Annotated in this window: 48 protein-coding genes and 1 riboswitch (1 of these 49 cut by a window edge); of the genes, 27 read left to right on the top strand and 21 right to left on the bottom strand. The window is 75.3% G+C overall.

The window, feature by feature from the left end; genetic code table 11:
• Both ACI79C_RS08520 and ACI79C_RS08515 read left to right on the top strand, forming a co-directional pair.
• Positions 1–915 carry the 3' portion of an NtaA/DmoA family FMN-dependent monooxygenase gene (locus ACI79C_RS08520; protein WP_456945202.1) on the top strand. 429 nt of this gene lie to the left of the window's left edge, so 915 of the gene's 1,344 nt are visible here — the last part of the coding sequence; the start codon falls outside the window, past its left edge; its stop codon occupies positions 913–915.
• 76 nt (positions 916–991) lie between these two features.
• Positions 992–1,897, top strand: coding sequence for an alpha/beta fold hydrolase (locus ACI79C_RS08515; RefSeq protein ID WP_456945201.1), 906 nt, complete (start codon positions 992–994; stop codon positions 1,895–1,897).
• A 132-nt stretch (positions 1,898–2,029) separates the two neighbouring features.
• On the opposite strand, the gene ACI79C_RS08510 is transcribed toward ACI79C_RS08515, so the two are convergent.
• The 4 genes from ACI79C_RS08510 to ACI79C_RS08495 form a co-directional block, all read right to left on the bottom strand.
• The gene (locus ACI79C_RS08510) at positions 2,030–3,043 is read right to left on the bottom strand and encodes a transporter substrate-binding domain-containing protein (RefSeq protein ID WP_456945200.1); all 1,014 of its coding nucleotides are present in this window, start codon (positions 3,041–3,043) and stop codon (positions 2,030–2,032) included.
• Positions 3,044–3,135: 92 nt separating this feature from the next.
• Complete coding sequence (locus ACI79C_RS08505) at positions 3,136–3,933, bottom strand: amino acid ABC transporter ATP-binding protein (RefSeq protein ID WP_456945199.1); 798 nt, start codon at positions 3,931–3,933, stop codon at positions 3,136–3,138.
• Positions 3,930–4,907, bottom strand: a complete 978-nt coding sequence (locus ACI79C_RS08500) for an amino acid ABC transporter permease (protein ID WP_456945198.1) — start codon at positions 4,905–4,907, stop codon at positions 3,930–3,932. The genes ACI79C_RS08505 and ACI79C_RS08500 overlap by 4 nt, the downstream gene beginning before the upstream one ends.
• Positions 4,904–5,437 carry a GNAT family N-acetyltransferase gene (locus tag ACI79C_RS08495; protein ID WP_456945197.1) on the bottom strand — a complete coding sequence of 178 codons (534 nt, stop codon included), beginning with the start codon at positions 5,435–5,437 and terminating at the stop codon, positions 4,904–4,906. Before ACI79C_RS08495 ends, ACI79C_RS08500 begins: the two co-directional genes overlap by 4 nt.
• 311 nt (positions 5,438–5,748) lie before the next feature.
• Positions 5,749–5,860, bottom strand: a riboswitch (SAM riboswitch).
• A 216-nt stretch (positions 5,861–6,076) separates the two neighbouring features.
• Here ACI79C_RS08495 and ACI79C_RS08490 point away from each other — a divergent pair.
• The 5 genes from ACI79C_RS08490 to ACI79C_RS08470 all read left to right on the top strand — a co-directional run bounded on the left by ACI79C_RS08490 (position 6,077) and on the right by ACI79C_RS08470 (position 11,322).
• Positions 6,077–8,011, top strand: a complete 1,935-nt coding sequence (locus ACI79C_RS08490) for an FAD/NAD(P)-binding protein (protein ID WP_456945196.1) — start codon at positions 6,077–6,079, stop codon at positions 8,009–8,011.
• A gap of 56 nt (positions 8,012–8,067) precedes the next feature.
• The gene (locus ACI79C_RS08485) at positions 8,068–8,544 is read left to right on the top strand and encodes a Chromate resistance protein ChrB (protein ID WP_456945195.1); all 477 of its coding nucleotides are present in this window, start codon (positions 8,068–8,070) and stop codon (positions 8,542–8,544) included.
• Positions 8,541–8,972: a chromate resistance protein ChrB domain-containing protein gene (locus ACI79C_RS08480; protein WP_456945194.1), complete on the top strand. Its 432-nt coding sequence runs from the start codon at positions 8,541–8,543 to the stop codon at positions 8,970–8,972. The genes ACI79C_RS08485 and ACI79C_RS08480 overlap by 4 nt, the downstream gene beginning before the upstream one ends.
• 16 nt (positions 8,973–8,988) lie before the next feature.
• Positions 8,989–10,374, top strand: coding sequence for a chromate efflux transporter (gene chrA / locus ACI79C_RS08475; RefSeq protein WP_456945193.1), 1,386 nt, complete (start codon positions 8,989–8,991; stop codon positions 10,372–10,374).
• 93 nt (positions 10,375–10,467) lie between these two features.
• On the top strand, positions 10,468–11,322 hold the full coding sequence (locus tag ACI79C_RS08470; protein WP_456945192.1) for an SDR family oxidoreductase: 855 nt from the start codon (positions 10,468–10,470) through the stop codon (positions 11,320–11,322).
• Between the two features lie 32 nt (positions 11,323–11,354).
• On the opposite strand, the gene ACI79C_RS08465 is transcribed toward ACI79C_RS08470, so the two are convergent.
• Positions 11,355–13,007 (bottom strand): Na+/H+ antiporter, encoded by a 1,653-nt coding sequence (locus ACI79C_RS08465; protein WP_456945191.1) that lies wholly within the window; start codon positions 13,005–13,007, stop codon positions 11,355–11,357.
• A gap of 117 nt (positions 13,008–13,124) precedes the next feature.
• On the opposite strand from ACI79C_RS08465, the gene ACI79C_RS08460 reads away from it, so the two are divergent.
• The 4 genes from ACI79C_RS08460 (at position 13,125) to ACI79C_RS08445 (ending at position 17,684) form a co-directional block, all read left to right on the top strand.
• On the top strand, positions 13,125–13,430 hold the full coding sequence (locus ACI79C_RS08460) for a DUF1905 domain-containing protein (protein ID WP_456945190.1): 306 nt from the start codon (positions 13,125–13,127) through the stop codon (positions 13,428–13,430).
• Positions 13,431–13,517: 87 nt separating this feature from the next.
• A complete protein-coding gene (locus ACI79C_RS08455; RefSeq protein WP_456945189.1) occupies positions 13,518–15,206 on the top strand; it encodes a PP2C family protein-serine/threonine phosphatase in 1,689 nt (562 codons plus the stop codon).
• A 58-nt stretch (positions 15,207–15,264) separates the two neighbouring features.
• A complete protein-coding gene (locus tag ACI79C_RS08450) occupies positions 15,265–16,041 on the top strand; it encodes a cyclase family protein (protein ID WP_456945188.1) in 777 nt (258 codons plus the stop codon).
• On the top strand, positions 16,038–17,684 hold the full coding sequence (locus ACI79C_RS08445) for a thiamine pyrophosphate-binding protein (RefSeq protein ID WP_456945187.1): 1,647 nt from the start codon (positions 16,038–16,040) through the stop codon (positions 17,682–17,684). The genes ACI79C_RS08450 and ACI79C_RS08445 overlap by 4 nt, the downstream gene beginning before the upstream one ends.
• Positions 17,685–17,792: 108 nt before the next feature.
• Here ACI79C_RS08445 and hppD read toward each other — a convergent pair whose 3' ends face one another.
• A complete protein-coding gene (gene hppD, locus ACI79C_RS08440; RefSeq protein ID WP_456945186.1) occupies positions 17,793–18,998 on the bottom strand; it encodes a 4-hydroxyphenylpyruvate dioxygenase in 1,206 nt (401 codons plus the stop codon).
• 184 nt (positions 18,999–19,182) lie between these two features.
• Here hppD and ACI79C_RS08435 point away from each other — a divergent pair, with 184 nt between their 5' ends.
• Positions 19,183–19,698 (top strand): Lrp/AsnC family transcriptional regulator, encoded by a 516-nt coding sequence (locus ACI79C_RS08435; protein WP_456945185.1) that lies wholly within the window; start codon positions 19,183–19,185, stop codon positions 19,696–19,698.
• Here ACI79C_RS08435 and ACI79C_RS08430 read toward each other — a convergent pair.
• Positions 19,674–20,897 (bottom strand): MFS transporter, encoded by a 1,224-nt coding sequence (locus ACI79C_RS08430; RefSeq protein ID WP_456945184.1) that lies wholly within the window; start codon positions 20,895–20,897, stop codon positions 19,674–19,676. The two genes, ACI79C_RS08435 and ACI79C_RS08430, sit on opposite strands and share 25 nt — an antisense overlap.
• 88 nt (positions 20,898–20,985) lie before the next feature.
• Between ACI79C_RS08430 and ACI79C_RS08425 the strand changes: the two genes are divergently transcribed.
• The 4 genes from ACI79C_RS08425 (at position 20,986) to ACI79C_RS08410 (ending at position 23,828) form a co-directional block, all read left to right on the top strand.
• A complete protein-coding gene (locus ACI79C_RS08425) occupies positions 20,986–21,330 on the top strand; it encodes an STAS domain-containing protein (protein WP_456945183.1) in 345 nt (114 codons plus the stop codon).
• Positions 21,331–21,384: 54 nt separating this feature from the next.
• Positions 21,385–21,909 carry a gamma carbonic anhydrase family protein gene (locus ACI79C_RS08420; RefSeq protein WP_456945182.1) on the top strand — a complete coding sequence of 175 codons (525 nt, stop codon included), beginning with the start codon at positions 21,385–21,387 and terminating at the stop codon, positions 21,907–21,909.
• Between the two features lie 342 nt (positions 21,910–22,251).
• Positions 22,252–22,503 (top strand): hypothetical protein, encoded by a 252-nt coding sequence (locus ACI79C_RS08415; protein ID WP_456945181.1) that lies wholly within the window; start codon positions 22,252–22,254, stop codon positions 22,501–22,503.
• Positions 22,504–22,799: 296 nt separating this feature from the next.
• Positions 22,800–23,828 carry an ATP-dependent 6-phosphofructokinase gene (locus ACI79C_RS08410; protein WP_456945180.1) on the top strand — a complete coding sequence of 343 codons (1,029 nt, stop codon included), beginning with the start codon at positions 22,800–22,802 and terminating at the stop codon, positions 23,826–23,828.
• Between the two features lie 562 nt (positions 23,829–24,390).
• Here the strand turns inward: ACI79C_RS08410 and ACI79C_RS08405 are convergent.
• Positions 24,391–25,809, bottom strand: a complete 1,419-nt coding sequence (locus ACI79C_RS08405; protein ID WP_456945179.1) for a selenium-binding family protein — start codon at positions 25,807–25,809, stop codon at positions 24,391–24,393.
• A gap of 292 nt (positions 25,810–26,101) precedes the next feature.
• Between ACI79C_RS08405 and ACI79C_RS08400 the strand changes: the two genes are divergently transcribed.
• Both ACI79C_RS08400 and ACI79C_RS08395 read left to right on the top strand, forming a co-directional pair.
• Entirely contained in the window at positions 26,102–26,809 is a 708-nt protein-coding gene (locus ACI79C_RS08400) for a dienelactone hydrolase family protein (protein WP_456945178.1), read from the top strand.
• 64 nt (positions 26,810–26,873) lie between these two features.
• Positions 26,874–27,806 carry an alpha/beta fold hydrolase gene (locus tag ACI79C_RS08395; RefSeq protein WP_456945177.1) on the top strand — a complete coding sequence of 311 codons (933 nt, stop codon included), beginning with the start codon at positions 26,874–26,876 and terminating at the stop codon, positions 27,804–27,806.
• Between the two features lie 19 nt (positions 27,807–27,825).
• On the opposite strand, the gene ACI79C_RS08390 is transcribed toward ACI79C_RS08395, so the two are convergent.
• Both ACI79C_RS08390 and ctaD read right to left on the bottom strand, forming a co-directional pair.
• Positions 27,826–28,242 carry a DUF3040 domain-containing protein gene (locus ACI79C_RS08390; protein WP_456945176.1) on the bottom strand — a complete coding sequence of 139 codons (417 nt, stop codon included), beginning with the start codon at positions 28,240–28,242 and terminating at the stop codon, positions 27,826–27,828.
• 10 nt (positions 28,243–28,252) lie between these two features.
• Positions 28,253–30,013: an aa3-type cytochrome oxidase subunit I gene (ctaD, locus tag ACI79C_RS08385; protein WP_456945175.1), complete on the bottom strand. Its 1,761-nt coding sequence runs from the start codon at positions 30,011–30,013 to the stop codon at positions 28,253–28,255.
• A gap of 430 nt (positions 30,014–30,443) precedes the next feature.
• On the opposite strand from ctaD, the gene ngg reads away from it, so the two are divergent.
• Positions 30,444–32,192, top strand: coding sequence for an N-acetylglutaminylglutamine synthetase (ngg, locus tag ACI79C_RS08380; protein WP_456945308.1), 1,749 nt, complete (start codon positions 30,444–30,446; stop codon positions 32,190–32,192).
• A gap of 8 nt (positions 32,193–32,200) precedes the next feature.
• On the opposite strand, the gene ACI79C_RS08375 is transcribed toward ngg, so the two are convergent.
• Together ACI79C_RS08375 and ACI79C_RS08370 are read right to left on the bottom strand one after the other, a co-directional pair.
• Positions 32,201–34,081, bottom strand: a complete 1,881-nt coding sequence (locus tag ACI79C_RS08375; protein WP_456945174.1) for a bifunctional sugar phosphate isomerase/epimerase/4-hydroxyphenylpyruvate dioxygenase family protein — start codon at positions 34,079–34,081, stop codon at positions 32,201–32,203.
• Positions 34,065–35,054, bottom strand: coding sequence for a shikimate dehydrogenase (locus ACI79C_RS08370; protein WP_456945173.1), 990 nt, complete (start codon positions 35,052–35,054; stop codon positions 34,065–34,067). The genes ACI79C_RS08375 and ACI79C_RS08370 overlap by 17 nt, the downstream gene beginning before the upstream one ends.
• Positions 35,055–35,204: 150 nt before the next feature.
• Between ACI79C_RS08370 and ACI79C_RS08365 the strand changes: the two genes are divergently transcribed.
• Positions 35,205–37,052, top strand: a complete 1,848-nt coding sequence (locus ACI79C_RS08365; RefSeq protein ID WP_456945172.1) for an alpha/beta hydrolase fold domain-containing protein — start codon at positions 35,205–35,207, stop codon at positions 37,050–37,052.
• Between the two features lie 55 nt (positions 37,053–37,107).
• The gene (locus ACI79C_RS08360) at positions 37,108–38,085 is read left to right on the top strand and encodes a LacI family DNA-binding transcriptional regulator (protein ID WP_456945171.1); all 978 of its coding nucleotides are present in this window, start codon (positions 37,108–37,110) and stop codon (positions 38,083–38,085) included.
• A 123-nt stretch (positions 38,086–38,208) separates the two neighbouring features.
• On the opposite strand, the gene ACI79C_RS08355 is transcribed toward ACI79C_RS08360, so the two are convergent.
• The 3 genes from ACI79C_RS08355 to ACI79C_RS08345 all read right to left on the bottom strand — a co-directional run bounded on the left by ACI79C_RS08355 (position 38,209) and on the right by ACI79C_RS08345 (position 41,143).
• Positions 38,209–39,567, bottom strand: a complete 1,359-nt coding sequence (locus ACI79C_RS08355) for an MFS transporter (protein ID WP_456945170.1) — start codon at positions 39,565–39,567, stop codon at positions 38,209–38,211.
• A 230-nt stretch (positions 39,568–39,797) separates the two neighbouring features.
• Positions 39,798–40,634, bottom strand: coding sequence for a hypothetical protein (locus ACI79C_RS08350; RefSeq protein ID WP_456945169.1), 837 nt, complete (start codon positions 40,632–40,634; stop codon positions 39,798–39,800).
• Positions 40,635–40,795: 161 nt separating this feature from the next.
• Positions 40,796–41,143, bottom strand: coding sequence for a UBP-type zinc finger domain-containing protein (locus ACI79C_RS08345; protein ID WP_456945168.1), 348 nt, complete (start codon positions 41,141–41,143; stop codon positions 40,796–40,798).
• A gap of 192 nt (positions 41,144–41,335) precedes the next feature.
• Between ACI79C_RS08345 and ACI79C_RS08340 the strand changes: the two genes are divergently transcribed.
• The 3 genes from ACI79C_RS08340 to ACI79C_RS08330 all read left to right on the top strand — a co-directional run bounded on the left by ACI79C_RS08340 (position 41,336) and on the right by ACI79C_RS08330 (position 46,278).
• On the top strand, positions 41,336–42,994 hold the full coding sequence (locus tag ACI79C_RS08340) for an FAD-dependent oxidoreductase (RefSeq protein ID WP_456945167.1): 1,659 nt from the start codon (positions 41,336–41,338) through the stop codon (positions 42,992–42,994).
• 73 nt (positions 42,995–43,067) lie between these two features.
• Positions 43,068–44,501 carry an ATP-binding protein gene (locus tag ACI79C_RS08335; protein WP_456945166.1) on the top strand — a complete coding sequence of 478 codons (1,434 nt, stop codon included), beginning with the start codon at positions 43,068–43,070 and terminating at the stop codon, positions 44,499–44,501.
• Between the two features lie 250 nt (positions 44,502–44,751).
• Positions 44,752–46,278 (top strand): MFS transporter, encoded by a 1,527-nt coding sequence (locus tag ACI79C_RS08330; protein WP_456945165.1) that lies wholly within the window; start codon positions 44,752–44,754, stop codon positions 46,276–46,278.
• A gap of 9 nt (positions 46,279–46,287) precedes the next feature.
• On the opposite strand, the gene ACI79C_RS08325 is transcribed toward ACI79C_RS08330, so the two are convergent.
• Both ACI79C_RS08325 and ACI79C_RS08320 read right to left on the bottom strand, forming a co-directional pair.
• Positions 46,288–49,506 (bottom strand): bifunctional cytochrome P450/NADPH--P450 reductase, encoded by a 3,219-nt coding sequence (locus tag ACI79C_RS08325; RefSeq protein ID WP_456945164.1) that lies wholly within the window; start codon positions 49,504–49,506, stop codon positions 46,288–46,290.
• The gene (locus tag ACI79C_RS08320) at positions 49,503–50,228 is read right to left on the bottom strand and encodes a hypothetical protein (protein ID WP_456945163.1); all 726 of its coding nucleotides are present in this window, start codon (positions 50,226–50,228) and stop codon (positions 49,503–49,505) included. Before ACI79C_RS08320 ends, ACI79C_RS08325 begins: the two co-directional genes overlap by 4 nt.
• A gap of 250 nt (positions 50,229–50,478) precedes the next feature.
• On the opposite strand from ACI79C_RS08320, the gene ACI79C_RS08315 reads away from it, so the two are divergent.
• Entirely contained in the window at positions 50,479–50,934 is a 456-nt protein-coding gene (locus ACI79C_RS08315) for a response regulator (RefSeq protein ID WP_456945162.1), read from the top strand.
• Between the two features lie 153 nt (positions 50,935–51,087).
• Here ACI79C_RS08315 and ACI79C_RS08310 read toward each other — a convergent pair whose 3' ends face one another.
• Genes ACI79C_RS08310 through ACI79C_RS08295 form a run of 4 tightly spaced genes read right to left on the bottom strand, consistent with a single transcriptional unit; the run spans position 51,088 to position 55,008 of the window.
• On the bottom strand, positions 51,088–51,711 hold the full coding sequence (locus ACI79C_RS08310) for a LutC/YkgG family protein (protein WP_456945161.1): 624 nt from the start codon (positions 51,709–51,711) through the stop codon (positions 51,088–51,090).
• Entirely contained in the window at positions 51,708–53,234 is a 1,527-nt protein-coding gene (locus ACI79C_RS08305; protein WP_456945160.1) for a LutB/LldF family L-lactate oxidation iron-sulfur protein, read from the bottom strand. The genes ACI79C_RS08310 and ACI79C_RS08305 overlap by 4 nt, the downstream gene beginning before the upstream one ends.
• On the bottom strand, positions 53,231–54,004 hold the full coding sequence (locus ACI79C_RS08300; protein ID WP_456945159.1) for a (Fe-S)-binding protein: 774 nt from the start codon (positions 54,002–54,004) through the stop codon (positions 53,231–53,233). Before ACI79C_RS08300 ends, ACI79C_RS08305 begins: the two co-directional genes overlap by 4 nt.
• Positions 54,001–55,008 (bottom strand): LacI family DNA-binding transcriptional regulator, encoded by a 1,008-nt coding sequence (locus ACI79C_RS08295; protein WP_456945307.1) that lies wholly within the window; start codon positions 55,006–55,008, stop codon positions 54,001–54,003. Before ACI79C_RS08295 ends, ACI79C_RS08300 begins: the two co-directional genes overlap by 4 nt.
• A 159-nt stretch (positions 55,009–55,167) precedes the next feature.
• On the opposite strand from ACI79C_RS08295, the gene ACI79C_RS08290 reads away from it, so the two are divergent.
• On the top strand, positions 55,168–55,530 hold the full coding sequence (locus tag ACI79C_RS08290; protein WP_456945158.1) for an L-rhamnose mutarotase: 363 nt from the start codon (positions 55,168–55,170) through the stop codon (positions 55,528–55,530).
• On the top strand, positions 55,527–56,696 hold the full coding sequence (rhaI, locus tag ACI79C_RS08285) for an L-rhamnose isomerase (protein ID WP_456945157.1): 1,170 nt from the start codon (positions 55,527–55,529) through the stop codon (positions 56,694–56,696). The genes ACI79C_RS08290 and rhaI overlap by 4 nt, the downstream gene beginning before the upstream one ends.
• The last annotated feature ends 161 nt before the right edge of the window (positions 56,697–56,857 follow it).

Raw genomic sequence — 56,857 nt, 5'->3', positions numbered from 1 at the left:
CAGGACCAGCGCTACGAGCGCGCCCGCACGTTCCTGCAGACGGTGCTGGAGCTGGTCGACACCTGGCGGGGGGACGAGATCGTCGCCGACAAGGAGCGCGGGGTCTTCCTCGGCGACCCGCAGGCCGGCCGGTTCGCCCACCGGGACGCGCACTTCGACATCGCCGGGCGCTTCGACGTGCCGCGCAGCCCGCAGGGGCGGCCGGTGGTCTTCCAGGCGGGGGACTCCGAGGAGGGCCGGGAGTTCGCCGCGTCGTCGGCCGACGCGATCTTCAGCCGGCACAGCACCCGGGAGGCCGGGCAGGCGTTCTACGCCGACGTGAAGGGGCGGCTGGCGCGGTACGGCCGGTCCCGCGAGTCGCTGCTCATCCTGCCGGCGGCCACCTTCGTCATCGGGGACAGCGACGCCGAGGCCGCCGAGCTGGCGCACGAGGTCCGCCGGCAGCAGGTGTCCGGGCAGACGGCGCTGCGGTTCCTGGAGCAGGTGTGGAACCGCGACCTGTCCGCCTACGACCCCGACGGGCCGCTGCCGGAGGCCGACCCGGTGGTGGGGGAGGGCCACGTGGCCCAGGGCCGCGCGCAGGTGCGCATGTACCGCGACCCGCTGGCCACCGCGCGGCAGTGGCGGGAGCTCGCCGCGGAGAAGGGCTACTCCATCCGGGAGCTGATGATCGAGGTGCAGAGCCGCCAGTCGTTCATCGGCAGCCCGTCGACGGTCGCCGCCACCATCGACGACCTCGTGCAGTCCGACGCCGCGGACGGCTACATCCTCGTCCCGCACATCACCCCGGGCGGGCTGGACCCGTTCGTCGACCGCGTCGTCCCGCTGCTGCAGGAGCGCGGCGTCTTCCGCGCCGACTACGAGGGGGTCACCCTGCGCGACCACCTCGGCCTGGCGCCGGTGTCCCCGCGCTAAGCAACCCGCGCGGTCGTTGCGGCGGCACCCGCGGAGCGAGGAGGGTGTCCCGCGCGACCGGATGAGGGGACGCGGGATGGCGGGCGAGGGCGCGGGGTCCCCCGGGGTCGGCCGCGTGGTGGTCGACGGGGTGCCGCTGGCCCACCGGGAGCTGGGGTCGGGCGAGCCGGTCGTCTTCGTGCACGGCGGGATCAGCGACCTGCGGACCTGGGCGGCCCAGCTCGAACCGGTCGCGACGCGGTACCGGGCGATCGCCTACAGCCGCCGGTACGCCCGGCCCAACGCCGACGTCCCGCCGGGTGCCGCCGACCCGGTGCCCGTGCACGTCGACGACCTGGTCGCCGTCCTCCGGGCGCTGGGAGCGGCGCCGGCGCACCTGGTCGGGAACTCGTGGGGCGCGTCCATCTGCCTGCTCACCGCGATCGAGCACCCGGACGCCGTCCGCAGCCTGGTCCTCGAGGAGCCGCCGGTGCTGTCGCTCGTGCTGGGCCCCGGCCCGCGGCCGCACCCGGGGGCGCTCGCGCGCAGCCTGCTCCGGCACCCCGGCACCACGCTCGCGGTCCTCGCGTTCGGCCTGCGCACCTTCGTGCCGATGACCCGGGCGCACCGCCGGGGCGACGACGAGCGCGCCTGGCAGGTCTTCGCCCGCGGCGTGCTGGGCCGGGAGGCGTTCGGGAGGCTCACGCAGGAGCGCCGGCAGCAGATGCGGGAGAACGCGACGACGCTGGCGCCGAGCCTGCGGGCCGGCTTCCCGCCGCTGGGCGAGGACGCGCTCCGCGGTGTCCGAGTGCCCACGTTGCTGCTCACCGGCGCCCGGAGCCCCGTCGTCGTGCGGCTGCTCAGCCGGTGGCTGGGGACGCTGCTGCCTCGGGTCGAGCAGGTCCGCGTGCCGGGCGCGTCCCACCTCGTGCACGAGGACCAGCCTCGGCTGGTCAACGACGCGATCCTGCGGTTCCTGGACCGCTGCCGTCCGGGCGACTGACGCCACGCATCGCCGCTCCTGCGGTGTTCCTCGCGCTCCCGCGGCGCTGCAGCACCGCAGGAGCGCGAGGGACACCGCAGCTGCGCGGGCCGGGGGTCGGTCGCGGGGTTCGGCGCGCCCCCGCCCCGCGGCTCAGGACCCCACGGTCGGGTTGACCACCGGCTCGTCGACGGCCTCGTCGGACAGGCCCCACCGCTCGAGGGTCTGCGCGTAGGTGCCGTCCTCGAACGCGTGCCGCAGCGCCGCCTCGACGGCGTCCACCAGGCCGTTGCCCTTGAGCGAGGTCGCGGCGACGTAGGTGGTGTTCGGCCACCCGGCGTTGACCGTGCCGACGACCTCGACGTCCCCGACCGACTGCTGGTGGACGGCGTTCGGGTTCGGCCCGATGTAGGTGTCGATCCGGCCCGACTGCAGCGCCAGCAGGGCGTCCGCGGCGTTGGCGTGGTACTCCAGCTGTGCGGGTTCCAGCCCGGCGGCCTCGTTCTGCGCGTTCCAGTCCAGCAGGATCCGCTCCTGGTTGGTGCCCGAGCCGACAGCCACGGTCAGGCCGGCGATGTCCTCGGCGCCGGCGATCGACAGCCCGCTGCCGGGCTTCGCGGTGAACGCCATGACGCCCTGGCGGTAGGTGGCGAAGTCGAACAGCTGGAGCCGCTCGTCGTTGACGCCGACGTTGCTGAACACCGCCTCGAGGTCGCCGCTCTGGACGCCCAGGGGCCACTGCTCCCAGGCCACGTTCACCACCTCGAGCTCGAGGCCGAGGGAGTCGGCGACCAGGGAGGCGATGTCGACCTCGCTGCCGACGACGGTGGCGTTGTCGTCGGCGAGGAAACCCAGCGGCGGCTCTCCGGTGCCGACGACGCCGACGGTCAGCTCCCCGTCCTCGGCGATGTCGGCCGGCACGAGCGCGGCGGCGTCGGGGTCCAGGTCGGTGTGGACCCGGCCGGTCTGCTCCGGACTCGTGTCCACCTCCAGGGCCGCCGCGGTCGCCCCGGCCTCCGCGGCGGCATCGGCTCGCGCCTCGGACTCGATCTCGGCGGAGCTGGTGCAGGCGGACAGGAAGACCACGGTCGACAGGGTCAGCGCGGTCCCCACGGGGAGCGCTCCGGCCGGCCGGACGGCGCGGCGGTGGGTGCGGGTGCGGGTCATGTGGACGTGCCTCCGTAGATGACGTGGGGAACTGGCCCCGCTGCAGGGGCCCGCGCCGAGCTCGCGAGGCGTGGGGGCAGCGGGGTCCTTCTTCAGAGGACCTTGGCGAGGAAGGCGCGGGTGCGTTCGTGCTGCGGGTCGTCGAGCACCTGCTCGGGCGGGCCGGCCTCGACGATGCGGCCGTCGTCCATGAAGACCACCTGGTCGGCGGCCTCGCGGGCGAAGGCGATCTCGTGGGTGACGACGACCATCGTGGTGCCGTCGCGGGCGAGGTCCTCGATGACGCCGAGCACCTCGCCGACCAGCTCGGGGTCCAGCGCCGAGGTGGGCTCGTCGAACAGCAGCACGGCCGGCCGCATGGCCAGCGCGCGGGCGATGGCCACCCGCTGCTGCTGCCCGCCGGACAGCTGCCGGGGGTAGGCGCCGGCCCGGTCGGCCAGGCCCACGCGGGCGAGCAGCTCGCGCGCCTCCGTCTCGACCTCCCGGCGCCGGCGGCCCTGCGCCGACACCGGCGCCTCCACCACGTTCTCCAGCGCGGTCAGGTGCGGGAAGAGGTTGAAGTCCTGGAACACGAAGCCGAACCGGGTGCGCTGGCGCAGCAGGTCCTTCTCCTTCAGCTCGTGCAGCCGGTCGCCGTCCCGGTGTGCGCGGCGGCGGTAGCCGACGAGCTCGCCGTCGAGCGCCACGAAGCCGCGGTCGACCTTCTCCAGGTGGTTGATGCTGCGCAGCAGCGTCGACTTGCCCGAGCCCGACGGCCCGAGGACGACGGTCACGGTGCCCGGCTCGACGACCAGGTCGACCCCGTGCAGCACCTCGACCGCGCCGAAGGACTTGTGCACGCCGTGCACCTCGACGCGACCGGGACGGGTGGTCAGGGGGGCGGCGGTCACCGGGTCACCTCGGAGCCGGGACGGACCCGGGCCAGGCCCGCGGTCAGGTTGGCGCGCAGCCGCTGCAGCGGCGTCGGCGGGAGGGTGCGGACGGCGCCGCGGGCGTAGTACCGCTCGACGTGGTACTGGATCACCGTGACCACCGTGGTCAGGACGACGTACCAGACCGCCGCCACGATGAGCATCGGCAGCACCCGCTGCGTGCGGCCGTAGATGACGCTCACCGTGTAGAACAGCTCGCCGAGGGCCAGCACGTATACGATCGAGGTGCCCTTGAACAGGCCGATCACCTCGTTGACCGCCGTCGGCACGATCGAGCGCATCGCCTGCGGCAGCACGATGCGGGTGGTCTGCCGGCGCCGCGGGATGCCCAGCGATGCGGCCGCCTCCAGCTGGCCCTGGTCCACCGAGAGGATGCCGGCCCGGACGATCTCGGCGGAGTACGCCGCCTGGTGGAGGCCGAGCCCCAGGATGGCGGCGCCGAACTTGTCGATCAGTGACAGCGTCTCGACGCTGCCGAACGACGGGCCGAACGGGATGCCGAAGTCCAGGTGCTGGTAGAGGTAGGCGAGGTTGTACCAGAGCAGCAGCTGCAGGATCAGCGGCACCGAGCGGAACACCCAGGTGTAGCCCCAGCTCACCGCCTGCAGCAGCGGGGATCGGGACAGCCGCATGAGCGCCAGGACCGTGCCGAGGGCGAAACCGAGCACGGCGGTGATCAGCGTCAGCTGGATCGTCGTCCAGACTCCCCGGACGATCGACTCCTCGGTGAGGTAGGCGGCGACGACGTCCCACTCCCACCGCGGGTTGGTGACCAGCGAGTTGGCCACCATCGCGAGCAGGACGGCGACGACGGCGGTGGCCACCCAGCGGCCGGGGTGGCGGGCGGGCACCACCCGGAGCTGGTCGTAGGGCGTCCCGGTCGGCGGGGGAGCGGCGGTCTCCTCGGTGGGCCGCGGCACGAGCGTGGTCATGCGGGGTCTCCCAGGGGCTTCTCGAAGGCGTACGCGAGCTGCCCGGGGGGCAGGGTGCGCAGGGTCGCCAGGTCGGTGGGGCGGGCGACGGCGGGGTCGAACAGCGGCGCCCAGCCGGCGGCCAGGTAGAGGGCCCTGGCCTCCGGCTGGCGGGGGCCGGTCGTCAGGTACATGCGGGTGTAGCCGCGGGCGGCGGCCCGGGTCTCGAGCTCGGCGAGCACCCGGCGGGCCAGCCCCCGGCGGCGGTGCGCGGCGGCGGTCCACATCCGCTTGACCTCGGCGGTACCGGGGTCGGCGTGCCGCCGGTAGGCACCGCCGGCGACCGGGGCGCCGTCCTCCAGCAGCAGGACCAGCTCGCCGTCCGGCGGGAGGAACTCCGCGGCCGGGTGACGGGTGAGTTCCGCCGCGGCACCGCCGTACAGGTCGCCGTAGCGGCTGTCGTACTCGTACAGCAGCTCGGCGAACAGCGGCGCGGCGAGCGGGTCGTCGGGGTGGACGCTGACCACGGCCAGCCCGGGCGCGGCGGTCACCGGACCACCCGCGAGGGAGGGTGGACGAGGCCGGGCAGGGGGGTGCGGGACATGCGGGTGCTCCAGGGGACGAGCGGGTGGGGGCGCGCGGGCACGCCGCCGGCACCGCGCGGGGGCGGTGGGCAGGAGCGGGCGGTGCCGCGGGGACCGGCCGGAGCCGGTCAGGGGAGGGAATGCCTCAGCGACAGAGGGCGCTGTCGGTGCGCAGGAGGTCGATCGTGGGCCGGCCGACCAGGACGGTCGAACGGTCCCGCACGCTCGGCGCGCTCCGGCAACTCACTGCTGGTGCTCCTCGGTCAGAGCCCGGGAGGGCTGCGGACTTGCGGACGCGGGGTGCGTCCGCCAGGTCGTCACCCGGGGCACCCCGTCGCAGCGGAGGGTTGCCGGCCAGCGAGCCGGGGCTTGGTGCTGGCACTCAGGACCTGGCCGGGACCATAGGCGGCGAGCCGACTACCCGTCAATCCCGATCGATTTGGTAGACATTGCAGCGGCGCGTGACGGACGTGCGGAGGGAGGAGGCGACGTGACCCGGCCGGAACTGGCGCAGCGACGGCACGTCGACCTGCTCCGCACCTGCAGCGCCCTGTGTCCGGCGGACTGACCGCCCCCCGTCCGTCCCCGGCACAGGAGCCCTCCCGCATGTCCCTGCCCGACCCCGCCCGCCTGCCCACGCTGTGCATCGTCGGCGCCGGCCCGACCGCCGTCGGCGTGCTCGAGCGACTCGTCGCCTCCGCACCCGAGCTGTCGGCCGGCCCCCGCCTGCAGGTCCACCTCGTCGACCCGTTCCCGCCGGGCGGCGGCCGGGTGTGGCGGGCCGCCCAGCCGGAGCTGCTGTGGGCCAACTCCCTGGTCGGCGACGTCACCGTGCTGCCCGACCCGTCGGTGCTCGTCGACGGCCCGGTGGGCGAGGGGACGACGCTGTGGGACTGGGTGCGCGACGTCGCGCAGGACCGGCCCGCCGACGACCCGGTCGGGCAGGAGGCCCGCCGACTGGGGCCGGCGTCCTTCCCGTCCCGCCCGCTGGTCAACGCCTACCTGGGCTGGGTGCTCGAGCGCGTGGTCGCCGGGGCGGCGCCGTGGCTCGACGTCCACCTGCACGCCACGCGGGTCGTCGACGTGGCCGAGGGGCCCGACGGCGCCCGGGTGCGGCTGGCCGACGGCGGGGTGCTCGCCGCCGACGCCGTCGTCCTCGCGCAGGGGCACCTCGAGGCGCGGCCGACGCCCGCCGAGCGGCGGGCGGTCGCGGCGGCGGCCCGGTCCGGCCTGACCTACCTGCCCACCGGCTACACCGCCGACCTCGACCTCTCCGCCCTCGCGCCGGGGGAGGACGTGCTCGTCCGCGGGGCCGGGCTCGCCTTCGTCGACCTGGCCGTGCTGCTGACCAGCGGCCGCGGCGGGCGGTTCCGGCGCGGGGACGACGGCCGGCTGCGCTATCTGGCCTCGGGACGGGAGCCGGTGCTGCACGTCGGATCCCGCCGCGGCGTCCCGTACCGGTCGAAGCTTGCCTACCCGTGGGCGGGGCCGCCGGTGCCGCTGCGCTTCTTCACGCCGGCGGCGGTCGACGCCGCCTTCGGGCCGGACCGGCCGCTGGACCTGCGCACCGACCTCGCCCCGCTGATCGAGCGCGAGCTCGGCTGGGCGCACTACACCGAGCTGTTCCGCGCCCACCCGGAGCGGACCGCGGTGCCGTGGGACGAGTTCGCCGAGGCCTGGGCCGGGGCGGCCGGGCCCCGCGCGGACCGCGCGCTCGTGGCCCGCGCGGTCCCCGACCCGGTCGACCGGTTCGACCTCGCGGCGCGCGACCGCCCCCTCGCCGGGCGGTCCTTCCCCGACCGCGCGACCCTGCAGGAGGCGGTGCGCCGGCACGTGCGCGCGGACCTGGCCCGGGCCGCCGACCCGGCGCACAGCACCGACGCGGCCGTCTTCACCGCGCTGCTGCAGTGCCACGGCACGATCGCCGGGCTGGTGGCCGCGCGACGGCTGACGCCCCGGTCGGAGGCCGAGGACGTCTCCGGCTGGTGGATGAACCTGTTCAGCTACCTCGCCAGCGGCCCGCCCGGCCCGCGGCTGGAGGAGTTGCTCGCGCTGTCCGAGGCAGGGGTGGTGCGCTTCCTGGGCGCGGACACCGTCGTGGTGCTCGACGAGGACGCCGGCGTCTTCCGGGCGCACTCGTCGAGCGTCCCCGGGGTCGTCGAGGCGCGGGCGCTCGTGGAGGCCCGGCTGCCCTCACCGGACGTGTCCGCGACCCCGGACCCGGTCGTCGCCGGCCTGCTGCGCCGCGGCGAGGGGCGCGAGCGGGTGCTGGCCGACCCCGCCGGGCCGGGCGGCGTCCGGCGCACGGGCCGGCTGGACGTCGACCCGAGCGGCCGGCTGGTCACCGCGGACGGCACCCCGAGCGAGCGGGTGTCCGCCGTCGGCTTCTGGACCGCCGGCGCGCAGGTCGCCGCCTTCGCCCGGCCGCGGACCAACGCGCCCTTCTTCCGCCAGAACGACGCCCTGGCCCGCGACCTGTGGCGCGGGCTGACCGCCGACGCCGCGCCCGCCCTGGCCACGACCACCGCCGGGGCCGCGTGACCGCCGCCCACGGCTGACCCCTGGACGCGGCGCTGCAACCATGGTTGCATCACCGCATGACGCCCGGCGAGTGGGTGCTGCTGTCCTACCGGTTGCCGCGCGAGCCCTCCGGCCCGCGGACGACGCTGTGGCGGCGGCTGCGCCGGCTCGGCGTGGCCCAGCTCGCCGACGGGCTGGTCGCGCTGCCGGCCGACGCGCGCACCCGCGAGCAGCTGGAGTGGCTGGCCGAGGACGTGCTGGTGGCGGACGGCACGGCGGGGCTGTGGGTGGCCCGGCCGACGTCGGTCGCGCAGGAGCGGGAGCTGGCCACCCGCATGGCCGAGGCGCGGGCCGAGGAGTACCGGGCGCTGGCCGCGGAGTGCCGGGCCGCCGCGACCGGGGCGGCGACCGACCGCGCCCGGGCGCTGCGCCGGCTGCGCACGGAGTTCCGCGCGATCGGGCGCCGCGACTTCTTCCCGCCGCCCGAGCGCGAGCGGGCCGCCGCCGCGCTCCGCGAGCTCGCCGCGGCCGACGCGGTGGAGGTCGCGCCGTGAGGTGGGCGACGCGTGCCGGGGTGCACATCGACCGCGCGGCCTGCGCCTGGCTGATCCGGCGCTTCCTGGACCCGGCCGCCGAGTTCGTCTTCGTCGCCGATCCCGCCGAGGTGCCGGCCGACGCCACGCCGTTCGACATGCGCGGGGTCGCGCTCGGCCACAGCGGCGGGGACTGCTCCTTCGAGACCATCCTCCGCCGCCACGACCTCACCGACCCGGTGCTCTGGCGCATCGCCGAGGCCGTCCACGAGGCCGACCTCGACGACGGGCGGTTCGACGCACCGGAGGCGCCGGGGCTCGACGTCCTGCTGCGCGGCCTGTCGATGACCGGCACCGACGAGCGGACCCTCGCCGTCTCCGGTCCGCTGTTCGACGGGCTCTACGAGTACCACCGCCGCCGCCTGCTGCTCGGCCGCGAGCCGGCCTGACCTCCCGAGGACGCCCATGGGATCCGACGGCCCCGCCCGGCCCCAGGAGCAGACCGTCGTCCCGTTCCGGACGGCGGTGCGGACCTGGTTCCTCATCTCGCTGCAGACCTTCGGCGGCCCGGCCGGCCAGATCGCGGTCATGCAGCGGACGCTGGTCGACGAGCAGCGCTGGATCGGCCAGCGCCGCTTCCTGCACGCCATGAACTACTGCATGCTGCTGCCCGGCCCGGAGGCGCAGCAGCTGGCCACCTACGTCGGGTGGCTGCTGCACGGCACCCGCGGCGGGCTGGTGGCCGGCGGGCTGTTCGTGCTGCCCGGCGTCGTCGCGCTGCTCGTCCTCTCCGCGGTCTACGTGGCCTTCGGGACGACGACGGCGGTGCTGGCCGTGTTCGCCGGCCTCGCGCCGGCGGTGCTCGCCATCGTCGCGCAGGCGGTCGTCCGCGTGGCGAAGCGGGCGGCGGACAGCCGGGCGCTGGTCGGCATCGCGGTGGCGGCGTTCCTCGCCCTGGCGCTGTTCGCCGTCCCGTTCCCGCTGGTCGTGGCGCTGGCCGGGGTGGCCGGCTGGGCGCTGGGCCGCTGGCGGCCGTCCGCCCTCCCGCAGAAGGCGGCCGGCGAGGGTCCGGACGCCGGACCGCCGCCGGTCGTCTCCGACGACGTCCTGCACACCGAGGCGCCGTCGGGCCGGCGCACGCTGCGCCTCCTGCTCGTCGGGCTCCTGGTGTGGGGCGTGCCGGTGGCCGTCGCGGCCCTGCTGACCGGGGCGGGCAGCGTGTTCACCCAGCAGGGCGTGTTCTTCTCCGGCGCGGCGGTGGTTACCTTCGGCGGCGCGTACGCGGTGCTGGCCTACGTGGCCCAGCAGGCGGTGGAGGTCCACGGCTGGCTCGGGCCGCGGGAGATGGTCCGCGGGCTGGCGCTGGCCGAGACCACGCCCGGACCGCTGATCATGGTGGTGCAGTTCGTGGCGTTCCTCGGCGCCCACCGCGACCCGGGGTCCCTCGACCCGTGGGTCGCCGCCGTCCTCGCCTCGCTGCTGGTCACCTGGGTGACCTTCGTGCCGAGCTTCCTGTTCGTCCTGCTCGGCGCCCCGTACATGGAGCGGCTGCGGGGCAACCGGTCCCTGTCGGCGGCGCTCACCGGCATCACCGCGGCGGTCGTCGGGGTCATCGCCAACCTCGGCGTCTTCTTCGCGGTCCACACGCTGTTCGCGCAGACGGTCGACGTCGACCGCGGTCCGCTGCACCTCGAGCTGCCCGACGTCGGCACGTTGCGGCCGGTGCCACTGGCCATCGCCCTGGTCGCCGCCGTGCTGCTGTTCCGGCTGAGGTGGTCGGTGCTGCGCACGCTGGGCGTCTGCGCCGTCCTGGGCCTGGGGGCCGGGCTGGCGGGGCTGCCGGTCACCTGACCGGGAGCGGCGGGAATCGCGGGGGCGCCCCCCGGGTTCGGGACGTCGCACGGCGCGCCGCGCCGCGCCGTCCCACCCGCAGGAGGTCCGCGCATGTCCGTCGTCGTCACCGGAGCCACCGGCTCCCTGGGCCGCCTCGTGGTCGAGGAGCTGCTCACCCGCGGGGTCGCTCCCGGGGACGTCGTCGCCGGCGGCCGCGCGGTCGAGCGGCTCGCCGACCTGGCCGACCGCGGCGTGCGGACCGCGCGGATCGACTACGACGACCCCGCCACGCTCGACGCGGTCCTCTCCGCGGGGGACGTGCTGCTGCTGGTCTCCGGCAGCGTCCCGGGCGTCCGCGTCGCGCAGCACCGGGCCGTCGTGGACGCCGCGGTGCGCGCCGGGATCGCCCGCATCGCCTACACGAGCATCCTCGGCGCCGACGACAGCCCGCTGTCGCTCGCGCCCGACCACCAGGCCACCGAGCGGATGATCCGGGACAGCGGGCTGCCGTTCACGCTGCTCCGCAACGGCTGGTACACCGAGAACCACGCCTCGGGGCTCACGCAGGCCAAGGGCACCGGCGTGGTCACCGGCAGCGCCGGCGACGGCCGGGTCGCCAGCGCCACGCGCGCCGACTACGCCGCGGCGACCGCCGCCGTGCTGACCGCCGAGGGCGCCGAGAACGCGGTCCACGAGCTCTCCGGTGACACCGCGTGGGGCTTCGACGACCTGGCCGCCGCCTACGGCGAGCTGCTCGGCCGCGAGGTCACCTACCAGCGGCTCACGCCCGAGGAGCACCAGGCCGCGCTGGAGGCCGCCGGTCTCGACGCGGGGACGGCGGGCTTCGTCGTCGCGCTCGACGGCGGCATCCGGGCCGGCGCACTGGCGCGGACCACCGGGGACCTCTCCCGGCTGGCCGGGCGGCCCACCACCCCGCTGCTGGAGGGCCTGCGCCCGTTCGCCTGAGGAGCGACCGCCGCGGGGTCGCCGGCCCGCCCTCAGCGGCGGGCCGGCAGGCGCCCCTCCTCGTGGTCGAGCTCCCGCTCGAGCCGGCGCAGGCCCTCGTCGGGGAGCCGCCCCACGTCCCGCCAGTGCACCAGCTCCTCCCGCTGCGCGGTGAGGACGGCGCGGCGCACCCGCAGTGCCGCCTCGTACTCCGGCGACATCGGAACCTCGCCGCCCTCGGCGCCCTGCAGCACGTCCAGCCGCCGCCGGTAGCGGTCCAGCCGCGCCTGCAGCTGGGTGCGGATGGTCTCGATGGCCTCCTCGTCCACGTCGTCGTGCTGCTCGGCGTCCAGCTCCTGGAGCCGCCGCAGCCCCGCCTCCACCGACGCCGCCCGGGCCTCGTTGCGCAGCCGGGCCTGGTCGGCCGCGTCGGCGCGCAGGCCCAGCGCCCGCACCAGCGGGGCGAAGGTCAGCCCCTGGCCCACGAGCGTGACCAGGACGGCGAGGAAGGCGCAGAACAGCAGCAGGTCCCGGTCGGGGAACGGCGCGCCGGTGTCGGTGGTCAGCGGCAGGGTGAAGATCGCCGCCAGGCTGATGACGCCGCGGGTCCCGGCCCAGCTGAGGACGATGATCTCCCGGCCGGACAGCCGCTGCCGGGTGGTCGTCGGGTCGTCGTCCGTCCCGGCGACGTCCTCGCCGCCCAGCCGGGTGTGCAGCGACTGCGGCAGGTGCTCGGTCAGCCACAGGAACAGCGGGCGGAGCAGCAGCACCACGCCGACGGTGATCAGCGAGGCGGTGACGATCGTGCCGACGTCGTACTCCCCGAGGCCCCCGATGACGGCGGGCAGCTGCTGGCCGATGAGGAGGAAGACCACGCCCTCGAGGAGGAAGTCCACCAGGCGCCACACCGCCTCGGTCTGCAGTCGGCTGGCGCCCGAGGCCCAGCTGGGGTTGTTGTGGCCGATGACCAGGCCGGCCACCACGACGGCCAGGACGCCGGACACGTGCACGCTCTCGGCCAGGAGGTAGGCGACGAAGGGCGTGGCCAGCGACACGGCGTTGGAGGACAGCGGGTCCCGGCGGATCCGCCGGAGCGGGCGGACGCCGTAGGCGACCGCCATCCCGGCCGCGACTCCCCCCGCCGCGGAGACCACGAACTGCCCGACCGCCGCCGGCGTGGAGAAGCCGTCGCCCTGCGCGGCGGCGACGGCGACGGCGAGCAGCGTCAGCGCCGTCGCGTCGTTGAGCAGCCCCTCGCCCTGGATGAGGGTGATCAGCCGCGGCGGCAGCCCCACCCTGCGGCCGACCGCCAGCGCGGCGACCGGGTCCGGCGGCGCGACGGCCGCGCCCAGCGCCAGGCCCGCGGCCAGCGTGGCGCCCGCGACGAACAGCGCGAAGCCGACGCCGATGGTCACCGCGGTCACGAGCACGAGCAGCACCGACAGGCTCACCACGGTGCGCAGGTTGCGGCGGATCGCCGTCAGCGAGGAGTCCAGCGCCGCGCTGTAGAGCAGCGGGGGCAGCACCAGGGTGAGCACCACCTCGGGGTCCAGCACGAGGTTGGGGCCCGGTAGGTAGGCGTAGGCGATGCCGGTGAGGGTCAGCAGCGCCGCCGCCGGCAACCCCGTCCGGTCGGCGAGCCAGCGGATCGCCACGATGACCGCGACCGCGGCCAGGACCAGCAACACCACGGTCTCCACGTGCACCTCCGCATCCTCCCCGTGTGCGGGCCGGGCGGCCCGCGCAGGTCGGCAGGCCGCGGCGATGAGTTCGGCTGCGCTCGCCCGTCCAAGCCGGTGGGACGACCCGAGAGGACGGCGACCATGAGCAGGACGTCAGAGACGCAGAGCGGGCCCGTCCCGCTGGACGTGGAGTTCACCGCGGCGCTGGTGCGCAGCCCCTCGCAGGGCGGGTGGACCTACGTGCAGATGCCGGGGTCGGCGGAGTTCTTCGGCACCCGTGGCCTGGTCAAGGTCCGCGGCACCGTGGACGGCCACCCCTTCCGCAGCTCCTTCATGGCGCTCGGCGACGGCACCCACAAGCTGCCGGTGACCGCCGAGGTCCGGGCGGCGATCGGCAAGGAGGTCGGCGACGCGGTCACCGTCCGGCTGGAGGAGCGCCTCGGCTGACCTCCCGGGTCCCGGCCGCGGCCCCCACGGCGGGCGTACTGTGCCTGCGTCACGCAGGGGGCTGCCGGCCGAGGTGATGGGGACGTCGTGAGCGATGCGGTCGGGTCCTCCCCGCGCGCCGTGGGCGGGAGCGGCCGTCTGCGCGCGTCCGCGGTGTTCGACGCCGACTGGACCCTCGTCTCGGTCGACCAGGCCACCGCCGACCTGCTGGGGCGCCGTCGCGAGGAACTGGTCGAGCGCAACATCTGGATCGCCCTGCCCGAGCTGGCCGGCACGATCTTCCACAGCTTCCTGCTGCACGCGCGCAGCGTGGGGGAGCGGGTGACGTGGCGGGGCTTCTACCCGCCCGCGCACCGCTGGCTCGACGCCACCGCCGTCCGCGTCGACGAGCACCTGCACGTCTCCCTGCGGGAGAGCGCCGGCCCGCTGCCGGAGGGGGACACGGTCGGCGAGGACGACGACCGCTCGGCGGAGGCGGCCGAGGACGACCGGCTGCGCTTCCTCGCCGAGGTCAGCGAGTCGATGATCAGCACCCTCGACGCCGGGGAGTCGGTCGCGAAGCTCGTCGACCTCGTCGTGCCCCGGCTGTGCGACTGGGCCGCCGTCACCGTCCTCACCGACGAGGGCCGACCCTCGGAGGCGTGGGCGCACGCCGACCCCCGGCGCGCGGCGGACCTCGCCCTGTACATGCAGGGGCGGGTGCAGGGTGCGGCCCGCGAGGACGACCCGATGGCCGTCGCGCTGCTCACCGGTGAGCCGATCCAGGTGACCAGCATCGACCCGGACCTCGTCGCCCCCACGCTGCCCACCGACGAGGTCCGGAGGGCGTGGCAGCGCCTCGACGCCCGGTCGCTCACGATCGTGCCGCTGCGCGCCCGGGCGGAGACGTTCGGCGCGCTCGGCCTGGTCAACGGCTCCGGCCGGCCACCGCACGGGGAGATGGAGATCGCCACCGCGGTCGAGGTGGCCCGCCGCGCGTCGCTGGCCATCGACAACGCGCGGCTCTACGGCCGGCAGCTGAAGGTCGCCGAGACCCTGCAGCGCAGCATGCTCACCCCACCGCCGCAGCCCGACGACCTGCAGATCGCCGTCCGCTACGTGCCGGCGTCGAGCACGATGCACGTCGGCGGCGACTGGTACGACGCCTTCCAGCAGCCGGACGGCGCCACGCTGCTGGTCATCGGGGACGTCGTCGGCCACAACGTCGACGCCGCGGCCGCGATGGGCCAGCTGCGCAGCATCCTCCGTGGCATCGCCTACGACCGGCAGGAGGAGCCGGCGCGCATCCTCACCCGCGTGGACTCGGTCCTCACCGGCCTGCACCTCGGCGCGCTGGCGACCGCGCTGATCGCCCGCATCGAGCAGACCCCCGACCAGGTGCGCGAGGGGCGGCGCACGCTGCGCTGGTCCTCGGCGGGGCACCTGCCGCCGCTGCTGCTCTGCGCCGACGGGTCCGTCCGGGTCCTGCACTCCCGCCCCGAGACGCTGCTGGGGGCGGAGTCGACGCGCCCCCGGACCGACTGGGTGGCCCGGGTGGACCCGGGCGACACGCTGCTCTTCTACTCCGACGGGCTGGTCGAGCAGGGCCGCAGCTCGATCGACGACGGCACCGACCGGCTGGTGCGGGTGGTCGAGGAGGTGGGGGCGGCGCCCGTCGACGAGCTGTGCGACGCGCTGCTCACCCGGATCGTCGGCTCCCGGCCCGACGACGACGTCGCGATCGTGGCCGTCCGCTGCGAGCCCCAGGGGGACGGCGGACCCGCGGCGGCCTCCTGACCTGCGAGTGCGGCATGCTCGGCCCCACCGCCCGCCCCGTGGAGCAGAAGGGACCGCCATGCCGATCCTGTCCGGGTTCGCCGCCGCCCTGGCCGCCGGGAGCATCGAGGTCGTCGACCTCACCGCCCCGCTCTCGGCGGAGACGCCGGTGATCGCCCTGCCGCCCGCGTTCGCCCAGACGGCGCGCTTCGAGCTGGAGGAGCTCTCCCGGTACGACGACCGCGGCCCCGCCTGGTACTGGAACAACTTCCGCACCGGCGAGCACACCGGGACGCACTTCGACGCGCCCAACCACTGGGTGACCGGGCAGGGCGGCGAGGACGTCGCGTCGGTGCCGGTGCGTCGGCTGATCGGCCCGGCCGCGGTGCTGGACTTCTCCGCCGAGGCGGCCGCGGACCCGGACTTCCTGCTGGAGGTGGACCACGTCCGCGCGTGGGAGGCCGAGCACGGTCCGCTGCCCGAGGGCGGCTGGCTGCTCTACCGCACCGGCTGGGACGCCCGCAGCGCCTCCCAGGAGGAGTTCCTCAACGCCGACGACACCGGCGCGCACACGCCCGGCATCTCCCCGGCCTGCGCCCGGTGGCTGGCCGAGGAGGCGCCGGTGGTCGGCGTGGGGGTGGAGACCGTGGGCACCGACGCGGGCGCCGCGCACTCCTTCGACCCGCCCTTCCCGTGCCACGCCGCGCTCATGGGCAGCGGCAAGTACGGCCTGACCCAGCTGCAGAACCTGGCCGCGCTGCCACCCACCGGCGCGGTGCTCGTGGCGGCGCCGCTGCCGATCGTCTCCGGCTCGGGCTCGCCCGCCCGCGTGGTGGCCCTGGTGGAACGGGGATGATCCGCACCACGGTCGCCGAGGCGGTCGGGACCGCGCTGGTCGGCTGCGGGGTGGAGGCCGTCTTCGGCGTCGTCGGGTCGGGCAACTTCGCCGTCACCAACGCCATGGTCGCCGCCGGCGCACGGTTCGTCGCCGCCCGGCACGAGGGCGGCGCCGCGACGATGGCCGACGCGCACGCGCGGATGACCGGCCGGCCGGCAGCGCTCAGCGTGCACCAGGGCTGCGGGCTCACCAACGCGCTGACCGGGATCACCGAGGCGGCCAAGAGCCGGACACCGCTGGTGGTGCTCGCCGCCGAGGCGTCCTCGCCGCAGTCGAACTTCGCCGTCGACCAGGTCGCGCTCGCCACCGCGGTCGGCGCGGTGCCCATGCGGGTCACCTCCGCCGGCGACGCGCTCGACCAGGTGGCCGCGGCGGTCGCCACCGCGGTGCACGGGCGGCGGACGGTGCTGCTCAACCTGCCGCTGGACGTGCAGGTCGACGTCCTGCCGGTGCCGCCCGGGCCGCCGCCGCTGCCGCCCGCGCCGCGACCGGGGGTCACCCCCGAGCACGTCGAGCGCCTGGGGCACGCGATCGAGCACGCCCGGCGGCCGGTGTTCGTGGCCGGCCGCGGCGCGCGTGGCCCCGGGTGCCGGGCGGCGCTGGAGGCCCTGGCCGAACGCAGCGGCGCGCTGCTGGCCACCTCCGCCGTCGCCAAGGGCCTGTTCGCCGGCAGCCCCTGGTCGCTGGACGTCTCGGGCGGCTTCGCCTCGCCGCTGGCCGCCGAGCTCATCGCGGACGCCGACCTGGTCGTCGGTTGGGGCTGCGCGCTGAACATGTGGACGATGCGACACGGCCGGCTGGTCGCCGAGGGCGCGGTCGTCGCCCAGGTCGACGACGACCCGGCGGCGCTCGGCGTCCACCGGGACCTCACCTTCGGTGTGGCCGGCGACGTGCGGGCGACGGCGGAGGCGGCCGCCGCCGGGCTCGGCGAGCGGACGGCGACCGGCTACCGCACCCCCGAGGTGCGGACGGCGATCGCCGAGCGGGTGCGCTGGCGTGACGTCCCGTTCGCGCCGGCGGAGCGCCCGGGCCGGATCGACCCGCGGACCCTGACCATCGCGCTGGACGACCTGCTGCCGGCGCAGCGGGTGGTCGCCGTCGACTCGGGCAACTTCATGGGCTACCCGAGCATGTTCCTCGACGTCCCCGACGAGTTCGGCTTCTGCTTCACCCAGGCGTTCCAGTCCGTCGGTCTCGGGCTGGCGACGGCGATCGGCGCGGCGCTGGCCCGCCCCGACCGGCTGCCGGTGGCGGCGCTGGGCGACGGCGGCGCGCTGATGGGGGCCGCCGAGCTCGAGACCGTCGTCCGGCTCGGGCTGCCCATGGTGGTCGTGGTCTACGACGACGCGGCCTACGGCGCCGAGGTGCACCACTTCGGTCCGGACGGGCACCCGCTGGACACGGTGCGCTTCCCCGACGCGGACCTGGCCGCGATCGCCCGGGGCCACGGCTTCCAGGCGGTCACGGTGCGCGGCGTCGAGGACCTCGCCGCGGTGGCCGCCTGGGTGGCCGGTCCCCGGACCGCGCCGCTGTTCCTCGACGCCAAGGTGGTGGCCGACGAGCCGTCGTGGTGGCTCGAGGAGGCGTTCCGCGGCCACTGAGGCCTCGCGAGCATCACAGGGAGCGCCACCGACCGAGGAGCGCCATCGAGGCCGGGAGGGTCCAGGGGGCGCGGCCGCTGACGGCCTCCAGCGGGAGTGGGGCGCGGCTCAGAAGTTCCCGCGGCGGGCCTGCTCGCGCTCGATCGCCTCGAACAGCGCCTTGAAGTTGCCCTTGCCGAACCCGAGCGAGCCGTGCCGCTCGATCAGCTCGAAGAAGACGGTGGGCCGGTCGCCGGTCGGCCGCGTGAAGATCTGCAGCAGGTAGCCGTCCTCGTCGCGGTCGACCAGGATCCCGCGCGACTGCAGCTCCTCGACCGGCACGCGCACCTCGCCGATGCGGGCACGCAGCCCGGGGTCCTCGTAGTAGGAGTCGGGGGTGGAGAGGAACTCCACGCCCTCGGCGACCATGGCGTCGACGGTGCCCAGGATGTCGTTGGTGGCCAGGGCCACGTGCTGTGCACCGGGACCGCCGTAGTACTCCAGGTACTCGTCGATCTGCGAGCGCTTCTTGCCGACCGCGGGCTCGTTGAGCGGGAACTTGACCCGGTGGTTGCCGTTGGCGACGACCTTGCTCATCAGCGCCGAGTAGTCGGTGGCGATGTCCTCGCCGACGAACTCGGCCATGTTGGTGAAGCCCATGACCCGGTTGTAGAAGTCCACCCAGTGGTCCATGGCGCCGAGCTCCACGTTGCCCACGACGTGGTCGATGGCCTGGAACAGCCGCCGCGGGGTGCCTGGCCGCTTGACGTACGACGACGTCCGGGCGGCGTACCCGGGGAGGTACGGGCCGGAGTACCGGGACCGGTCGACCAGGGTGTGCCGGGTCTCGCCGTAGGTGGCGATCGCGGCCAGCCGGACCGTCCCGTGCTCGTCGGTCACGTCGTGCGGCTGCTCCAGCACGGTGGCGCCCTGGGCGGCGGCGTGCGCGGTGCACCGGTCGACGTCGGGGACGGCGAGGGCGATGTCGACGATGCCGTCGCCGTGCCGTCGGTGGTGGTCGGCCAGCGGGCTGGCCGGGTCGTAGGCCCCCTGGACGACGAACCGCGCGGCGCCCGAGGTGAGCACGTAGCTGCGGGAGTCGCGGTTGCCGGTCTCCGGCCCGGAGTAGGCGACCAGGTCCATGCCGAAGGCGGACTGGAAGAAGTGCGCGGTCTGGGTGGCGTTGCCGACGACCCACACCAGGGCGTCCCAGCCGCTGACCGGGAAGGGGTCCGCCGCCGGGTCGTGCTCGACCAGCCCGACCAGCTGGCGCAGCTCCTCCAGGGTCAGGCTGGCGAGCTTCTCCTCGTCGGTCAGCGTGTGCTCGAGGCTCATGGCGCGCTCCCGGGTGCTCCGACCGGTCGTCCCGGTCCCTCGATGGTGCATCCAGCTCACCTCCTCGCTGCAGGAGTGGGCAAGATGTCTCGACCGGACTGGCCGATCCGTCCAGCTCCGCGGTCAGGAGCCCGCTCCTGCTGTCCGGTCTGTTCACGTGAACGGCGTCACAGGGGAGGTGGCCATGGGGCAGCAGTTGGACGCCCTCGACCTGGCGGTGCTCGCCGCCCTCACCGAGCAGCCCCGCGCCGGGGTGCTCGAGCTGTCGCGGCGGCTGGGGGTGGCGCGGGCGACGGTGCAGGCGCGGCTGCGCCGGCTGGAGGAGTCCGGGGTGGTCACCGGCTACGGCCCGGACGTCGACCCGGCCGCCGCCGGCTATGGCGTCCAGGCGTTCGTGACGCTGGAGATCGCCCAGGGCGCGCTGGAGGAGGTCGCCGCCGACCTGCGGGCGATCCCCGGGGTCCTGGAGGCGCACGCCACCACCGGCTCGGGCGACGTGCTGTGCCGGGTCGCCGCCGAGTCGCACGGCGCGCTGCAGGAGACCCTCGTGCGGCTGGGGCGCTCCCCGTCGGTGGTGCGCTCGACCAGCGTCGTCGCCCTGTCGGAGCTGGTGCCGCGGCGGGTGCTGCCGCTGCTGTCGGCGGGGACGCCGCGCCCGGCCGGCCGTGCCCCCGGCTACCGGGGGACCGCCGCGCCCTGACCCGCCGTCCGCGGGAGGGCCAGCGCCCCGAGCAAGCCCAGGCCCAGGACGGCGGTGGTGACGGCGAAGGCGGCCTGGTAGGAGACGGCGTCGGTGAGCCACCCGGCGGCCAGGGGCCCCACGATCCCGCCCAGGTCGGCCGACATCTGGAACACCGCGACCACGCGGCCACCCCGTGCCGGGCTGACGTCACCGACCAGCGCCGCTGGGACGCTGGCCAGCAGCGAGGCCGCCAGCCCGAAGGCCGCCATCGACAGCAGGAAGGCGCCGGTCGCCGGCGGCAGCACCAGCACCGCCGTGGACGCGGTGGCCAGCGACGTCCCGAGGAGCAACGACGGTCGCCGTCCCCACGTGTCGGCCAGCCGGCCGGAGCGCAGCAGTCCGAGGGCCTGGGCGAGCGAGCCGGCGAGCAGGCCGGCACCGGCCCAGGCGACCGTGCGGCCGAGCTCCTCGGTGACGTAGAGCGGGACCAGCGAGTTGCGTACGCCGAACAGCACCCAGCCCACGCCGAGGTTGGCCAGCAGGGCCGCCACGTAGACCCGTGACCGGAACGCCGCGCGCAGCGGCAGCGCCCGGGTCGCCAGTTCCGGGACCCCCGGGGTCGGGGCCGGCGCGGGCGGCGGTCCGGAGCGGAGGAACAGCACGGCGACCCCACCGGCGACCAGCAGGAACCCGGCGTACAGCAGGAACGGCAGGCGCGGGGAGACCTCGGCGAGCAGGCCACCGAGCGCCGGCCCGGCGATGCCGCCGAGGATGAACCCGCCCTGGTAGGTCGCGGCGGCGCGGCCCCGGTGCGCCGGCGGGGAGGCGCGCAGCAGCAGGGACAGCGCGGCCACGGTGAACATCGCGCTGCCGATGCCGCCGGCCGCCCGCAGCCCGAGGAAGACCGGGAAGGAGTGCGCCAGCCCGGCCAGCCCGGTGGTCACGGCGACCGTGGTCAGCCCGAGGGCGAGCACGGTGCGCTCGCCCAGCCGCTCCACCAGCGACCCGCCGCCGAACGCGGAGACGAACCGGAAGAACGCGAACGCGCTGACCGCCAGCCCGACCGCGGTCGTCCCGACGCCGAAGGACCGCGCGAACAGCGGGATCGCCGGGGCGACGATCCCGAAGCCGAGCGCGACCACGAAGGCCACCACCGACAGCACCCCGACCTCGCGGGGGAGCGCCTCTGCGGAACGGGGGCGGGACCACAGACGCACGAACGCCGATCCTCGCAGGTCGACTTCTTCCGGAACGACGGCGTTCCCCCGGGTTGTCGCGGCGATCCGCACCGGTCACAGTGGGCGCGTGGGTGTCCTCGCGGGGGACGGGCACGAGCCGCCGAGCGGTTCGTTCGAGGTGGTGCACGAGACCGGTGGCCCGGTCCTGCACCTGCGTGGTGACGTCGACGCGCCGCTGGTCTCGCGCATGCAGGCCGACGGGCTGGACGTCGGGGAGCTCGTGGCGGTGCACGTCGACGGGCTGGGCTACATCGACTCCTCGGGGCTCGCGCTGCTGGTCCGCTGGGCCCGCTCCGCGGACGGGGCCGGGCGGCCCGCGGTGGTCCGCTGCGCCTCGCGGCGGTTCCGGCAGGTGCTGGAGCTCACCGGGCTGACGCCGATGTTCGTGCTCGAGGAGCCCGGCGGACGCTGACGCACCGGTCGGCCGCCGGGAGTGCCCCGGGGCGGCGTGCCTAGGCTGCCCCGCGTGCCGCTGTTCTCCTTCGAAGGCCGCAGCCCGCAGGTGCACCCGGACGCGTGGGTGGCGCCGACCGCGACGCTGGTCGGCGACGTCGTGGTCGAGGCCGGGGCCTCGGTCTGGTACGGCGTGGTGCTGCGCGCCGACTTCGGCCGCATCGTGATCCGGACCGGGGCCAACGTGCAGGACAACTCGGTGCTGCACGGAGGTGCCGACCCCGAGACCGAGGTCGGCCCCGGCGCCACGATCGGCCACATGTGCGTCGTCCACGGCGCCGTCATCGGGGCCGAGGCGCTGGTCGGCAACGGCGCGACGGTGCAGGACGGCGCGCGGATCGGCCGCCGGGCGCTGGTCGGCGCGCACAGCCTGGTGCCGCCCGGTGCGGAGGTGCCCGACGAGGTGGTCGCCCTCGGCGTGCCGGCCCGTGTGCGGGGGCCGCTCGCCGGCGGCGCCGCCCGCTGGGTCGACGGCAACCCGGAGATCTACCGCGAGCTGGCCCGGCGGCACGCCGCCGGCGTCACCGAGGTGCGCTGACCGGCCGGCGCGTCCGGCCAACGCACAGGGACCGCACGGCCTCGGAACAGCCGGGCCGGTCACGGTGGTCGCATCCCGCGACACCGGAGGAGACCGTGACCCACCCCGACCACGCCCACAGCGGATCCCGCTGGGAGCTCGCGCCGACCCCGCCTCCCGCGCAGTCCGCAGCGCCGACCCCGACCGGGACGCCTGCCGGGGCGCCGACCGCCGAGGTCCCGCAGCCGCCGGCCGGGTCGACGGCCGAGCTGCCGCAGGCACAGGCGCCCTCCTCCGGGATGCCCCCGTCCCCGGTACCCGCCGCGGCGCCCCCGCCGGACCGGCCGTCGTCGCGGGGTCCTGGTGGCCGCGGCCGCCGCCGGCCTCGTGCTGGCGGCCGGGCTGGGCGGCTTCGCCGTCGGCGCCGCGACCGCGGAAGGCGGCGCGGACAGCGCGGCAACCCAGCGCGGGGTCCCGGGGCAGGACGGCGACTCATCCGGCCCCGACAGCGGGTTCCCGCCGGGCAGCGGCCATGGCGTCCCGCCCGGCTTCGGCGGGGGCCAGGACGGCGCGACGTCCGACGACGGGACCGGCACCACCGGCGACCCGGCGTGACCGTCGTCCCGGCGACGGACGCGCCGGCCACGCCCGCACGCCCGCACGCCCGTAGGGCCGCGCGCGGACCGACGTCGCCGTCCGCGCCAGGGCGACGGTCCTCCTGCGGCTGGGCCTGGGACGCCTCCCGGTCGGCGGCCAGGACCGGCTGGCCCGCGCCCACGGTGTCTGGTCGTCCGGGCCGACGGGAGCAGCAGACCGGTGACGGGGTCCTGACACCGCGTGTCGACTCATCGTCATGTCGTCATGACGTATGGTCGACCACGACCCGGCCCACGACCACGAGGAGCCAGCCGGTGCGCATCGGGATCCTGACCGGCGGGGGCGACTGTCCCGGCCTCAACGCCGTCATCCGCTCCGTCGTCCGCACGGCGACGGCCCACTACGGCAGCGAGGTGGTCGGTTTCCGCGACGGCTGGCGCGGCCTGCTCGAGGACCGGACGACGCCGCTGGACGTCGCCGCCGTCGACGGGCTGCTGACCCGCGGCGGCACGACCCTCGGCTCGGCCCGGGTCGCGCCCGAGAAGCTGCACGCCGGCCTGCCGCAGATGACGGCCGTGCTGGCCGCCCACGGGGTCGACGTGCTCATCCCCATCGGTGGCGAGGGGACGCTCACCGCTGCCCACCTGCTCTCGCAGGCCGGGGTCCCGGTCGTCGGCATCCCGAAGACGATCGACAACGACATCGACTGCACCGACCTGACCTTCGGGTTCGACACCGCGGTCAGCATCGCCACCGACCTCATCGACCGGCTGCACACGACGGCCGAGTCCCACCAGCGGGTGCTGCTGGTCGAGGTCATGGGCCGGCACGCCGGCTGGATCGCGCTGCACGCGGGCCTGGCCTCGGGGGCGCACGTCACGCTGGTGCCCGAGGAGCCCTTCGACGTCGCCGAGGTGGCCAAGATCGTCGAGGACCGCTTCGCGCGCGGCGACACCCACGTCATCGGGGTCGTGGCCGAGGGTGCCCAGCCGCTCGAGGGCACGATGCTCGTCCGGGACGGCGGCGTGGACGAGTACGGCCACAGGCGGTTCACCGGGGTGGCCCAGCAGCTGGGCGACGAGCTGGAGCGGCGCACGGGCAAGGAGGTGCGCACCACCGTGCTCGGCCACGTGCAGCGCGGCGGCACGCCGACGTCCTTCGACCGGGTGCTGGCCACCCGCTTCGGCCTGCACGCCACGATCGCCGCCCACGAGGGCCGGCACGGTCAGATGGTCGCCCTGCGCGGCACCGAGATCGAGCTGGTGCCGCTGGCCGACGCCGTGGCGAAGCTGAAGACCGTGACGTCGTCCCGGCTGGCCGAGATCGGCGCCTTCACCGGCTGACGCCGCGTCGCCGCCTCGGCGCCGTCGGTGGGCTGGGCGGGCCGCTCCGCTGGGGCGGGTGCAGGCCGCCGATCGGGAGATCGCCCGGCAGACCGCGGCGCGGGCCCGGGCGGTGGCCGAGTTCGCCGCCGACCCGCCTCGGCCGATCGGCCGCCGGGGGAGCGTGGCCCGATGAGCGCCCAGCGGTGGGCGGCGCGCCCGGAGGCGCTGCGGGCGGTGAGTGAGTGGGCGGCGCCGGAGCTGGCGCTCGCTGCTGCCGGTGCACCGGCTGCCGCGGGCGCTGGCCGCCCTGGAGGCCGGCCTGCTGCACGTCGGGCACCTGTGGTGCCTGCTCGAGCACGTCCCGCCGATCGCCGAGGACGCGCTGCGGGCGGCGGTGGAGGCCGAGCTGATCGCCTGGGTCGCCGGGCGGTCGGTGACCACGCCGGCGCAGCCGGGCGACCGGGTGCGCCGCTTGTCGCCACGCACGACGCCCGCGATGCCGCCCGGGAGCTGGCCCGGGCGCTGCGGGAGCGGGGGATCAGCGTGCGGCCGGAGCCGACCGCGGGCATGGCGGCGGGGTTCAGCGGTAGCAGTACGAGTCCGAGGAGGCGTCTCCACCCTGCAGTCGCGTCTGGTGGGGCCGCAGGCCGCGCCAGTCCTCGCCGTGCGGGAAGAAGCGCTCGTCGAGGCTCATGCCGCCGGCCTGCGGATCGGCGTCGATCTTCGCCATCCACGAGCCGACGCCGGACGGGAAGAACTGGTCGTCCCACGCGCCGTAGAGGGAGTTGGTCACGTACACGCGCCGGCCGTCACGGCTGACCTCAACCATCTGCGGACCACCGGCCAGCGGCTCGTCCGGCGCAGCGGGGTGCGGGGTGCGCCGCACGACGCCGCCGAGGTGGACCGAGCCGACCTCCCGGGGTGCGGCGGGGTCGGAGACGTCGAACTGCTTGAGCTCCCCGGTGCCCCAGCAGGAGACGTAGAGCATCCGGTCGTCGACCGACAGGTCGATGTCGGTGACCAGTGGCGGCACCGCGGAGAACGGCTTGAGCGCGGGCGGCAGGTCGTCGGGGTCGGCCGGCTCGGGCGGGATGGTGATGACCTCCTCGGCCCTCCACTCGTCGCCGTCGCGGAACCACCGCCACACCGACGCGGACAGGTCGGCGGTGGATACCACCACGCCGACGAAGCCCCAGGTGGCGTCCGGGTCGTGCGAGGGCCGCAGTTCCAGCACCATCTGGTGCTCCGCCCCGAGGTCCACCGTCTGCCGGTGCCGGCCTTCGGCCAGGTCCCAGAAGTGCAACTGGTGCCCGTACCTGCCGCCGAGGAGGAGCTCGGGCACCAGCCCGTCCTCCACCATGGACGGCGTGCCCCACTCGCTGGAGACGAGCGTGTTCTGGTTGAGGTGCCACCAGGCGTCGTAGGCCAGGTACTGCGGCCCTCGGTCGGTCTCCCACGCCCGCAGGACGTCGAAGGTCGAGTGGTCCAGGAGGGCGATCCCCCCGGGCCCGTCGCCGTCGTTCGCGCCGCCCAGGCAGGTGAGGAAGACGCCGTCCGGCCCGCAGTGGAGCGTGTGCGGCCGGGAGTAGCCGGCCTTCTCTGCCAGTTCCCGGGCCTCGATCGTCTTGTGCAGCGTGGGCCGGCGCGGGTCGGGCTGCGTGTCGAACACGTGGATGTTCGAGCTGCGCAGGCCGGGGAGGAGCAGGTAGCGGCGCTGCAACCCGTCGGAGCCCATGTCGTGGCCCTCGTGCAGCAGGGCGCTGGAGCAGGCGTTCCAGCCGAAGTGGTGCAGCTCGTCCCCGACGGTGGGCAGATCCGCCCAGCCGACGATCTGCCCGTAGGTGGGGGAGTCCGCGTCGGTGTCGACGACGGTGAGCGCGTCGGGCCGCTTCCCGGCCCGGTCGAACGCGACCACGTAGGCCAGCTGTTCGGTGGGTGCGGCGATCGCCTCGGCGGCGCTGCGGTAGAAGGTGGGGTCGGTGCCCGTGGCCGAGCTCATCGCGAGTCCTCCTCGACGGCGAGGGACGACCGACTCTCCCGCCGCCGGCCGTCCGAGGGAAGCCCTGGCACGCGCCCCGGCCCCGACTGGCGGTGCGTGGTCGCAGCCTGCGGTTCCACCATCCGGACCGGTGGCGGGCCCGGGTCAGCAGCCGGTGGGAGGCGTGCAGGACGACGTCGTCCAGCGCGACGGCCGGCCACGGCGACGGGCGGTGCTCAGGGGTCCTCCTCCCCGACCTGCCGGGGGCCCGGGCGGGTCGGTAGCGTCCGTCTCCCGGCGGAGGGAGACACCGGTGCCCGAGAGCACGATCCCCGGCGCGGTGAGCGCCCCGCACCTGCGCGCCCACCTGGCCGTGCCTCCGGTGGGGGAGGGTCCGTGGCCGGGTGTGGTGGTCGTCCACGAGGCGTTCGGGCTCACCGACGACGTCCGGGCGCACGCCGACCGGCTGGCCGCTGCGGGGTACCTGGCCGTGGCCCCGGACCTCTTCACCGCCGGCGGGCTGCGCTGTCTCAAGCGCACGTTCGGCGACCTCCTCCGGCAGGACGGCGCGGCGTTCGGTGACCTCGAGGCCGCCCGCCAGTGGCTGGCCGACCGGCCGGACTGCACCGGCCGGGTGGGGATCGTCGGCTTCTGCATGGGCGGGGGCTTCGCGCTGCTGGCCGCCACCCGCGGCTTCGACGTCTCCGCGCCCAACTACGGGATGCTGCCGAAGGACGCCGACGAGGTGCTCGCCGGCGCCTGCCCGGTGGTCGCCAGCTTCGGCCGGCGGGACCGGGCGCTGCGCGGGGCGGCCGAGCGCTTGGAGGGGATCCTCACCCGGCACGGCGTCCCGCACGACGTCCACGAGTACCCCGACGCCGGGCACTCGTTCCTCAACCGGCACAACGTGGGCCCGTTCGCCGTCCTGGAGCGGGTCGCCGGCTTCAGCTACCACCACCCGTCGGCCGAGGACGCCTGGGCGCGCATCCTCCGCTTCCTCGACACCCACCTTCGCCGCTGAGTCCTCGGGTGTCGCTCGCGCCCGGAGTGGCAGGACCGGGACGCGTCCAGCCAGGGGCGGATGCGTGGCCGGCCGAGCCGGTCCCCGCCTCCTCAGGAGCCTCGTGCCACTCCCCGCCCCTCGCAGCGTCTGGACCGACATCCCCGACGCCGGACGTGTACACGCACGGGCGTGGGACGGGACCGCCGAGGGCGGTGGCGTGCCGGTCGTCCTCCTGCACGGCCTCGGCCTGTCCAGCCGCCACCTGGTCCCGCTGGGGGCCCGGCTGGCCCGGCTCGGCCACCGCGTGCTCGTCCCGGACCTCCCCGGCTTCGGCCGGTCGCCCGTCCGGCCGGCCGCCGGTGGCCCGCCGGCCCTGACGTGCGCCGCCAGACCGAGGACCTGCTGGCCTGGCTCGACGCATGCGGCGTCGGCCGCGCGGTCTCCTTCGGCAACACCGTCGGCGTCCAGGTGGCCGTGGAGCTGGCCGTGCGGGCTCCGGAACGGGTACAGCGGCTGGTCCTGTCCGGCCCGACGCCCGACCCCGCGTACCGGAGGCCGTGGAAGCAGACCCACCGGTGGTGCGCAACATGGCCTTCGAGGTGCCCTCGCTACAGCCGCTGTTCCAGATCGAGTACCTGTCGACCGGCATCGCGCGGATGGTGCAGCAACTGGTGTGCACCGTGGACGACCCGATCGAGGCCCGGCTGCGCCCACGTCGGCGTCCCACGCTGCCCCGGACGCGCGGGCTCCTGGCGGCCTTCGGGGCGTTCGGGGTCGCCGACGCGCTGCTCACCGACCACCCGGGTGGCGTCCTGCGCAGGATCCCGCTGCCGGTCCACCTCGACCTCGAGGCCTCGGGCGGGCTGCAGCTGCTCGCCGCCGCCCTGACCGTGCTGCGCGGGGAGCCGACGGCGCAGCCGTGGGCCGTGCCGCGCATGGCGTGGCCGAGGTCGCCCGCGCAGCCGGCACGCGACCACCGGCGGGCCCCGCCCGGCTCGTCCCCGTCACGGTCTGACGCGGGGCAGCCGACGCCCTCACGCCGTCGGCGGGGCTCCCTCCACCGGCTCGTCGCTGCCCGCACAGGCGAGGCACACGAGGACCGGGGCGCCGAGCACCAGCACCAGGCCCAGGACGCCGACCGCACGGACCCCGAGCACCGCGAACGCGGCGCCGGCGAGGACGGCGCACCCGGCCAGCCCGGCGAGCCACCGGACGGGGTGCGGGCGGGCCAGGGCACCGAAGGAGCGGCTCAGCTCCGGGTCGTCGCGCTCCAGTGCGTCGCGGAGGTCTGCCAGGGCCTCCCGCTCGCGCCGCCGGCGCTCCTCGGCGTCCGGGCCCTCGACACGGCGTGGGCCGGTCGTGCCGGCGGCCCGGAGGAGGTGCTGCCGGGACCCGGGGGCGGTGCCCCCCGACCGGGTGGAGAGGCGTGCGGTACGCCGCCCGGAGGTCACGGGAACCGGCTCAGGTCGGGTCGGGGTCGCGCGAGCCCTGGCGTTCGCCGCCGCTGAGCCCCACCTCGCTGACGCCGGCGTAGGGCTCGTGCCGGCCGCCGACGTGCTTCTCCCGCTCCAGGCGGTCGATGAGGTGCGGGTAGTGCGCCTCGAACGCCGGCCGCTCGGAGCGGATCTTCGGGATCTCGGTGAAGTTGTGCCGCGGCGGGGGCGAGGAGGTCGCCCACTCCAGGGAGTTGCCGTGGCCCCAGGGGTCGTCGCGCAGCGCCAGCGGCCCGTGCCGCCAGGACCGGATGACGTTGTAGAGGAACGGCACGATCGAGGCACCGAGCACGAACGAGAAGATCGTCGAGATCGTGTTCAGCGTGGTCCAGCCGTCGGTGGGCAGGTAGTTGACGTACCGGCGCGGCATGCCCACGTTGCCCAGCCAGTGCTGGAGGAGGAACGTGCCGTGGAAGCCGATGAACGTCATCCAGAACTGCAGCTTCCCGAGCCGCTCGTCGAGCATCCGGCCGCACATCTTCGGGAACCAGAAGGCGATGCCGGCGTTGGCCGCGAACACGACGGTGCCGAACACGACGTAGTGGAAGTGCGCGACGACGAAGTAGCTGTCGTTGAGGTGGAAGTCCAGCGGTGGGGACGCCAGCAGGACGCCGGTCAGCCCGCCGAGCAGGAAGGTGACCAGGAAGCCGACCGACCACAGCATCGGCGTCTCGAAGGTCAGCTGCCCCCGCCACATGGTGCCGATCCAGTTGAAGAACTTGATGCCGGTCGGCACGGCGATCAGATAGGTCAGGAACGAGAAGAACGGCAGCAGCACCGCGCCGGTGGCGAACATGTGGTGCGCCCACACCGACAGGGACAGCGCCCCGATCGCGATGGTCGCGAAGACCATGCCCTTGTAGCCGAACAGCGGCTTGCGACTGAAGACCGGGATGATCTCGGTGACGATGCCGAAGAACGGCAGCGCGATGATGTAGACCTCGGGGTGGCCGAAGAACCAGAACAGGTGCTGCCACAGCATCGGCCCCCCGTTCTCCTCCGTGTACACCAGCGCCCCGAGTTGCCGGTCGGCCAGCAGGGCGAACAGCGCCGCGGTGAGGATCGGGAAGGCGAAGAGCACGAGGATGCTGGTGACCAGCGTGTTCCAGACGAAGATCGGCATCCGGAACATGGTCATCCCGGGCGCGCGGAGGCAGACGATCGTGGTCATGAAGTTGACCGCGCCCAGGATGGTGCCCAGGCCGGAGACGGCCAGGCCGGCGATCCACAGGTTCGCCCCGGCGCCGGGGCTGTTGGTGACGTCGGACAGCGGGGTGTAGGCGTACCAGCCGAAGTCGGCCGCCCCGCCCGGGGTGGCGAAGCCCGCCACGGCGATGGTGCTGCCGAACAGGAACAGCCAGTAGGAGAAGGCGTTCAGCCGGGGGAACGCGACGTCGGGAGCACCGATCTGCAGCGGCATGATCAGGTTGCCGAACGCGAAGAACAGCGGCGTGGCGAAGAACAGCAGCATCACCGTGCCGTGCATGGTGACCAGCTGGTTGTACTGCTCGGGCGAGAGGTACTGCAGCCCCGGCCGGCCCAGCTCGCCGCGCATCAGCATCGCCATGAAGCCGCCGATGATGAACCACACGAACGACGTGACCAGGTACATCAGGCCGATCGTCTTGTGGTCGGTGGTCCTCAGCAGGTTCGACAGCCGGGAGCCCTTCGCCGCCGGCGGCAGGTCGCTGGGCCGGCTGACGATCGGCCGTGGCGCGATGGCCGTCACGAGGTCACACCCCGACGACGGTCGGGCCGCGCCCAGCGCGGGCTCGGAGTGCTGGGGGAGTGGCTCATGGGCGCGTCCCTGCAGGAGGCCGCCGACCGCGGCGGGGAGAGCTCGGAGACTGTGAGCGGACCCATCATGGCCTACCTCGGGGGGATGTGACACCTGAGCCCGGCGTGGTCGCCGAACTCGGTGACGAGGGTGTTTCGGAAGAGTCCGGGCGGGGCAGGGGCAATCGACCCGGCCCGGTGCAAACCGCCGCCACGAGTCGGAGGACCGCTCGCGCGCGAACCCCGCGCGGCGCAGCCGACCGTCCGTGGCGCCTCGGAGCCACGGGCCGCCTCCCCCGAGGGATGACCCCCATGCCCGCCGGTCTTCTCCTGACGACACCCCGCCCCCCGCGGCGCCCGGCCCGGGCGGGTGGGTCGTGGTGATGCGACCCGCGGTCCGCCGCCGGCCGCCCGGCGGGGTCCCGGCGCCGCTGACCGGCCACTCCTGGCAACCGCCGTCGGAGCACCAGCTGCGCGGCATGCGGCCCGGCGTCGCCCTCGACCTGGGCTGGGGTCGGCTGGTCTTCGGCCAGACGTTCCCGGACCTGCACGGCATCGTGGACGTGCTCCGGCACGAGGGTGCCGGCCGCCGGGACGTCTGCCTCTACCCGCGGGACCCCCAGGTGCTGGTCGGGCTGGCTCCCGACGAGCTGTTCATCGACCCCAGCTACACGTTCCGGCTGGACCTGCACCGCTACCGGCCCCGCCGGGACCTCATCGAGGGCGTGTTCGTCCGGACGGTGACCTGTCCGGCCGACGTCACGGAGATGGAGCGGATCCACCGCACGGCCGGCATGGTGCCCGGCGACCGGGCGACCGTCTGGCGGAACCAGCACGGCCGCACGGTCACCCACCTGGTCGCCGAGGACCGGCGCAGCGGACGGGTCGTCGGCACGGTGACCGGGGTGGACCACGTCCTCGCCTTCGGCGACCCGGAGGGCGGCAGCAGCCTGTGGTGCCTGGCGGTGGATCCGCAGAGCGCCCCACCGGGCACCGGTGAGGCCCTGGTGCGGGTGCTGGCCGAACGCTTCGACGCCCGCGGCCGGGCCTACCTGGACCTGTCGGTCCTGCACGACAACGCCGCGGCCATCGCCCTCTACCGCAAGCTCGGCTTCCGGCAGGTGTCGGCGGTCGCCGTCAAGCGGAAGAACTCGATCAACGCGCCGCTGTTCGTGGCCGGCCCGCCCGGTCTCGACGCGCTCAACCCCTACGCCCGGATCCTCGCGGACGAGGCGCTGCGCCGCGGCATCCGCGTGGAGGTCACCGATGCCGCCTTCGGGGAGATGCGGCTGTCCCTCGGCGGGCGCAGCCTGCTGACCCGCGAGAGCCTCTCGGAGCTGACGACGGCGGTGGCGATGAGCCGCTGCGACGACAAGCGGGTGACCCGGCGGGTCGTGGAGTGCGCCGGCGTCCGGGTGGCGCTGGCTGCGGAGGCGACCTGCGGGGACCTCACCGCCGCGCTGGCCCTGCTCGGCCGGGTCGGGGTGGTGGTCGTCAAGCCGGCCCGCGGCGAGCAGGGGAAGGGCATCACCGTCGGCGTGACCGACCCGGCCGGGCTGGAGCGGGCGGTCGGCCTGGCCCTGCGGCACTGCCCGGACGTGGTGGTCGAGGAGCTGGTGCCGGGGGAGGACCTGCGGGTGGTCGTCATCGACCACGAGGTGGTCGCTGCCGCCGTCCGCCGTCCGGCCGAGGTCGTGGGGGACGGGCACTCCGACGTCGCGGCGCTGATCCGCGAGACCAGCCGCCGCCGCGAGCGGGCCACCGGCGGGGAGTCGCGCATCCCGCTCGACGAGGTCACCGAGGAGGTCGTGGCCGCGGCCGGGTACGCGATGGACGACGTCCCGCCCACCGGCGAGCGGGTCCGCGTGCGCCGGACGGCGAACCTGCACACCGGCGGGACGATCGAGGACGTGACCGCGCGGCTGCACCCGGAGATCGCCCAGGCGGCCGTGCGGGCCAGCCGGGCGATCGGCATCCCGGTCACGGGGCTGGACTTCATGGTCCCGGACCTCGACGGGCCCGAGCACGTGTTCATCGAGGCCAACGAACGCCCGGGGCTGGCCAACCACGAGCCGCAGCCGACCGCGCAGCGCTTCGTCGACCTGCTGTTCCCGGAGACCCGCCGCAGGTAGCGGCGGTCCTACCGGGGGACGACGGCGGCCTGGCGCAGCCGGCGGTGCGCGGCCATCCGGACCGGCGCGTCGGCGGTGCCGTAGCCGTCGTAGGCGCCCAGCCGCTGCACCACCTCGACGAACACGCGGTCGCCGAGCACCTCGGTGGCCAGGTGCAGGTACCTGCCGTGCGGGTCCTCCTCGTAGAACAGCCCGTGCTCGCGGATCGCGGCCAGCAGGTCCGCGGGCAGGTCGAGCCGCGCCTCGAGGTCGTCGGCGTAGTTCGCCGGCACCGGCAGCAGCGGCGCGCCGGCCGCCCGCAGGGCGCGGGCGGTGGCGACGATGTCGTCGGTCGCGAAGGCGACGTACTGGGGCTCGGGGACGCCCGGCGCCCACCCGCCGCGGCGCAGCGCCGAGACCGACAGCGCCAGCCGCACCGCCCGGTCCGGGCCGGCGACCGCCCGCGTGCGCACCAGGCCGAAGGGAGCCGCCAGCTCGGTGACCTCCTGCGGCTCCAGGCCCAGCACCGCCCGGTAGAACAGCCCGGCCTCGTCGAAGGCGTCGAAGGGCTGGGTGAGGCCGACGTGGTCCACCCGGGTCAGGCCGGTGCCCGCGCCGGCGGTCGCGCCGGTGGCCAGGAAGTCCGCCGGCCAGCCGTCGGGCCCGGTCCGGGTGAAGAAGACCTGCGTGCCGTCGGGAGCGGCGACCGCGGACAGCTCGGCCTCCGCCGCACCCCGGGAGCGCGGCAGGACCGGAGCGCTCATGGCCTCGGCCCGCGCCGCCGACCGCCCGGGGTCCTCGCTCTCCAGGCCCAGGGCCGCGACCGCGGCGACGCCGGTGGCCGGCGGGCGGACGACGTCGGCCCGGGTGTCGAAGGCGTTGAGCAGCACCCGCGCCTCGCCCTGCTCCCACAGCTGCACCGGCTTCGAGCGGTGCTGGCCGGTGTGGGTGAACCCGAGCGCGCCGAGCACCGCCGCCACCTGCGGCCCGGAGACGGCGTCGACCGCGAGCTCGGTGAACGACCACCCGGAGAGCGCGGGCGCGGGTGGCGGCGTGGGCAGGTCCGTCCGCGGGGAGCGGAGGGCGAGCGCCTCCTCCAGCCACTGCAGCGACCGCATGGCGTCCACCGCCGTCCGGGCGGGGTCGGCCTGCCGGTAGACGTCGTTGAAGACCTCCAGCGACAGCGGCCCGGCGTAGCCGGCGGTCAGCACGCACCCGAGGAAGGCCGGCAGGTCGAATGCGCCCTGGCCGGGGAAGAGCCGGTGGTGGCGGCTCCACTGGAGGACGTCCATCCGCAGCTGCGGAGCGTCGGCCAGCTGGAGGAAGAGCAGCTTCTCGGCCGGCACGTCGAGGAAGCCGGCCGGGTCCCCGCCCCGCGACAGCACGTGGAAGCTGTCCAGGCACAGCCCGAGGGCGGGGGAGTCTGCCCGGCGGACGGCGTCCCAGGACGCCTCCCACGTGGACACGTGCGTGCCCCAGGCCAGGGCCTCGTAGGCGATCCGCACGCCGCGCTCGCCGGCGCGGGCCGCCGCGGTGGCCAGCTGCTCGGCGAGCGCGTCGGGGTCGGCGACGGCGTCCGGGGCGACCGAGGAGCAGACCAGCACGGTGTCGACGCCCAGGGCGGCCATGACGTCGAGCTTGCGGTCCAGCCGCCGCAGGTTGCGGGCGAAGCGGCCCGGGTCGGTGGAGTCCAGGTCCCGGAAGGGCTGGTACAGGTCGATCGACAGGCCCAGGTCGGCACAGCGCGCGGCCAGCTCCGCGGGGGACCAGGGGGCGGCGACGAGGTCGGGCTCGAAGACCTCCACGCCGTCGAACCCGGCCGCCGCGGCCGCGCTCAGCTTGTCCTCGAGGGTCCCCGAGAGGCAGACCGTCGCGATCGCGCGGCGCCGCCGTTCAGGCGATGCGGACATCGGGCCCGGAGACCATCGAGGTGAAGTGCGCGAGCATCCGCTCGGCGTCCGGCTCGATGCCGGTGAACAGCCGGAAGGCGTCGACGGCCTGGAAGACGGCCATGCCGCCGCCGTCGAGCACCCGGCAGCCGAGGTCGCGGGCGGTGCGCACCAGCTGCGTCTCCAGCGGGCGGTAGACGATGTCGGCCACCCACAGGTCCGGCCGCAGCAGGCCGGCGTCCAGCGGCAGGCCCGGGTGGGCGGCCATGCCGGTGGGGGTGGCGTGCACCAGCCCGTCGGCGTCGGCCAGCGCGACCGGGAGGGCGGCGAGGTCGCCGCCGGCGGCCCGCGCGGTGCCGAACCGCTCGCACAGGGAGCCGGCCAGCTCCACCGCGCGCTGCGCGTCGACGTCCACGATGGTCAGCCGGGCGGTGCCCAGGGTGAGCAGCGCGTGGGCGACCGCCGCCCCGGCGCCGCCGGCGCCCAGCAGCACCACCCGGTCCAGCGCGGCGTCGGGGAGGCCGCGGTCGAAGGCGCGCGCGAAGCCCGACCAGTCGGTGTTGTGCCCGACCGCCCGGCCCTCGTGCAGGACGACGGTGTTGACCGCGCCCAGGGCCTCGGCGTCGGGCGAGAGCTCGTCGAGGTGCGGCAGGACGAGCTGCTTGCACGGGTGGGTGACGTTGAGGCCGTCGTAACCGGCCAGCCGGGCCGCGGCCAGGACCTCGCCGATCGCGGTGGCGGGCCGGCGCAGCCGGTCGAGGTCCAGCCGGCGGTAGAGGTAGCGGAGCCCGAGCTGGTCGGCCTCCCGCTCGTGCAGGGGCGGGGTCAGCGAGGGGCCGATCCCGGTGCCGACCAGGCCGACGAGGACGCCGGGCCGGTCGGCGTGGGCGGGGAGCGCGGTGGAGGACAGGGGGTCTCCCGGGGCTCGGGCTCCACGGGGGAGCGGTCGGGGCGGGTGTGACCCGCTGCACCGTCGCCCCCGAGTCTGAAACACTCTGCAACCGGTGTCAATGTCAGGGCGTCCTGGCCCCGGCTGCGCCGCCGAGGCGCGTTGACAGTGGATGACACCGGTTGCATAGTCGCGTCGAGCGCCCGGGCCGCCGACCGCGGAGGGCGGTTCCCCCAGTGTCCGAGGAGACGCCCCGTGCCCGAGTCCGCCGACCTGCTCACCGTCGCCCGCCCGGAGCCGGGACCGCTGTCCGAGGGGACCGCCGCCTTCCCCTTCGACCCACCGGTCCGCGGAGCCGGCGGCGAGTTGCGCTGGGACGCGCTGGTCTACTCCTGCGACCCGGGGTACCGGCCGCTGATGCTCGACCTCCGGGTGCCCGCGGAGCGGTCCCCCGAGGGGGCGCCGCTGGTCGTGTGGGTGCACGGCGGCGGCTGGGTGCACGGCTCCCGCCGCCGCCGGGCGCCGAACCTGCACGCCGGGCGGGTGGTGGAGCGGATCGTCGAGGCCGGCTTCGCCGTCGCCGTGGTGGACTACCGGCTGGCCGCGGAGGCGCCCTTCCCCGGCGCCGCGCTGGACGTCCTCGCCGCCGTCCGCTGGCTGCGCGCGCAGGCCGGCGTCTTCGGCCTCGACGGCTCGCGGGTGGCGCTGTGGGGGGAGTCGGCCGGCGCTCACCTGGCCCTGCTCGCGGGGCTGTGCCGGCGCATCGAGGCCGAGCCGCGCACCGGGGAGGCGGTCGAGCAGTCCGAGGAGGTGCAGGCCGTCGTCGACTGGTACGGCCCCTCCGACCTCTCGGCCATGGCCCCGCCGGTCGACGTCGACTCCGAGGAGGTCGGCGCGGGTGGGGACCCCTTCGCGGCCCTGCTGCGCGACACCGCCTGGACCCGCGACGAGCTCTCCCCGGTGCGGTACGTCCGCCCGGACGGGCCGGCGGTCTTCGTCGCCCACGGGGTGGACGACCGGCTGGTGCCCGTCGAGCAGAGCCGCATCCTGGCCGAGGCGCTGGTCGAGGCGCGGGTCGACGCGGAGTACCTCGAGACCGGTGGCGACCACGTCTTCGTCGGCGCCCCCGTCGTCGGCGAGGTGACCGACCGGTCGATCGCCTTCCTGCGCCGCGTGTTCGCCGAGCGGCGGCTCGGCGCCCCGCGGCCGCTGGACCCGCACACCGCCGAGATGGAGGAGCGGATGGCCGCGACCGGCATGTGGCCGCTGCTGGAGGCCCCGCCCGAGGTGGCCCGTGAGCGCGGGAGGGTGATGCGCCGCGACTTCTACCCGCCGCGGCTCTTCCCGGTGGCGTCGGTGACCGACGACGTCCTGCCCGGCCCGGCCGGCGACGTCCGCATCCGCGTGCAGCGCCCGGTCGACCCCACCGACGTCACGGTCCTCTACGTGCACGGCGGCGGCTGGGTGATCGGCGACCTCGACTCCCACCAGGGCAGCGCCGCCCGGATCGCGGCGACCGCCGGGGCGGTCGTCGTCCAGGTGGACTACCGGCTGGCCCCCGAGCACCCGTTCCCCGCCGGCCTCGACGACTGCCGGGCCGCCGCCGAGTGGGTGCTCGAGCACATCGACCGGTTCGGCGGGGACCGCGCCCGGTTCGTGGTGGCCGGGGACAGCGCAGGCGGCAACCTGGCCGCGGTGCTGACCCGGGACCTCGTCGACCGCGGCGTCCCCGTGGCCGGGGTGTTCCTCATCTACCCGGGCACCGACCTGCGCGGCGACGCCAGCGCCGACGTCCGTGCGTCCTACCTCGGGCCGGACGCCGACGCGCTGGCCACCGACCCGCGCGTGTCGCCGATCTGCGCGCCGTCGCTGGCCGGGCTCCCGCCGACGGTGATCGGCATCGGCGCCCACGACTTCCTGCACGACGACACGCTGGTGTACGCGGCCGCCCTGCGGGACGCCGGCGTCCCGGTGGTCCTCCGCGTCTTCCCGACCGTGGACCACGGGTTCTTCAGCTACGGGTCGGTCTCGCCGGCCGCCGACGCCGCCGCGGACCTCATGTGCCGCGACCTGCGGCGGCTGCTGCACGGTTCCACGGCATGATCGGAGGCCGTGGCGCCGCGTGGTGCCGGAGGCCGACCGGGACGGGGAGCAGGGCGTGACGAACATCCGGATGGTGGCGGCGCACGCCGGGGTCTCGCCGTCGACGGTCTCGCGGGCGTTCGCCCGGCCCGAGGTCGTGGCGGAGGAGGCCCGCCGCCGGGTCTTCGCCGCCGCGGCCGAGCTGGGCTACCAGCCCAACCCCGTGGCCCGCAGCCTGGCCATGGGGCGCACCGGGAACCTCGGCGTGATCGTCCCCGACATCGCCAACCCGTTCTTCACCCCGCTCATCAAGGAGGTGCAGCGGGAGGCCCGCCGGGCGGGCCGGTCGCTGTTCGTCGCCGACTCCGACGAGCACGTGCGCCAGGAGCTCGAGGTCGCCCTCGCCATGGCACGCCAGGTCGACGGCCTGGTGCTGGCCTCCTCCCGGCTGCCCGAGGACGACGTGCGCGCCGTCGCCGCGCTGACGCCGGTGGTCACCGTCAGCCGCGTGGTGGACGGCGTCCCCGCGGTGGCGACCCCGGGGGACCAGGGCATCGGCCAGGCGGTCGAGCACCTCGTCGCCCTCGGCCACCGGCGGCTGGCCCACCTGGGCGGGCCCGAGGAGTCCTACGTGACCCCCGAGCGGCACCGGGCCCTGCACACCGCCGCCGGGCGCTGCGGGCTCGAGGTGGTCGACCTCGGGCACTTCCAGCCCCGGTTCGAGCCCGGTGTGCATGCGGCGGACCTGGTGCTGGCCGAGGACGTCACCGCCGTCCTGGCCTACAACGACCAGATCGCCCTCGGCGTGGTCAACCGGCTCACCGAGCGCGGGGTGCGCGTCCCCGAGCAGATGAGCGTCGTCGGCATCGACGACACCTGGATCGCCGCGCTCACCCGTCCGGCGCTGACCTCGGTCCGGGTGCCCGTCGCGCAGGCCGGGGCGGCCGCCGTCCGGATGCTCGCCGAACCCGCGCCGGAGGGTGGCGAGCCGGCCCGGGAGAGCCTGGCCACCGAGCTCATCGTGCGCGCCTCCACCGGCCCCGCCCCGCGCTGACCCGACCTCGAGCGCCCGCTCCCGGCGCAGGGGAGCGGGCGCTCCTGCGTCGTCCCCCGTGCCGGAGACGACGGAGCGGGCGCCCCCGGGTCCCGGGGACGCCCGCTCCGCGGGGGAGGGCGGTCAGGCCGTGGCGGCCGGCTTCGCCTCCCGGGCCTTGGCGCGGCCGAGGTCGTTCAGCGGCACCTTGTGGGTCTCCCGCATGGTCAGCACCGCGATGGTCGCGACGACGGCCGCCGCGCTGGCGAAGATCGCGACCGGCACCCAGTTCTCCAGCGCCGGCCCGGCCAGCGCGGCCGCGATGGACGGCGCGAACCCGCCCAGCGCGAAGCCGAACTGGGTGCCGACGGCGACGCCGGACATCCGCACGCGGGTGTCGAACTGCTCGCTCCACAGCGCGTAGCCCACGCCGCCGTAGGCGCTGTAGGCGACGCCGCCGAGCAGGATGCCGAAGAGGAACACCAGCCCGAGGTTCGCCTGGCTGACCGACCAGATGAACGGCCAGATCAGCACCGCCGGGCCGAGCGCGCCGACGACGAACACGGGCTTGCGGCCGATCCGGTCGCCGATGCGGCCCCACATCGGGATGGCGGCCAGGGCGACGACGTTGGACAGGATGAGCATCCACAGCAGGCTGGTCCGGGAGAGGCCGATCGTGTTGACGCCGTAGGTGAGGCTGTAGATCGACAGGATCGTGCTGATCGTCGAGACCAGCGCGGCGAACACGATCTTGAGCACGTCGGCCGTGTAGTGCCGGAACAGCTGCTTGAGCGGGGTCCGCGGGACCTCCTGCCGCTCCTGCTCCTCCTCGAACGCCGGCGTCTCGTGCAGCGACCGCCGGATCCACCAGGCCACCACCATGACCACGGCGCTGAGCAGGAACGGGATCCGCCAGCCCCACGACAGCAGGGCGTCGGTGGGCAGCGCGGCGATCGGGATGAAGACCGCGGTGGCGAGGATGAGGCCGAACTGGGTGCCGGCCAGCGTGAAGCTGGTGAAGAACGCCCGCCGGTTGGCCGGTGCGTGCTCCAGGGACATCGAGCTGGCGCTGGACTGCTCGCCGGCCACGGCCAGTCCCTGGCAGATCCGGAGGACCAGCAGCAGGATCGGGGCGGCGAAGCCGATCTGTTCGTAGGTCGGCAGCACGCCGATGAGGAAGGTCGCGATGCCCATGCCGAAGAGGGTGATCAGCAGGACCTTCTTGCGGCCCAGCTTGTCCCCCATGTGCCCGAGGACGAACGAGCCGACGGGGCGGGCCACGTAGGCGACACCGAACGTGGCCAGCGAGGCGACGGTGGCGGCGGCCTGGTTCCCCTCGGGGAAGAAGATCTGCGGGAAGACCAGCGCGGCCGCCGTCCCGTAGATGAAGAAGTCGTAGTACTCCAGCGCGCTGCCGATCCAGGCGCTGACCGCGGCCTTGCGGGGGGTCTTGGGCCGGTGCGGCTCGTGCGCGCCGGAGGGCTCGACCAGGACGTCGTGCACGTGGTCCTCCTCGATGCTGGGACGTCGGTGGCGGGTGCCGACCGGAGGCGCCGGGAGCCTGGGAAGCGGGTCCGGAGCCGACCGGGACGACTGTTTCAGAGTCGGTGCAACCGGTTGCAGGAACCGGTTGCAGGAATGGTGCTGCCCGTCACACCGTCCTGTCAAGTGGCGCGGGACACCTCGCCGGCGGCCTCCGTGCGGCCGGGACCGCCCGGCCGCGGTCCCGGAGGTCAGCGGGGTTCGACCGCGACGGCGGGGGTGGTGAGCAGCGCCTTCAGCGCACCCAGCAGCCCCAGGACCGCGACGGCGACGGCGCACCACGCGCCGGGCCCGAGCCGGGCGGGGCTCCACCCGGCACCGGAGAGGACGACGACGACGCCGACGGCCACGGCCTCCGCGACGACCAGTGCCAGCAGGCCCACCAGCCGGTGGGTGCGCGCGCGGCGCAGGAGGGACAGCCCCAGGAGGAAGAGGACGGCCCCGCCCGCCACGACCACGAGTGGTGCCCAGACGTCGCTGCCGGGCAGCTCACCGCTGCCGGTGCCCAGCGTGCCGAACGCCTCCAGGACCGGCACCAGGCCGGCCGTCCCCGCACCCCTCCCCCAGGGCAGCCAGAGGCCCAGGCCCGCGGCGAGGCCGGCGAGCAGGAGGGCGGCGGCACCGACCCGGTCGGCGCGCCGGAGCGCGACCAGCCCGCGGGTGACGTCAGGGGCGCCCGCCCTCGGGCCGGTCGCCGCCGGGGGTGGACGCTCGGCGACGGCGACGCCGCCGGTCCCGCTGTCCGCTGACCGCGCGAGGCCGGGCCCGGCTCCGACCGGAAGCGGCTCGGCCGCCATGTCCTCGGGCGGCTCGGCCGCCATGTCCTCAGGCGGCTCGGCCGGGAACCCCAGGATGGTCGGGCCGGGCCCGGTGTCCGCCGCGGTCGGGGCGGCCCCGGCGTCCTCCGGACCGGGGACCGGCAGCGGGACGGTGGCCCCGTCGTGCGCATCGGACGGCGAGGGGAGCGGGTCAGGACTGCGCGGCGCGGGCGGGCCGGGGCGGGAGGGCGGCTGGGGGGACTCGGCCATCGGTGCCTCCGACGACGCGGGCGCGGGGAGACGCCCGTCACACCGAGGGTAGGGCGGGCGGCAGCCCGCCAGCAGGCCGCGCGGAACGGGACCGAGCGGAAGTCCGGCGCGTCGCACACGACGCGCCGCGTTCCCGGCGGGCGAGGAGGACCGGCCCTCTCTCAGTGCAGCCGCGACCGCCAGTCGGCGGGCACCCGGCCGCGCGGGCCGGGGGCGGGCTGGTCGAGGGGGTGGTGCAGCGGCGGGGCCAGCGCCGGACCGGCGACGACGTCCTCGCGGGTGAAGTCCCAGAACCACCCCTCGCCCGGCTCGAAGCTGCGCACCACCGGGTGGCCCGCGGTGGCCGCGTGCTCCCGGGCGTGGCGGGACGGCGAGGAGTCGCAGCAGCCGACGTGGCCGCACTGCGCGCAGCGGCGGAGGTGGAACCACCAGCCGCTGGTCGCCTCGCACTCCACGCAGCCGGTGCCGCTCGGCGGCACCGACGGGTCGATCCCCGGGGTGGCGGTCATCGCAGCTCCCTCCCGTCCCGACGGCTGGGGTGCCCACCGTAGGCCCGGGAGGGTGTCGCGGGGGAGCTGCGGCGGACTAGCGTGGCGCGCGTCCGCGACCGCCCGCGCCGCGCAGTCGTGACCCGCTCCCCACCCATCCCGGACACCACCACCGGGCCCGGCGTGCCCCGGCGGTGCCGACAGGAGGACGTCATGGGCAGACCGGTCCTGCTCAGCGTGGACGACGACCCCGGGGTGTCCCGCGCCGTCGCCCGCGACCTGAGACGCCGGTACGGCGAGGACTTCCGGGTGCTCCGTGCCGCCTCCGGTGACGAGGCGCTGGAGGCGCTGCGCGAGCTGAAGCTGCGCGGCGACCCGGTGGCGGTGCTGCTGGCCGACTACCGGATGCCGGGGATGAACGGCATCGAGTTCCTCGAGCGCGCCATGGACCTGTTCCCCCGTGCCCGCCGGGCGCTGCTGACCGCCTACGCCGACACCGACGCCGCGATCTCGGCGATCAACCTCGTCGACGTCGACGCCTACCTGCTCAAGCCGTGGGACCCGCCGGAGGAGAAGCTCTACCCGGTGGTCGACGGCATGATCGACGCCTGGCGGGCCGCCCCGGACACGGGCTTCGAGGGGGTCAAGCTGGTCGGCCACCGCTGGTCGGCGCCGTCCTTCCGGGCCCGGGACTTCCTGGCCCGCAACGCCGTGCCCTACCGCTGGTACAGCGCCGACGAGCCCGAGGGGCAGCGGATCCTGGCCGCCGCCGGCGCGGGGATGGACGACGTCCCGCTGGTGGTCACCTCCGACGCGCAGGTCCTCCGGCACCCGAGCGAGGCCGAGCTGGCGGGGGTCGCCGGCCTGGACACCGAGCCGCGCGAGGACTTCTACGACCTGGTCGTCGTCGGCGGGGGCCCGGCCGGCCTCGGGGCCGCGGTGTACGGGGCCTCGGAGGGGCTGCGCACCGTCCTGGTCGAGCGCGAGGCCACCGGCGGGCAGGCGGGGCAGAGCAGTCGGATCGAGAACTACCTCGGCTTCCCGGACGGCGTCTCCGGCGGGCAGCTGGCCGACCGCGCCCGGCGGCAGGCGGTGAAGTTCGGCGCCGAGCTGCTGATGGCCCGCGACGTGGTGGCCCTCGAGGCGCACGGGCCCAAGCGGGTGGTGCGGCTCGACGACGGGCGGGCGGTCGCCGCGCACGCCGTCGTCCTCGCCACCGGCGTCTCCTACCGCAGCCTCGGCGTGACCGGCGTCGACGACCTCACCGGCCGCGGCGTGTACTACGGGTCGGCGATGACCGAGGCCGCCGAGTGCGCCGACCGGGACGTGTTCATCGTCGGCGGTGCCAACTCCGCCGGCCAGGCCGCGGTGTTCTTCTCCCGGTATGCGCGCTCGGTCTGCCTGCTGGTGCGCGGGCCGTCCCTGGAGGCCTCCATGTCGGCCTACCTCATCGAGCAGGTCGCCGGGATCCCCGCGATCAGCGTGCGCACCTGCACCACCGTGGACGCCGCTCACGGCGACGGGCACCTGGAGGCCATCACGGTCCGCGACGCGCGCGACGGCGGGACCGAGACGCTGCCGGCCAGCCACCTGTTCGTCTTCATCGGCGGCGCACCGCGCACGGGTTGGCTCGACGGCGCCGTCCGGCGCGACGACCGCGGGTTCATCCCGACCGGGCCGGCGCTGGTGCAGGACGGGCACCGCCCGCCGGGCTGGTCGCTGGACCGCGACCCCTACCTGCTCGAGTCCAGCCTGCCCGGCGTGTTCGTCGCCGGGGACGTGCGGTCGGACTCGGTGAAGCGGGTCGCCTCCGCCGTGGGGGAGGGCGCCATGGCGGTCACGCTCGTGCACCGGTACCTGGGGGAGAGATGACCGAGCTCGCGAGGTCATCCGGAGGCACGGCCCCCCTGGACACGGCTCCGACGAGCGCCGGCGAGGAGGAGACGTGACCGCCGCGGCGAGCCGGCTCTCGCCGGCCGAGCTGCGCGAGCTGTTCCTCTTCGCCGACCTCGACGACGAGCAGCTGGCGTGGGTGGCCGAGCACGGCGACGTGGTCGAGTGCCCGGCCGGCTCGGACGTGTCGGTGGAGGGCGAGCCGGCGACGTGCTTCTACGTCCTCCTGGACGGCGAGATGAGCATGGTCCGGTTCGTCGGCGGGGGCGAGGTCGAGACCATCCGGACCTCCCAGCGCGGCGTCTACTCCGGTGCGGTGCAGTTCTACATCGGCGAGCGGATCGCCCAGACCTACCCGGGCACGGTGCGGGCGGTCACCGACTGCCGGTTCCTCGCGCTGCCCGCCGCCGAGTTCGAGGCGGTCTTCCGGCGCTGGTACCCGATGGCGGTGCACCTGCTGGAGGGGCTGTTCTTCGGGCAGCGCAACATCGCCGAGCTGGTCAGCCAGCGGGAGCGGCTGCTCGCCCTCGGCAAGCTCTCCGCCGGCCTCACCCACGAGCTGAACAACCCGGCCGCGGCGGCTTCGCGGGCGGCCGCCTCGCTGCGCGAGCGCTTCGCCGGCATGCGGCACAAGCTGGCCCTGCTCTCCACCGGCAAGCTCGACGCGTCGGTGCTGCGTGCGCTCACCGACCTGCAGGAGGAGCTCGTCGCCCGGGTGGGCAGCGCCGCCGAGGTGAGCGCCCTGGAGCGCGCCGACAGGGAGGACGAGCTCGGCGACTGGCTCGACGAGCACGGGATCGGCGGGGCGTGGGAGCTGGCCGGCGTGTTCGTGCCGGCGGGGCTCGGGCCGGACGACCTCGACCGGGTGGCCGCCGCCGTCGAGCCCCCGGCGCTGGAGGCGGCGCTGCGCTGGCTGGCCTACACGGTGGAGACCGAGACCCTGATCGGCGAGATCGCCGACAGCACCAGCCGCATCTCCGCGCTGGTCGACGCCGCCAAGCAGTACTCGCAGCTCGACCGCGCGCCGCACCAGCCCACCGACCTGCACGCCGGTCTGGACGCCACGCTGGTGATGCTCAGCGCCAAGATCCCGCCGGGGGTCACCGTCGTGAAGGACTACGACCGGTCGCTGCCGGCGGTCCCCGCCTACGCCGGCGAGCTCAACCAGGTGTGGACCAACCTGGTCGTCAACGCCCTCGACGCCATGGCGGGGGAGGGGACGCTCACCCTGCGCACGGCCCGGGACGGCGACTGCGCCGTGGTCGAGGTCGCCGACACCGGCCCGGGCATCCCCGAGGACCTGCGCCGCCGGGTGTTCGAGCCCTTCTTCACGACCAAGCCGGTGGGGCAGGGCACGGGCCTGGGCCTGGACGTGTCCTGGCGGATCGTCGTGAACCGGCACGGCGGCGACCTGCGGGTGCAGTCTCGGCCCGGCGACACCCGGTTCCAGGCGCTGCTGCCGCTGGTGGAGGCCCCCCGCGGCTGAGGCCCGGCCCCGGCCCACGCGACCTACCGCCGCGATCATGGACCTCGGGATCGGACACGCCGTCGTCCCCGGGTGTGTTGCCACCCGAGATTCATGATCGTCGGGAGGCAGGGGATCGGGCGGTAGGACCGTTCTCGCGGAGCCGGCCAGGGCCGAGGGGCCCTCCCGGCAGCACCGGCCGCGACGACGCAGAATCGAGGGCGGAGGGCGAGCGACCGACCCGCCTCCGCCCTTCCCCGGAGGCGCCCGCGTGACCACCCAGCCTGCTGCCCGCTCCGGCGCTCCGGCCGCCGACCCCGACGGCTACCAGCCGGACCCGCGGCGCTGGCGGGCCCTGTGGGTGACGCTCGTGGTGGGTTTCATGAGCCTGCTCGACGTCAGCATCGTGTCGGTCGCGCTGCCGTCGCTGCAGCGCGACCTCGGCGCGTCGCCGGCCACCGTGCAGTGGGTCGTCTCGGGGTACGCGCTGACCTTCGCGCTGGCGCTGGTCCCGGCGGGGCGGCTCGGTGACGCACTCGGCCGGCGGCGGCTGTTCCTCGTCGGGCTGTCGCTGTTCGTCGTGTGCAGCGCCGCGGCCGGAGCGGCGCCCACGGTCGGGCTGCTGGTCGCCGCCCGGCTCGCCCAGGGGCTGGCCGCGGGGTGCCTGGCCCCGCAGAACTCGGGGCTGATCCAGCAGCTGTTCCGCGGAGCCGAGCGCGGCCGGGCGTTCGGACTGTTCGGGGCCACGGTGGGCATCTCGACGGCGGTCGGCCCCGTCGTGGGCGGGCTGATCCTGGCGCTGGCCTCGGGCCCGGGCGGCTGGCGGTGGATCTTCTACGTCAACGTGCCGATCGGCGTGGTGGCGTTCGTGCTGGCCTGGCGGCTGCTGCCCCGCGGTGGGACCGGACGGCGCGGCGGCATCGACGTCGGCGGCGTCCTGCTGCTCGGCGTCGGGGCGCTGGCCGTCCTGCTGCCGCTGGTGCAGGCGGAGGCCGGCGGGCTGGCCCGGCTGTGGTGGTTGTTCCCGGCCGGTGCCGCGGTGCTGGCCGGCTTCGTGGCCTGGGAGCGGCGGGTCGTTGCGCGCGGCGGGGAGCCGGTCTTCGACCCGCGCCTGGTCACGCAGACCCGCGGCTACGCCATCGGCGCGGCCCTGGCCACCGTCTACTTCGTCGGGTTCAGCGGCATCTGGCTGGTCTTCGCCCTGTTCTTCCAGCTCGGCCTGGACTACACCCCGCTGCAGTCGGGCCTGGCGGTGACCCCGTTCGCCCTCGGTGCCGCGGTCTCGGCGGTGGTCGCCGGTCGGCTGGTCGAGCGGTACGGCCGCGCGATCACGGTGGTCGGGCTGGCCCTGGTGATCACCGGCCTGGTGTCCGTGGCGATCGTGCTGCTCACCGTCCCGTCGAGCGCGGCCGGGTGGGCCACCGCGCCGGCGCTGCTCGTCGGCGGGATCGGTGGTGGCTGCGTGATCTCCCCGAACATCACCATGACCCTGCGCGACGTCCCGGTCCGGATGGCCGGCGCCGCCGGCGGCGGGCTGCAGACCGCCCAGCGCTTCGGCGCGGCCATCGGCACCGCGGCCCTGCCGGGACTGTTCTACGTCGTCCTCGGCGCCACCGGCGAGGACTACCCGACCGCGGCGGCCGCGGGGCTCGCGGTGGCCGTGGTCGGGGTCGGCGCCGCCCTCGTGCTCGGGGTGGTCGACCTGCGCGGCAACCGCCGGCGGGACGCCGCCGAGGCGGCCGAGCGCGACGACGCCGACCGCGAGCACGCCGACCACCGGGGCCACGCCCACCCCTGAGCCGAGGGGTCAGCCGCCCCAGATGTCCTCCACCAGGCGGTCGGCGGCGCGCAGCCCGGCGAGCCAGGCCTGCGCGTCGGCCTCGCCGGTCCCGGTCCGCTCCCGGAAGACCCGCACCAGCGCGCTGCGGACCCCGGGGGCGATGGTCGCGGCGTTGCCGCAGACCAGGACGACGGCGCCCTGCTGGAGCAGGTCCCACACCTCGTCGGCGCAGTCGAGGACCGCGTCCTGCACGTAGCGGCAGGGCCGGCCGTCGTCCCGGGAGAAGGCGTTCTCCACCCGGACCAGGCCGCGCCGCTGGAAGTCGAGCAGCTCGTCGGCGTAGAGCAGGTCCGAGCCGGGCTCGCGGCAGCCGAAGACCAGCAGCGACCGCGCCACCGGGGCGCCCTGGTCGCGCTGGGCCGCCCGTTCCTGGAGGAAGCCGCGGAAGGGGGCCAGCCCCGTCCCGGCGGCCACCATGAGCATCGGCACCTGCGGCTCCGGCGGCCGGAACGGGATCGTCGGCTCGCGCACGAAGACGAACACCGTCCCGTTCACCGGCAGCTGCGCGAGGTGGCCCGAGGCGACCCCGGTGAAGGTCCCCCCGCCGGAGCGGGCGGGGCCGTGCACCACGCCCGCGGTGATGCTGCAGACGTCGGGGCTGGTCAGCGGCGAGGAGGAGATGGAGTAGAAGCGCGGCCGCAGCGGCGGCAGCAGATCGAGGTACTCCTCGAAGGGCAGCGCGCAGGCCGGGTGGGCCTCGAGCAGGTCGATCACCGACCGGTTGGGGGCGTGGACCTGTTCCCGGTACCACTCGTCGTCCGCGGCGAGCCGCTCGAGCGCCGCCCGCTGCGCCGGGTCGGCGGTGTGGCGGGCGAGGACCTCGATGTCGTCCCGGGTGGCGACGTCCTGCAGCTCCACGCAGCTGCCGAGCACTCCGAGCACGGGCGCGGGCTCGTCGATGGGCAGGTGGGTGTGCGATCCGGAGGTGGGGATGATCGTGACGTACTGCCCGGCGTCCAGGCCGAAGTGGCCCATGACCCGGCGGAGCAGCTCGGCGCTGTTGCGCGGCAGCACCCCGAGGTGGTCGCCGGCGCGGTAGTGCTGGTCCTCGGGCAGGGCCACCTCGATGTGCCGGGTGGACCGCCCGGGCGCCCCGTACGGGCCGGCGCCGAGCAGCTCCCGGTTGGCCAGCACCCGGGCCGGGCGCGCCCGGTAGGAGAGGACCACCGGGTTGGTGAGCTGCCGGTTGGTCAGCGTGATCGACAGCCGCGGGCCGGCGGGTGCGGGAGTGGCGACGTCGTCCGGCAGGTCCAGCGCGGTGGCGAGGGTCGGCCAGAGGTCGCCGTGCCACGTGCGGTACTCCGCGTCGAAGTCCCCGGCCGCGTTGCCCTCACCGCGGGCGTGCGCCCGCTCGCCGCCGTGGGCCGCCAGTTCCCGGTCCAGCAGGGTGGGCACCGCCTGGTAGGTGCTGGCCCACTCGGTGTTGCCGCAGCCGAACACGGTGTAGGTCACGCCCGCGGCCGCACCGGGCGGCGCCGAGCTGATCCAGCGGCAGAACGCGGCGGCGTTGTCCGGCGGCGTCCCGTTGTAGGAGGAGCAGACCACGAGCAGGGCTCCGCCCGCGGGCAGGTCGTCGACGTGGTCGTCGAGGGCCCCCAGCGTCACGTCGAAGCCGCGCTCGGTCCCCTCCTGGGCCAGCTTCGTGGCGATCGCCTCGGCGGTGCCGAGGTTGGAGCCGAACAGCACCGTCAGCTTCGTGCCGTGCCGCGAGACCGGGGGCATCGGTGCGACCTGCGGGGCGGCGGTCCGGGCGGCGGGCTCCGGTCCGGTCCGTTGGACCGGGATGCCGAGGGGGACGTCCACCCGCGGCAGCACCTGCAGGTGGAAGTCGTCGGGCTTGATCGTGAGGGTGGTCTTGGTGCGCAGCTGGTAGCCGCGGCTGTCGACCAGGTCGAAGCGCTGCAGCAGCAGGCCGAGCACGAGGGCGGCCTCCTGCAGGGCGAACTGGCGCCCGATGCAGGCCCGCTGCCCGGTGCCGAAGGGCTTGTAGGCGTGCGGCGGGAGCGCGGCCAGCCGTTCGGGGGCCACGTGGTCGGGGTCGAACTGCGCGGCATCGGGACCCCACACCGAGGTGGCGCGGTGCAGCGCCGGCGTGAGCACGGTGATCGGGGTGTGCGCGGGGATCGCGTAGCGGCCGCCGACCACGGTGTCCTCGAACGGCGCGCGGGTGAAGCCCGGCGCGGTCGGCCAGAGCCGCAGCGACTCGTCGAGAACCTGCCGGACGTAGCGCAGCCGCTGCACCTGCTCGAACGTGGGGGACGCCGCGCGGCCGAGCACGGTGTCGACCTCCGCGCGGGCCCGGTCGAGGAAGCGCGGGTTGGCGACCAGGTAGTACAGCGCGAACGACAGCAGCCCGGAGGTCGTCTCGTGCCCGGCGATGAGGAAGGTGATGCACTGCGCCCGGATGTTGCGGTCGGGCAGCCGCTCGCCGTCCCTGTCCACCCCGGTCAGCATCCGGCCGAGCAGGTCGGTGGTGTCCGCGGCGTCCCCCTGTGCCCGGCGTTCGGCGATGAGCCGGTCGACCAGGCCGTTCATGAACGCCTGGTCCTCGTCGAGCTGTCGCTGGGCCCGGACCTTCAGCCGGGTCTGGATCGGCAGCTGCCGGGCGCGGGCCTGGGACTCGCTCAGCGTGCGGATCATCGCGTCGACGAACGGGTGCGGGGTCTCCCGGTAGAAGGAGTTGAACCGGTAGCCGAAGCCGCACAGCGCGATGGTGTCGAGGGTCAGCCGGGTCATGTCGGCCGGGACGTCGACCTCCTCTCCCGGGTTGAGCCGCGACCACTTCTCCACCAGCTGCTCGGCGATGTCGAGCATCTTCGGCAGGTAGTCGCGCATCGCCTGCAGGCTGAACGGGCTCATCAGGATCTCGTGCGCCCGGTGCCACAGCGGGTCCTCGGTGTCGGACGTGAACAGCCCGTTGTCGAGGGCGTCCTTCTTCAGGTTGGCCAGCCCGCCGCCGACCAGCTTGTCGAACCGGGCGTCGTCGCAGACCTCCGCGACCAGCTCCGGCCCCGACACGATCAGCCGCGTGCCGCCGGGGACGGTGAGCCGGAAGAGCGGCCCGTACTCCTCGGCCATCCGCATGAGGCTCTCGAAGGGGCTGGCCGTGTCGATGTCCAGGACGTTGCCGAGCAGCGGCACGCCACGCGGGCCGGGGACCTCGTCGAGGGCGATGGTCGCGGTCATGGGGACGCTCCTGTCGGCCGGCGCACCAGCAGCACGGTGCTCACCAGCAGCACCCAGGCCGGGAACACCAGCAGGATCGCGGGGTGGAAGGTCACGCTGACCAGCAGGAACCCGGCCAGCAGGTAGCTGACGACCGCGAGCGGGCGGGGCAGCATCCCGGCCGCGGTCGCCAGGCCGGTGGTGGTGATCATGTACATCCCGGCGGCTCGGACCCCGTAGACGAAGACCAGCGTGTAGCCGACCGAGGACAGCGCCCGGGCGACGTCGGGCCCGGGCAGCGGGGCGTCGGAGAAGCGGGTGAGCAGCGCGACGGCACCGGCCGCGGCCGACCCCGCGAACAGCATGCAGACGAACAGGACGGCGCTGGCCAGGTGCAGCCAGTGCGGGATCTCCGCCCACGACCGCGGACGGCGCAGCTGGAAGGCCGTGCGGGTGGCCATCGCGTGCCACAGGCAGGCGATCCCCGCGAACGGCACCAGGTAGAGCCCGACCACCGTGAGCGTGTCGGCCCCTCCGCCGTCGTAGAAGGCGCGGTAGGCGTCGTCGGGGTCCCCGAGCCCCGGGATGCGGCTGACCAGGACGAGCGCTGCGACGATCAGCGCGGCGAGGACGAACCCGGACCACCCTGCCGTGCGGGCGTGCGCGGCGACCAGCGCGGTGGTGGCGGGGTCGGCCGGTGCCGCGCTCGGGCGGTCCGCCGGGGTCCGTGTCGGGACGCGCATGGTGCCCTCCGGCGACCGCCGGCCCCGGGCGTTCCGGGCGTGGTCTGGCCCACGGCCGGGGAGGAACCGCACCCTCCTACACCCGCTCCCGATCCCGGTCAACGGGCCCGCAGGCGGTTCCCGGGAGCAGGCCGCCGGTCGGTCACCGGGGTCGCCGGGTCGCCCACTCCCGGTGAGCTCCGCGACGGCGCACGCCCCTGGGCTGGGCGGCGTCATGGGAGCGCTGCCGGGGCGTCTCCAGGGCGTGACGATGAGGCTCATCCGGCCCGCGACGCCCGTCGACCCGCCGCGCGCGCCGGTCACCACGCTCCTGGTGGGCGACGCGCACCCGGTCCTGCGCTGCGTCCTGCGCGACTGCTTGGACGACGTCGACGACATCGCCGTCGTCGCGGAGGCCGAGACGGGGGACGAGCTCCTCGAGGCGGGCCTGCGCGCCCGCCCGGACGTCGTCCTCGTGGACCCGGAGCTGCCCGGTACCGATCCGCTGCAGGCGGCGCGCGAGCTGCTCGACGTCGCGCCGGCCCCGCGCGTCGTCGTGCACGCGCGCTGCTTCAGCCTGGTGACCTTCCACCGGGCGCGGCGCCTGGGAGCCGTCGGCTACCTGATCAAGGGCGCCGACCTGGTCGACCTGCCCCAGCGGATCCGCGACCTCGCCGCGGGCGGCACCGCGTGGACCCCGCGCGCGGTCCGCGAGTTGGACGTGTGATGGTCGGGCGACGGGGACGACGGTCGCCTTCCGGACCCGGTCGCTCCTCGCTCGCCGTGTTGACGGCTCGCTCCGCTCCTCGCTCGCCGGCGCTCGCTGCGATGCTCACTCGCTGTCGGCTCGCTGGCGCTCGCTGCGATGCTCCCGGGCTCGTCAGGCGACGAGGACGACGACGAGCGTCCGCGGGCCGTGCACGCCCTCGACCCGGTTGAGCTCGATGTCGCTGGTCGCCGACGGGCCGCTGACCATGGTGAGCGGCGCGGTCGGCTCCAGCCGGGCCAGCGCCTCGGGCACGCCGCCGACGACCTGGCCGGCCTCGACCACGCACACGAGGCAGTCGGGCAGCAGCGACAGCGCCCGGCGACCGGACAGCGGCGAGCCGTCGAGCACCAGGGTGCCGGTCTCGGCCACGGCGACGGCGACCCCGGTGACGGTGGCGGCGAAGGCGGCCAGCTCGACGGCGGGCCGGCCGTCGTCCTCGCGCACGCCCTCGGGCCGCCAGCCACCGGGGACCCCCGGCGCGACGACGACGTCCGCCACGGCCCACCCGGCGCCGAGCCCGGTCTCCAGCGCGCCGGCGACCGTGGCGGCCACCGCGTCCGGAGCGCAGCGGAGCACCGCCGCCTCGTAGTCCTCGAGCCGGTCGGTCAGGACGTCGAGCAGCGTCCCGACCGGCCGGTCGTCGGTGGTCCGGTAGTGCCGGTGGACCTCCGGGACGACGCGCCGCTCGCCCAGCGCGGTGCGGATCCGGCCGAGCACCTCCTCGCGCGCACTCACGACCGGCCCCCGTGCTCCCGGGCCCACTGCTGGGTGAAGGTCTCCCGCGGTGGGGTGGGCAGGTCGCGGCTGCGGGTCCAGCCCGACAACGGCGGTGGCAGCGCGGGGGGCAGCGTCGGCCGACCGCGGGCCAGGAACCGGCCGAGACCGGCGGCGCGCTGGGCCAGGCGCCACAGCCGTGGCCGCGACATCGCCGTCGCCAGGGTCCGGAAGGCCGCCGCCTCCGGCGTGACCTTCTCCTGCGCCTCGACGTGCTCGGCCCGCAGGTGCACCAGGATCGACGGGATGTCGATGGCCACCGGGCAGGCGTCGTAGCAGGCGCCGCAGAGCGAGGAGGCGTAGGGGAGCGAGGCGTTGTCCTCGACCCCGGTCAGCTGCGGGGACAGGACCGCGCCGATCGGGCCGGGGTAGACCGAGCCGTAGGCGTGTCCGCCGGTGCGCTCGTAGACCGGGCAGACGTTGAGGCAGGCCGAGCAGCGGATGCAGTGCAGCGCCTCGCGGCCCACCTCGTCGGCGAGCACCGCCGTCCGCCCGTTGTCGAGCAGCACGAGATGGAACTCCTGCGGGCCGTCGCCGGGCGTGACCCCGGTCCACATCGAGGTGTAGGGGTTCATCCGCTCGCCGGTGGAGGACCGGGGGAGGAGCTGGAGGAAGACCTCGAGGTCGCGCCAGGTGGGCACCAGCTTCTCGATGCCCATGACGGTGATCAGCGTGTCGGGCAGGGTCAGGCACATCCGGCCGTTGCCCTCGGACTCGACGACGGCCAGGGTGCCGGTCTCGGCGACGGCGAAGTTGGCGCCGCTGATGGCCACCCGGGCGCGCAGGAACCGCTCGCGCAGGTGTGCCCGCGCGGCCATCGCCAGCCGGCGCGGCTCGTCGGTCAGGTCGGCCCCGGCACCGGGCTCGGCGAACTGCGGCATGGTGCGCAGGAAGATCTCGCGGATCTCGGCGCGGTTCTTGTGGATCGCCGGGACGAGGATGTGCGACGGCGCGTCGTCCCCGAGCTGGACGATGAGCTCGGCGAGGTCGGTCTCGTGCGCGGTGATCCCGGCCGCCTCCAGCGCCTCGTTGAGGCCGATCTCCTGGGTGGCCATCGACTTGACCTTGACCACCTCGTCGGCGCCGGTCGCCTGCACGAGCCGGGTGACGATCGCGTTGGCCTCGGTGGCGTCGCGGGCCCAGTGCACCGTGCCGCCGCGCGCCGTGACCTGCCGCTCGAGCTCTTCCAGGTGCTCGTCGAGGCGGGCCATGGTCGCGGTCTTGAGCGCCTTGCCGGCCTGCCGCAACTCCTCCCAGTCGGGCACCTCGCCGACGACCGCGGCCCGTTTGCGGCGGATGGTGCTGGTCGCGTGGCCGAGGTTGGCCCGCAGCTGCCCGTTCCGGAGCGCGTCGCGGGCGGCGTCGGGGAAGGGCCGGTCGCCGCGCAGGTGGCCGACCCCGCGGGGCGCGGTCGGCAGGCCGAGGAAGGTCGGCGCCGGCGGGGGCACCGACTCGTGCATCGGCGGGGGAGACGTCGTGGTCACGCGGGCACCGCCGGCTTCGTCGTCTGGTGGGGGCTCACGGCCTCTTCGGTCGAGGCGAGGATCTCGGCCAGGTGCACCGTCCGCGTGCCCGAGCGCAGCCGGGAGAGGCCGCCGCCGATGTGCATCAGACAGGAGGCGTCGCCGGCGGTGCAGACCTCGGCGTGCGTGGAGAGCACGTTGGCCATCTTGTCGGTGAGCATCGCGGTCGAGGTGTCGGCGTTCTTCACCGCGAACGTGCCGCCGAAGCCGCAGCACTGGTCGGCGCCGGGCAGCTCGACCAGCTCGAGCCCGCGGACGGCCCGCAGCAGTTGCAGCGGCCGGTCGCCGACCCGCAGCAGGCGCAGCGAGTGGCAGGTCGGGTGGTAGGTGACCCGGTGCGGGTAGTAGGCGCCGACGTCGGTGACGCCCAGGACGTCGACGAGGAACTGCGAGAGCTCGAAGGTGCGCGCGGCCAGCGCCTCGGCCTCCTCGGCCAGCGCGGACTCCCCGGCCCGGCGGGCCACCATCGCCTGCTGGTGGTGGATCGAGGCCACGCAGGAGCCGGACGGCGCCACCACCGCCTCCGCGCCGGCGAGCGCCCGCACGTGGTTGGCGACGATCGGCACCGCCTCGCGCCGGTAGCCGGTGTTGACGTGCATCTGCCCGCAGCAGGTCTGCCCCGGCGGGACGACGACCTCGTGGCCCAGCCGCTCCAGCAGCGTCGCGGTCGCCATCGCCACCTGCGGCACCATCGTGTCCACCAGGCACGTGGCGAACAGCGCCACCCTCATCCCGTCTCCTCCCCGCCGCGCACCCTGCTCGACTCCCGCACCACCAGCTCCGGCTCGAACACCGGCTGTTCGTGCCGGTGCCCCGCGCGGGCCTCGTCCAACAGCAGCTCGGCGGCCCTGCGGCCGAGCAACTGGCGCGGCTTGCGGACCGACGTCAGGGGGACGGCGGCCGCCGCGGCGAACTCGATGTCGTCATAGCCGACGATGGCGAACTCGTCGGGGACGCGCACGCCGGCGCGCACCATCTCCTGCAGCACCCCGAGTGCCAGGAGGTCGTTGGCACACACGACCGCGGTCGGGCGGTCCGCCGCGGGGAGGGCGAGCACCTCGGCCGCGGCCTCCCGGCCCCCGGCCACGGTGAGCTCTCCCGGGGAGAGCACCGTCAGCTCGGCGTCCGGGGCCGCGCCCACGGCCGCCGCCACGCCGGAGTGGCGCTCCTGCACCTGCGGCAGGCCGGAGTGCCCGCCGACGAAGGCGATCCGGCGGTGCCCGCACTCGAGCAGGTGCCCCGCGGCCAGCCGGCCCCCGAGGACGTCGTCGGTCGCGACGGCGCACTGGTCGGCGTCGGGAGCCCGCCGGTCGACCAGCACCACCGGGACGCCGCGACCGCGCAGCGCCGCCAGCTCGGGGGTCAGCTCCGCCGTCGGCGTGATGAGCACCCCCTGGACCCGCTGCTCGGCGAGCACCGCGAGGTGCGCGGCCTCCTTGTCCGGCCGGTCGTCGGAGTTGCACAGGATCAGCGCCAGCCCGGCGGCGTTGACGACGTCCTCCACCCCGCGGGCGACGTCGGTGAAGAACGGGTTGGCGATGTCGAGGACGACCAGGCCGACCGTGCGGCTGGAGCCGGCCCGCAGCTGCCGGGCCGACTCGTTGCGGACGAACCCGAGCTCGGCGATGGCGTCGAGGACCCGGCCGCGGGTGGCAGCGCTGACCAGCTCCGGCCGGTTGAGGACGTTGCTGACGGTGCCCACCGAGACGCCGGCGCGGCCGGCGACGTCCCGGATGCTCGCGGTCAGCGGTCCTCCTCAGCACGTGTCGTCGCCGGTCGCCCAGCCCGCCTTGACGCATTCCTACCGCACTGGCTATGGTCTGCACCACATTGGAGTGAAACGTTTCACCCCGCCGTCCCGGCACCGAGGCCGGGCGGGACCGCCGGAGGACCCGTGCCCCGCGTCTGCTTCACCCTCCAGGTCCGGCGCGACCGGCTGGCCGACTACCGCGCGCGGCACGCCGCCGTCTGGCCGGAGATGCTGACCGCTCTCCGGGATGCCGGCTGGCGGGAGTACCAGCTGTTCCTCCGCGACGACGGCCTGCTGGTGGGCACCGTGCTGACCGACGACCTCGGGGCGGCACAGGCCGCGGTGGACGCCGCTGCGGTGAGCGCCCGCTGGGAGGAGGAGATGGCCCCCTTCTTCGAGACCGGCGACGGCCGCGGCAAGGCCACCCTGGACCTCGTCTTCGACCTCGACGCCCAGCTGGCCGCGGCCGGCGAGCCCACCACGGCACAGACAGGAGACCGACCGTGACGACACCACGTACCCGCGCCCTCGAGGCCCTGGCACAGCAGACGATCGAGCTGCCCTCGTGGGCGTTCGGCAACTCCGGCACCCGGTTCAAGGTGTTCGGCCAGCCCGGCGTGGCCCGCGACCCCTTCGAGAAGCTCGAGGACGCGGCCCAGGTGCACCGGTACACCGGCGCCGCGCCGCGGGTGTCGCTGCACATCCCGTGGGACCTCGTCGACGACTTCTCCAAGCTCGCCGCGCACGCCGCCGACCTCGGCGTCTCGATCGGCGCGATCAACTCCAACCTGTTCCAGGACGACGACTACCGGCTCGGGTCGCTGACCCACCCGGCCAAGGCGGTCCGGGACAAGGCGATCGCCCACCACGCGCAGTGCGTCGACGTCATGCGCGCCACCGGCTCGACCGACCTCAAGCTGTGGCTGCCCGACGGCACCAACTACGCCGGCCAGGACGACCTGCGCGGCCGCCAGGACCGGCTGGCCGACTCGCTCCAGCAGATCTACGCGCTGCTCGACCCGGGCCACCGGCTGCTGCTCGAGTACAAGTTCTACGAGCCGTACTTCTACGCGATGGACATCCCCGACTGGGGCACCTCGCTGCTGCACTGCCTGGCCCTCGGCGACCAGGCGACCGTCGTGCTCGACACCGGCCACCACGCGCCGGGCACCAACATCGAGTTCATCGTCATGCAGCTGCTGCGGGTGGGCCGGCTGGGCGCCTTCGACTTCAACTCCCGCTACTACGGCGACGACGACCTGATCGTCGGCTCCGCCGACCCGTTCCAGCTGTTCCGGATCATGAACGAGATCGTGGCCGCGGACGCGTTGCGCCCGGAGTCGAAGGTCAACTTCATGCTCGACCAGTGCCACAACATCGAGCCGAAGATCCCCGGCCAGATCCGCTCGGTGATGAACGTGCAGGAGGCCACGGCCAAGGCGCTGCTGGTCGACCGCGAGGCGCTCGCCGCCGCGCAGTCCTCCGGTGACGTGCTCGCCGCGCACGGCGCGCTGACCGACGCCTTCTCCACCGACGTCCGCCCGCTGCTCGCCGAGCTGCGCGAGTCCCAGGGGCTGGACGGCGACCCGTACGCCGCCTTCTCGCGCAGCGGGTACCAGGAGCGCATCGAGGGGGAGCGCGTCGGCGGCCAGCAGGCCGGCTGGGGCGCCTGACCACACCGAGATCGGAGAACGGACAACCATGACGAACCCCGTGGTCAGTGAGCTGATCGGGCGGAGCAACCGGCTGGGTGGCGATCCGCGGAACACCAACTACGCGGGGGGGAACACCTCGGCCAAGGGTGCCGGGGTCGATCCGGTGACCGGGGGTCCGG

It is taken from the genome of Geodermatophilus sp. SYSU D00697 (assembly GCF_054050175.1).
Note: the sequence above shows the minus strand (reverse complement) of the source record. Positions and strands in the feature narration are given on the sequence as shown.

Bases quoted from the DNA above. Each gene is read 5' to 3' on its own strand.
- ACI79C_RS08515 (WP_456945201.1), top strand. From the start codon at position 992: ATGGCGGGCGAGGGCGCGGGGTCCCCCGGGGTCGGCCGCGTGGTGGTC.
- ACI79C_RS08510 (WP_456945200.1), bottom strand. From the start codon at position 3,043: ATGACCCGCACCCGCACCCACCGCCGCGCCGTCCGGCCGGCCGGAGCG.
- ACI79C_RS08500 (WP_456945198.1), bottom strand. From the start codon at position 4,907: ATGACCACGCTCGTGCCGCGGCCCACCGAGGAGACCGCCGCTCCCCCG.
- ACI79C_RS08490 (WP_456945196.1), top strand. From the start codon at position 6,077: ATGTCCCTGCCCGACCCCGCCCGCCTGCCCACGCTGTGCATCGTCGGC.
- ACI79C_RS08485 (WP_456945195.1), top strand. From the start codon at position 8,068: ATGACGCCCGGCGAGTGGGTGCTGCTGTCCTACCGGTTGCCGCGCGAG.
- chrA (WP_456945193.1), top strand. From the start codon at position 8,989: ATGGGATCCGACGGCCCCGCCCGGCCCCAGGAGCAGACCGTCGTCCCG.
- ACI79C_RS08470 (WP_456945192.1), top strand. From the start codon at position 10,468: ATGTCCGTCGTCGTCACCGGAGCCACCGGCTCCCTGGGCCGCCTCGTG.
- ACI79C_RS08460 (WP_456945190.1), top strand. From the start codon at position 13,125: ATGAGCAGGACGTCAGAGACGCAGAGCGGGCCCGTCCCGCTGGACGTG.
- ACI79C_RS08450 (WP_456945188.1), top strand. From the start codon at position 15,265: ATGCCGATCCTGTCCGGGTTCGCCGCCGCCCTGGCCGCCGGGAGCATC.
- ACI79C_RS08445 (WP_456945187.1), top strand. From the start codon at position 16,038: ATGATCCGCACCACGGTCGCCGAGGCGGTCGGGACCGCGCTGGTCGGC.
- hppD (WP_456945186.1), bottom strand. From the start codon at position 18,998: ATGAGCCTCGAGCACACGCTGACCGACGAGGAGAAGCTCGCCAGCCTG.
- ACI79C_RS08435 (WP_456945185.1), top strand. From the start codon at position 19,183: ATGGGGCAGCAGTTGGACGCCCTCGACCTGGCGGTGCTCGCCGCCCTC.
- ACI79C_RS08405 (WP_456945179.1), bottom strand. From the start codon at position 25,809: ATGAGCTCGGCCACGGGCACCGACCCCACCTTCTACCGCAGCGCCGCC.
- ngg (WP_456945308.1), top strand. From the start codon at position 30,444: ATGCGACCCGCGGTCCGCCGCCGGCCGCCCGGCGGGGTCCCGGCGCCG.
- ACI79C_RS08375 (WP_456945174.1), bottom strand. From the start codon at position 34,081: ATGTCCGCATCGCCTGAACGGCGGCGCCGCGCGATCGCGACGGTCTGC.
- ACI79C_RS08350 (WP_456945169.1), bottom strand. From the start codon at position 40,634: ATGGCCGAGTCCCCCCAGCCGCCCTCCCGCCCCGGCCCGCCCGCGCCG.
- ACI79C_RS08345 (WP_456945168.1), bottom strand. From the start codon at position 41,143: ATGACCGCCACCCCGGGGATCGACCCGTCGGTGCCGCCGAGCGGCACC.
- ACI79C_RS08340 (WP_456945167.1), top strand. From the start codon at position 41,336: ATGGGCAGACCGGTCCTGCTCAGCGTGGACGACGACCCCGGGGTGTCC.
- ACI79C_RS08325 (WP_456945164.1), bottom strand. From the start codon at position 49,506: ATGACCGCGACCATCGCCCTCGACGAGGTCCCCGGCCCGCGTGGCGTG.
- ACI79C_RS08320 (WP_456945163.1), bottom strand. From the start codon at position 50,228: ATGCGCGTCCCGACACGGACCCCGGCGGACCGCCCGAGCGCGGCACCG.
- ACI79C_RS08315 (WP_456945162.1), top strand. From the start codon at position 50,479: ATGAGGCTCATCCGGCCCGCGACGCCCGTCGACCCGCCGCGCGCGCCG.
- ACI79C_RS08300 (WP_456945159.1), bottom strand. From the start codon at position 54,004: ATGAGGGTGGCGCTGTTCGCCACGTGCCTGGTGGACACGATGGTGCCG.